Genomic DNA, 57,671 nt, shown 5'->3' on the forward strand with positions numbered 1-57,671 from the left:
GACGACAACTGCCCTAGCCTCGATAGTAACGGTTACCCCGCAGTAAGGATGGGAATGTGTGGACTTAGTAAGGCACGTACCGGAACGAGGAGTAAAAGTGGATAGCGAGAGAAAGCTTCTGAAAATATTTTAGAGTTTATTTTGCATTTATCGTATATTTCTGAATAGTACTTTCCATTTTGATAATTGTATTTGTTTAAGGGACACCTTGGACTGTCTGTGATAGACGTTTTGGGAATTTAACTGATGCTTTTGAATAATGGAAGCAAAGTATTTTAAACATTGCTGGTTAAAATGAAATTTTCATTTTGTAATACACGTAAGAAGATATAGATCAAAAAAAACCTTATACGAGATCGGTACAAGGTTTATAAAATTTTTGAATGATATATCATCAGCTCCAGTGCGGATCCGAAATCGAAGGATTGCCGTTTTCCAGGCGGCCTGCGAAATGCCAGATGTTTTCATCGGAAGTTATCTTGAGATCGTACCAGCCTTTGGTATTATCAAGACTGAATTTTAATTTTTCAGTCTGAATTACAGTTCTGCTTTTTTGAGTTTTTTCATATAAATCTTCTATCATAACAGAAACATTGCTTTCGGAGCACTTTTCAACCCATAATTCTACTAGATTTTTGGAAGGATTATGAATCAAGGATATTTTTAGCTTCGGAATATCGTTGCCTTTGAACTTCCTGAAGAAACCGTTAGGGCCAAAGACTTCATATTCATAAGTTCCTGGACGTACAGAATGGGATAATTCCTGGTGAGCATATAAGGCATACGAAAAATAAAAGTCATCTTCATCGAATCTTGTTCTGTCATAAATAATAAGCGGAACAGCCCTTTCTTTTAAATTTTTCATGCTAATTTTTCCTTTTTCGAAGTTCACATGATAATTATAAGGAAGCGAGTGGGAAGGCTTAATCCCACGTTCCTGAATGGCAAGAAGACCGTCGTGCAGTTCGTTCTCTTTGTACCATTTTAAATCGGGTACAGGCTTATTTTTAGCAGCATTGATCGTTTTTGTATATTCTTTCTGATCCAGATAATGCATCTCCGGAATTTTTATATTAGGAGCATTGAACGCGGACGTCAGATCACCACAAATAGCCCTTCTCCAATCGCTGATATTGTCTACCGTAACGTCTTTATTAAATTTCTTATGAATAAAGTTTTCCAGGAACATCAGTACAGAAGTATGGTCTGAAACCTCGGAATTTACAAAGCCGCCTTTTGTCCATGGTGATGCAATAATCATCGGTACCCTGTAGCCAAGCCCAACGGTACCTTCCGCTTTTTCGTGGTCTTTCAATGAGGCAGAAGTCATATATTCCTGTTTGCTGCTCACATATTCAGCACCCTCTGGTCCGTTCATGTTTACAGGCTGGCTTGGATTTAATGGTGGGGCGAAAGGCAATACATGATCGAAATAGCCGTCATTTTCATCATAATTAATAATAAAGATTGTCTTTTTCCAGGTTTCAGGATCCTGCGTCAGGATATTCAGCACTTCGGAAATATACCAGGCACCATACCATGGAGATCCCGGATGATCTGAAAAATGCTCAGGAGCTATAAGCCATGATACCAACGGAAGCGTTTTATTATCAACATCTTTTCTGAACTGGTGCAATACGTCACCTTTCGGTACAACAAGCCTTTCTCCAATTTCATCATACCCGATTTCAAGACTATGGTAATCGGGATCATTTTTATTCGTAGTAAACGCTTTTTCGTGAAGATTTTTTTCTTTCTTTGAAAGTTTTGAAAACTGGTCAGGGTGATATTTTATTTGATCTTCCTCAAGTTCCGCAATTCTTTTTCCCAGGTTTTCTTTCTGATCCGGATTTTTTTCGATCTCTTTCTTCAAAAAGGCAATGATATTGGGAATATGTTCATAATACCCTTTTGAAAATTTTACGTTAAAATTTGAAAACCATTCAATAGGATTATCTGTAAAGTTACTGAGCCAGGCTTCCTGCTCACCGGACATTCCTTTTGGAAGGCTTATTTCATTCTGATAAATTTTCCAGGAAATTTCCTGCTCTTCCAGGATCTCCGGAAAGCTCTTCCATCTTGCCTGGTGGTTTTTATCATAATCGATATTTTCATTATATACATTGGCCTTCACTTTTCCTGTTTTTTGTTCACGTAAAGTTCCGGACCAGTGGAAGAGCCTGTTGGGTGTAGTTCCCGTCAATGAAGAACAAAAATACTGATCAAAGATTGTGAAGGCGTCTGCCAGCTGATAATAAAAAGGCAGGTCTTCACGGTTATAATATCCTAATGTTAATGGAATATCTTTATAGTTTTTATTGCCGGATGCTTTCGCCTGGAGCCAGCGGTCGTATTTTCCTTTATTCAGGGCATGTTGCTGATTATCCCACGAGTGGGGAAGCGAGCTCATCCAGGTAGATTTGGTATTTCTTAAATCCAGCCGGGCAGGGGCAGCATATTTTCCTTCATTACTTTTCTGGAAAAAAACAGAATGACCATCCTGCTTTTTAAAGGATCGCCGGTCCAAAAAACCTCGTACTCCTTTCAGGGCACCAAAAGTGTGGTCGAAAGAGCGATTTTCCTGCATTAGGATGACAACATGTTCAGCGTCATAAAAAGTAGACTTTGCTGCAGGCTCAATCATCAGTGCTTTCAGAATGGAAGGGTGTACAACACTTGAAGTTCCAAGTCCGGCCAGCAAAATGCCAGATTTTTCCAAAAATTCTCTTCTGTTCATATGAATTGTAATAGAAAGAAACCGCAAGTTAATGGGTTTCGCTTTAATTTAAAGAATATAAAATAATTTTAATGTTTAAATTAAAATCTGCTCAGAATCCCCCAATGGATTTTAATATCATTAAACTTGAACGGATTTCCGAATTCATTACCGTTGGAAAGCTGAAAACTCATAAGTCCGATCGGAATAAAGAAATTGAACCCTAGCCCGACACTGTATAGCTTGGGTTTTACATTCAGGGATTTATTATTGAGTTGCCCATATTGTCCGAAAACATCAAAAAATGCCTGGCTTCCGATAAGATACCGGTATTCTAAACTTCCATAATAAAAGAAATCTGCTGCCAATGAATTTTCATTAAAACCGCGCATCGAGTTCCATCCGCCGAAACGATATAATTCATTAGCGGAAAAATCGATCTTTGAATCCATCATAGCGCCTTCTGCTTTGATGTTGAGAAAATGATTTCCGTTAATATGATAATTGTGTTCACCGAAAAAGTAAAACTGATTCTGCGGAGATGTGATATTGTCTTTGGTATATGTTGTCGTAAGATAATCGTAGCCGGCGTTGATTCTTGTTTTGTACAGGAAAAGATCAATATCGGTAGGCTCTACCATTTCAAACCAGATCCCGATTCCTTTCTTGTTGTAATCTTTCCCCTGAACATATAGGGTGTCGATAATGCTGGAGCTTTCAAAAGTTCCCCGAAGACCTATTTTGTTTCTCGCATTAAGATGATAATAAAAAGCGGGAAGCGCTTTTACATTGGCAAAAGTAGAATCCTGACGGAAAATATTGATCTTCATATTCAATCCTACATTAGATTTGAAAAGGTATGGAACGTCTGCCTGGAGATCAAAGGTCTGTCCTTTATCCGGGTTTCGCTGCCAGTAAAGATTGATGGTTTCAAAGCTGTTGAATATGTTTCTGAAATTCACATTCAGCGTACCATTCAGCGTAAATTTATCCGTTTTATCGTTTCCGAAACCAATAACACCATCGAAACTGTTGGTCTTTTTCTTTTCCATGAAAAGGAAGATACTCGTTGAATCCTTGGTAAACATGGTCTGCGGAGGACGCTCAAGACTTATAAACGGTTGTCCCTGAAAGGATTTGTTAATTGCCAGCAGGTTTTTATCATCATACGTTTTGCCTTTAAACTCTTTTTCAAGATTTTTGATGAATCTTTTGGGAACGCTGGTGTAGCCCTTTACCACAAACCCGTCGATGGTTCTTTTATCATTTTTATTAATATCAAGCTCCACAACCGGATATCCGTTTTTCTGGCCCTTATATTTTGATTTTATTCTGCTGAATGCAAAACCGTCATCAATATAGGTTTTGTTGATACTCTTTTTAGTAGAGTCTAAGTTTTTGGTGAAAAACTCTTTTTTGACTTTTATTTTTGTAGATATTGAATCCGAAAGATTAACATAGGTCTGATTGAAGTTTTTTCCTTTATCATAAAATATTTCCGTGCTGTCGCCTTTTTTCTTTACCTCTTTCAATTGAGTAAAAAAATAACTATTTTGAGCCAGGGAATCCAGAAACTTTACTGCCGAAGCAGAATCTTTAACCTTCTTCCTCACTTTCGTTTCCGAATCAATCAGAAAATACGGTTTTTTCTGCGCCTGAATGAAAACGCAGAAGAGCATAAAAAATATTTTCAGAAATAATTTCAACGGCAATTTTTTTAAACTATTAAAATCTATTAAGTTATTAAGTCAAGTTAAGATTATTATTCTGATGTATTGTTATTCTTAATAATTGTAACTTCTTAAAATAAATCTTAATGGTTCAAAACATATTTATTTTAATTTTGTTCTAATAACTGAAACTAAGCAAGTTTATTGTATTTCTTCATCAGATTTTCATAAGTTCCCTGTGGAAGAATCCATTTCAGGGGAACACCGATCTTCTGTCCGAATTTTCCGAAATAGTAATGAACTTTCCAGGTATTCTTCTGCAAAAGCCGGTCTACATATTCCGCAACTTCCAGAGGATCTGTTCCGTCTCCTACATGGCTGTTCATCAATGCATACACTTTATCAAAAACATTTTTATATGGTTCTGAAACTTTCGTTTTTACACGGTTTTCCGCAATATTAGTTTTAATATCACCAAGATGAAGAGAGCAGACGTGAATATTCCACGGATAGACTTCATAGCGCATAGCTTCAGTCACTTTATCCAAAGCCGATTTCGATGCGGAATAAAATCCACGGAAAGGCAGCCCCATTTCACTTCCAATACTTGAAACATTGATGATTTGTCCGAATCTGTTTTCGCGCATTTTCGGCATTACGGCAGTCATCATCTGTACTGCACCAACCAAATTTAAATTAAATAACTTTAAAATGTCTTCCTTTGAAGAATCTTCCACGGCGCCTACCATTCCCATTCCGGCATTGTTGATCAAGACGTCAATTTTTGTCTCGGTTTTCAGTACTTCTGCGATAGCATTTTGTACCGCATCGTTATCCGTAACATCTGTTGGGATGGTTGTGAAGTAGCTGCTTTCGGTATGTTTTCTGCTGAGTCCATATACTTTATGGCCTTTTTTACCGAAGTATTCTGCCAATACGAAACCTATTCCTGAAGAGGTTCCGGTGATGATTATTGTTTTTGTATTCATGAGTTTTCAGTTAAAATAATTTTTAAATCTTCCCAAAACATGGGGTAGGATTTTTCAACCACATCTTCCTCTTCGATCTCTAATTCCTGGATTAGGCAAAACGGAGCAAAAGCCATTGCCATCCTGTGGTCCTGATAGGTTTTAATGATGATGTTTTCGTCAGGTTTTCCAAAGCTGACAGATTGAATCGTAGAATCGGTGATTTCCGTTTTTGTTCCGAGTTTTAATAGCTCATTGAACAATGCCTGAAGGCGGTCGGTTTCCTTTACCCGTAAAGTTCCTAGTCCTGATATTTCAAAAGGGAGTTGTAAAGCTGCCGCCGTTACACAAAGAGTTTGTGCAATATCCGGGCAATTGTTCATATCTAAAATGATCTTTTCAGGGAAAATAAATTCAGGATCCGGCTTTAGAGTGATAGTATGCTCTGACTCGGTAAAAATAGTTTCAATTCCGAAATAATCTTTATAAATTTTTACAATAGCAGAATCACCCTGGGTAGATTCTTTAAAAAAGCTTTTGAGATGGATGGTCTGTCTTCCCAATGCCGCAAAAGAGTAGAAGTATGAGGCAGAACTCCAATCGCTTTCTACTTCATAATTAATGATTGTTGATTGATGATTGAAAGGCTCAACTTTGATTGTGTTTCCTACAAAGCTGTTTTTAATTCCAAATCGGGTTAAGATATTCAGAGTCATCTCGATATAAGACTTCGAAGTTACTTCACCAAGAAGGTTTATTTCCAGTCCGTTTTCCAATTTTCCGGCAATGAGCAGAAGAGAAGTGATAAACTGGCTTGAAATATTTGCAGGAACAGCTACTGTTTTTTGAGTGATCTTCTGACCATGAATTTTCAGTGGCGGAAAACCTTCATTCTCCAGATATTCTATTTTCACACCAAGGTTCTGTAAAGCCGTGACAAGATTTTTAATCGGTCTTTCTTTCATTCTTTTGGAGCCTGTCAAAACCGTTGTTTTCCCTTCCTGAATGGAATAGTATGAGGTCAGAAACCGCATTGCTGTTCCGGCGTGGTGAATGTCTACATTTCCGGTATTTTGCTCAGGAGAGTCCTGCTTTTTTTCAAGGTCTTCACGAACTTCTGATGAAGTTTCCGAAAGTGCTTTTTTCAACAGCTGTGTGTCCTGCGAATTAGACAGGTTTCCGATTTTTATAGTATTGAACAGACTTTCTAAAATCAACAAACGATTCGAAATACTTTTCGAACCGCTGATCTGTATCGTCTGGTTTTCCTTTAACTCTGATTTTTTTAACTTCTTCATTATTTCTTCAGTAGTGAAGCTGGAGGCAGGAAGTTAAGTCGTAATGATTTCCGGCTTCCTCATCCATCTTCCAGCATTATTTTAATTTCTCATTATTCTGATGCCGCTCTTTATCTCTGTCGGTTTTCAGTTTCATTTTTTTATCGAAAGCTTCCTGCAGATTGACGCCGGTTTGGTTGGCCAAACATAATGTTACGAATAAAACATCTGCCAGTTCTTCGCCCAAATCTTTGCTTTTGTCACTTTCTTTTTCACTTTGCTCACCATATCTCCTTGCAATAATTCTTGCGACTTCGCCCACTTCTTCGGTCAGCATAGCCATATTGGTAAGCTCGTTAAAATAACGGACCCCAATTGTTTTGATCCATTCGTCAACTTGCTGCTGCAGATTTGTAATTTCCATTAGAGTCTGGGATTGATCTGTTGTTCCAGATTGATGATCTTGGTATTCAATCTGTTAATTTCTTCTTGCATCTCTTCAGCCTGTTCATAGGGCTTTCCTATTCTTTCGGTAAAGTCGGCAAATTTGCTAAAAGCTTTCCTTAGCACTACATATGATAAGATCAATACAATAAAGCCTCCTATTTTTACAATATTAAAATCCATTTTTCTATAAATTACTGATATTGATAAGCGCCTAAAGTAGGATTTGAAGTTCTTGAATTACCTGCAATATCCGTAGGAACCGTAGCTGCTACTGCTGCACTTCCTTTCCCGATAGCCGGCGAGTTCTGTTTAACCCTTAAATTCATGTGGGCTATAAAGTAATTAATAAACAGCGGATCCTGATTTTTCACCAGTTGAATGACACTTGGTGCCGTATCTAGGAACCCTGCTTCCGATTGATTAGAATATTTCAAAAGACAGTTTTCAAAAGTAAAATTAAACAACTGTCCCGGAGTCTGCTCAAAGAACACCGAATTTTCGCGATCAGAGTACACGATACTGTTTCTGACGTTCATAATCAATGCGCCTTGTTCGGTTTGGTTGGATTCGTTTTTCCATTCATTGGTTGCAAATATTCCGTTTCTGTTGTAAGACTGCAGAAGATCAGAATAATTGGCAATTGTACAATGAGCAAGATTATAGGTTCCTCCTCTGAAGGCGCCTATTGCAGATTCTCCGCAGTTGTTCATCACGAGGTTTCTCGCTGTAATCGTTGATCCGATAGAATAAATCCCGTATTCCTGGAAAGTATGGATGAATGAATTGCTGATCGTTGCATTAGCCTGCTTCATTTCCAGTCCTTTTGTTCCTCCGAAAAGTCTTGCATAATTCATATTTAAGGTAGAACCTGCTTCCATTTTAATAGAATTCCAGTTTTTAGGGATCGTATCGTATGCCGGATCGTTTCTGTCGCCGCGAAGCGTGACATTGTTGGCCAATGTTCCGTTGATATTTAATGTAGCTCCTGAGAGTACTTTCAGCCCGCTGTTCTTATGAAAATATACTTTAGTGCCCGGCTGTATATTCAGAATTCTGTTCTGATCGACCGTCAGGTCACCGTAGATTATTTTCGCTTTATTATTGGTCCAGGTCGTATTAGAGGTGATAATATTTGGATTAGACGGAGTTTTGATGAAAAATTCAGCATCCTGAACTACGGAGAAGAGTACTACATTTTGCTGTCCGGCAGGACTTTCGAAAAGGATTTTATCTTCTGCAATCGCTTCAGGGCCTGTAGCTTCCGGAGCGATTTCCACAAAAATATAGAGGCTGTCTTTTTTTCTCAATGCAACATCTTTAAAGTCAGATCCCGGTTTTCCGTCTACATTGATTTTATATAAAGATGAAGATCCTTTTTCAAGATGTATTCTCGGGATCAGAATGTCTTTATCTTCGTTATTATATACTTTTACAGCATATGTTTCTGAACGTACCTGGTGATAAACCGTATCGCAAAAGACGGTGTCTTTCGAAAAACTTAATTTTTGCGAAGGAGCATCAAAGCTGATGTCATCTTTGTTACAAGATACAGCCATAACAAGCATCCAGAAAGAAAAAGCCAGTAGTAATTTGATTTTCATCGAGAGTAAAAGTTAAATAAATTTCAAATGTAACGAAAATACTTTGAATTTCTTATGAAGAAAAAAATATTGACAGGTGTTTGCAAATTCAAAAAAATATTGTACTTTTGCAACCTAAAATTAGCAGAGAAATATCCATTACTATTTCGGAAGCAAACTTTAATTTTTAACATTGTATTATGAAACCGCAAGGTTACATGTGACATTAACAAAAAAAGAAATTTACACATGAAAAACGGAATCCACCCAGAAAATTATAGACTTGTTGTTTTCAAAGATATGAGTAACGACGAAGTATTTCTTTGCAAGTCTACAGCAGAAACAAAAGACACAATCGAGTACGAAGGACAAGAGTATCCTTTGATCAAAATGGAAATCTCTTCAACCTCTCACCCTTTCTACACTGGTAAAGTGAAGTTAGTAGATACTGCAGGTAGAGTAGATAAATTCATGAACAAATACAAAAAATTCGCTAAGTAATTTTTTGAGATTAAAAATATTTAAAGCTTTTCAGGAAACTGAGAAGCTTTTTTTATTGTAATTTTGTTAGACTTTGAATTTTTAACATTAAACTTAAAACTGAACGATGCAATTAGTATTTTCAGATGCACAATATTGGGAAGATTTTCTTCCGCTTACTTTTACCCGTCCCGTTGCAGAAATGCGGTGCGGAATTCTCAAGTTCTCCGAAAGATGGCAGAAAATTTTAGAGAATACTGAAATATCTTTTTTTACGGAAGCTTATTTACAGCAGAAATTCCCCGAACCTGAAAAAAAAGAAAGTCTTTTTCTGGTAACGAACTTTCTTCCGACTGATAGCGTTATCCAACAGATTAAAGATCTTAAACAAGGAGAAGCATTGGTTTATGAAGATGAATTAATTGCTGCCAAAATCAATATGGATGGCTTTTCCCTTCATCAGATTGAGAAGATGACCGATATCAAGGAAGATCTTGTGTTCTTTAAAAAGCCTTCGGATCTTTTCACGTATAATCAGAAAGCGATTGATTTTGATTTTGCTCTTCTTACGAAGGGTAGGGTTTCACAGGAGCTTTCCTCGACCAATGGATTTTTAGGGGATAAAAAAGATCTTTTCATTGAAGAAGGTGCACAAATTGAATTTTCAACCCTTAATACCAAAACAGGAAAGATTTACATCGGGAAGAACGCTGAGGTAATGGAAGGGTGTAACCTTCGGGGTCCGATAGCACTTTGTGAAGAATCCAAATTTAATTTAGGGGCAAAAATTTATGGTGCCACAACGGTGGGTCCGCATTCTAAAGTAGGAGGCGAGGTCAGCAATATCATTATTTTTGGATATTCTAATAAAGGTCATGACGGTTTTGTAGGAAATTCCGTAATCGGAGAATGGTGCAACCTCGGTGCCGATACCAATTCTTCCAACCTGAAAAATAATTACGGTAACGTAAAATTGTGGAATTACAGAACAAAAGCTTTTGAAGATACAGGACTTCAGTTTGCGGGCCTCATTATGGGAGATCATTCCAAAACGGCGATCAATACCCAGCTGAATACCGGAACGGTAATCGGTGTGGCATCCAATATCTTTAAAGAGGGATTTCCACCGAACCTGATAGAAAATTTCTCCTGGGGAGGCTTTAAAGGTGACGAAAAATTTAAGCTGGATAAAGCCTATGAAGTGGCAGAAAAAGTAATGGCACGAAGAAAAGTGGCGTTAACTGATGAGGATAAGGCTATTTTTAAACATATTTTTGACGAGTATTAAATAAAACCTCAGTGATAGCTGAGGTTTTAAATTTAGGTTAGTATAATGTTGATCAATGTATCTTCTTCTAAAGGCATATAAAGATGTATAAGTTGGCTGTCACAAATATAGGGATTGCTTATTGCTTTATCAATGTCATTTTATCCTTAGGTAATAATGGAACGAACTCCGAATAATTAGGACATTTAGAAGGGTCATAAGCTTCTTTATCTCTATCGAAACTCAAATACATTGTATTTGGATTATTTTTGCTTATTTCTATGAAAACTACACCGCTATCATTACAGTAATTAACGGTGCCAAAAAAATTAAGCATATAAGTTTTGTTTTGAATATTTATTCCTCTAAAATGTGTATTCTCGTCATTTATTTCATTCAAAGAAGAATAAAGTACAGTTCCATTAAAACTTTTTACTGAAAAACGGCCGATTAATTCATCCCATTTAACAGTATAACTTCCAAAATTAAGCTTCTTGATAAATCGGAACTCATATTGTTTATCTCCGTAAGTCCCTTTCCATGTACCTACGAATTGATCTAATCTGTTGTTAACGTCCTTTACGTATGTAACTGTTTCAGGAAGACCATCATCTGACTTAGAGTATTCGTAAGCTTGTTCTAATGAAATGGTCGATTGGGATTTACAAGACAAGCTTAATATTAATATTAGTATTGATATTACTTTTTTCATTTTAATTAAAGAAACAACTAGGAAAATGTTTTTTGATTATACTAAGTTTATATTAACAAGAATATATTGCTTAAGACATATTTTAAATTTTAATAGAATTCATGTTCATTATCTTAGGTGAGAATTTTATATTATATGTTCTAGGTAATAAATTTGAGATTAAATGGAATCGCAATAATGGATAGTATTAGCAAGAGTATATTTTCATATTTCTTAAAAAGTCTCATTGAAGAATTTATTATTGTTTTATCAGTCTAATGATTTTGTTATTTGGCATAATTGTTTTATAGCCATTTGGACAATTTGCAACTATATCATAATCTTGTAAAAACATTAAGCTCAATTGAGATAAATTACTAGGTTCTTTAAAATATATATAAACAAAACCTTTATCATTGCATTCTGCATTTCCCGAATAATAAAGTTTATAACCTTTTAAATTCTTATCAAATAAATAACCATTAAAGTGTGTGCTGTCATCAGGAAGATTTATAGTAGTTTCTAATATATTTCCATTATTATCTTTAACCAATATTTTTCCTATTAGCAAGTCCCAAGGCTTTTCTCCGTATAGCGAGAAATCTGATTTTTTAATAAAATGGAATTCATAGGTTCTTCCATCAGTGAAGCTTCCTTTCCATGTACCAACAAACTTATCCAATCTATTACTTATATCTTTTATCGAAGAATATTCAGGACAATTGATATTTTCACATTGAGAAATCTGATCAAGTGATATTATTTGCGCATTATAGGGCAAGAAACTTATAAGAAATAAAATTAATGTTATTATATTTTTCATGATATATTTATTTTGGACAATTTGAATCTGTTATTCCGCTTTTATCGCTATTCAATGTTTTGGTGGTGAATGTACCGTCATTATTCATTTTTACAAGACTTATTCCTTTTACAAACATTTGTTCATCAATGAATTTAAGAAAATTCATTTCATCAGAACGATTTTTATTTTTTAAGAAATAATTTATGTACATTTCGTTATATTGAACTTTACTATTTGCATATACCGTTTTTATCTGATTTGCATTTCCTGTAAAACGAATTTGATAAATTCCAGTACCAGATATCATTACAGCATAGATATTCTCTAAAGGTAATCCATTTTGTTGTGCAAGAGCTACCATTTGATTAAAATAGATGACATCAGCGGGCGAAAATATCTTAAACCCTATTCTTTCGACTTCATAGCCATCTTCATTAACATAGGTGAAATTATTAGGATGTGTATGTAAATAACCTTTCATATCTGATGTTGGATCACCTAAACTTAACGAATTAGAATTTGTATTTGTAGATGCATTATCTTTATACTCGAAGTTTCCATTAATTTTTTCTACATATCCAGTTTCTTTTTTTAAAGGTAATTTGCTTTTTAAATCATCTATTTTATTTTTAAAATCAGAATTTTCATTCTGTGCTTTCAGTTTCTCACACGGATCGGGTGTGTCCGGAGGATCGGGGTAATCATAGCCTAAGCCTGTTCCTCCGCCGCCACACTCTCCGGTTTCAGGATTTACATCCCCCAGACAGTCGGATACTGGCAGGGCAACCTCCACAAATTTACAAATGGTCTTCGTGCTTGATATGGGGTACTGATCACCATTGGCTCCTTCTACATAGCCTACCGTAATGGTTATCGTTCTGCATACCGAAACAACTGTACTTCCTCCCTTTGCAAACGGCACATTCTTCCCTGCAGAAGATATGCTTATGTTATCTTTTCCCGTAAAGATAAGCGCCTGGAAAAAATCATTGGCTTCAGGATCTTTATCTGAGAAGTGAAAATAGACTTTATTCTTTATTCTAAACACTTCAAGTGTCCTGACTACCTTATTGTCTTTCAGCACAGGAACGATCAGATAGCTTTCATTGAACGTATCCATGGTCATGGCATAATCCCAGAAAATACTTCCGTAAGTATTTCTTATATAGCTTTCGTTAGCATATCGGGTGTAGGCGTCTCGTACTTTACGGATGTAGGTCTCATCCTCTTTCCACAAGCTTGCGGAGCTTTCCTTCTTTAGCAAAGCATTTTCGGAAGTATTTTTCTCAGATGAAGAAAGTAGATCGTCATTTCTGCAGGATTGTAGGATAAAAAGAAATACGGCTATAAAAGATAGCCATGAAACAATTTTTCTTGTCATAGTTATTGTCTTAATGTTTAAAGATAATATTTTTAATTACTCAACAAAAGTGTGAAATATATTTTGAGAAAACACAGTGAAAAATTACTGGTTTCCATAATATTTTTTAAAAGAAAAACTATATACTTTAAAAGAGCATATAAGCTGAAAATTATTCATCAAAAATCATTTTCCAGAAGATTGATCAAAATGCAGAAAATGCAGAAAAATAAAGGGAGATAGATTAACTTTGGTAATCAGTTTTTTTCCGAAAAAATGATTACCTGAAATTTTTTTTCTTTTTGATGTAATAAAATGTAAAATCTGACTGTCTTACTTATAGAAACAAAACTTATGACCCAAGAAACTTTCAGAAGTACGGTATTCGTTCTCAAAAATGAGATGTATCGCTTTGCGAAAAGATTCGTCATGAGCAGTGATGAGGCGGAAGATGTAGTGCAGGACCTGATGATCAGGTTCTGGCAGAAGAAAGATGAGCTGGAGCAGTTCGGGAACTTAAAATCCTACGCATTGAAGGCGGTCCGGAACGAATGCCTGAATAGGCTGAAGCATCATGATGTAAAAATGGGGTTTGCCGATATGCAGCTTCACCGGTCAGAACTTTACAGCATGGAAGTGAATAATCTGAAGGAACACATTATCGGTTTCATTAATCAGCTTCCAGAAAAACAAAAGATGGTTATCCATTTGAAAGATGTTGAAGAATATGAAGTTTCGGAAATAGCAGAAATGCTGGAAATGGAAGAAAACGCAGTAAGAGTAAATCTTATGAGGGCAAGACAGAAAGTAAAAGAACAAATTTCACAATTGATGAGCTATGAGCAAAGACAAATTTCAAGATAAATACGATGAGATCTTCCAACATTTAAAGGAAGAAAAGATGGAGTGGGACTTTAAGGATTTCCTGAAGAAAGCGGAAGGTAAGGATGAGGTAAAAGAAGATCAGGCTCCCGTTATCCCGATCGACAGCAAAAATAAACCGGCTTTTCCAAAATGGTTCTGGATGGCGGCAAGCGCAGTAGTGCTTTTAACTGCAGGATTTATTTTTAATTATAATCACCAGAGTATTGAAGATCAGGCTCAGATGGTTGAAAATCAGATTAAACAACAGAAAAATAATTTCATCGAAGAAAATAGCGAGCAGCAGGCTCAGGTCGCAATAAACCAAGTGTCGGATTCTGTTGCCGGTATAAAAAATGATTCGGTATTTCAGGAAAATACAATCGCAGAAAAAGATTATTTAGATGAAATATTGCCGAAAAGAGGAAGGCTTAAAAAAGAAAGAAAGCCGAGATATGTTCATAATTCCTCTTATCGTAAAGCGGCAAAAGATTCCACAGGCTACAAAGATTCTTACGTTATCGTAAACGGAAAAAGAATTGAAAATGTGGAAGAAGCCATTAACGTGACTAAGTATTCATTCCAGATATTTGCAAATAACGTCAGTGAAAAATTAGCAAAACCAACAGTCGTTGACGACGATTATTAATTAACCCTTAAAAAGATTATGCTCCTGATCAGGCAATAATAATCAAAAAAATAAAATTGACTCATGAAAAAAATATTCATCATATTCGCATTTGCCTTCTCACAGTTTTTTAATGTGTACGGGCAGGATAAACTAGACCAGCTTTTTGACAAATATCAGGAGGTGGAAGGTGTAACCTCTATTAAAATCGCAAAACCGATGTTCGGAATGCTCAGCAATCTGGACTTGGGAGATGCCGAACTTGATCAGATCAAACCTTTATTGTCAAAAATAAACGGATTAAAAGTTTTCATCGCTGAAAAACCTCAGGATGCAAGTTCTATGACCGGACAAAAGCTGGCGCAGATCAACAGGGATATCAAATCGTATTTAAGCAATCTCAATTACAGTGAGATCATGACGATGAACAGCAATGGGGCAAAAATTAAATTTCTGTCTGCTGAAGAGAAAAATGGAATTCTGGATGATCTGCTATTGAGCATAGACAGCGGAGGCGAAGAAAGCATCCTGATAAAATTGGATGGCAAGCTTTCTATGAATGACATCAATAAAATCATCAACTCTACCGAAACCAAAACAAACCCTGTTACCAATACCAAAAACAGTTTTGTTTCCCAGGATACCTCTTCTTATCTCAACGGGGAGTCCAGAAATGTAGGAGAATTTTCGGGAGTTCATGTAAGTACAGGTGTGATCGTAAACTTCAAACAGGAAAGCCCTACGACGGTAAAGGTAATTGCCGATGCAGACAAACTTCAGTATATCGTGACAAAAGTTGATAACGGTGTCCTGAAAGTATATGTTGATAACAAAGGACAGAAAAATTTAAAGTTCAAAAATATCAGCGTAAATGTTTCTTCACCAAGAATAGACAATATTAAAACCTCTTCCGGAGCTATATTTAATGCCGTCAATACAATTAATGAGAATACGGTTTCGGTTGATCTTTCATCGGGATCTGTAGTGAACGGAAACTTTAATATTTCTGATAATGCTAAAGTGGAGCTGAGTTCCGGAGCTGTTATCAATTCTACCATTAACTCGAAGCAGGCTAATATTAAAGCATCAAGCGGTGCATTGGCAAACCTCAACGGAAGAGTTAATACAGGAACTATAGATGTAAGCAGTGGTGCGGTTTGCAATTCCGAAAAGTTTCAGGTTAATGATCTTGAGGCTGAGGCAACATCGGGTGGAATGGTTAACGGCTATGCAGTAGACCGTTTAAAGGCAACGGCATCTTCGGGTGGAAGTATTAAATACAAAGGAAATCCGAGAGTAGAGGCAAATATCAGCAAAATGTCAGGCGGAAGCTTAAAACCAATTAATTAAAACCAAAAGCCATGAAAATAATAAAAAGCATTTTTCTGATCCTATCCTTAATGTTCATCACGCAATCCTGTGTAGTTTCAGAAAAACCCAATATTGCGTATTTTTCAGAATCGGGACGCGATTTTAAGGGAGCTAAATTCGTAAGCATCAATGTTCCGTTGTTTTTGGCTAAGCCTTATATCAAAAAAGCGTTAAGAGAAGACGGTGAAGATGAAGAACTTATCAGAATAGTGAAAAAGGTTTCAAAAATAAAAGTGCTGACCGTTGAAAATGGTGACCGCAATATGCTTAAAGATTTTGCGAGTTACCTAAACAACAATAACTATGAAGAATGGGCAACCATAAGACACGATGGGGATAATGTCAATATTCGGGTAAAGCAAAAAGGTGATGCCATTAAAAATATGATGATCACCGTAAACTCGGATAAAGAGCTGGTTTTTGTAGATATAAAAGGGAACTTTACGGCAGATGACATCTCAAGGATGATTTCTTCGGCTACAGATAAATAAGCATTCATATTCAAATCATATACTAAATTTTTATTTTGCAGAAAACCATTTCGTTTAAAACGGAGTGGTTTTTTAATTTAAGTTATTGATTATTAAGTTTTATTTAAACTATGAAAATCGATTTTCGTAATTCATCAAAATACCTTAATTTTGCAAGAAAGTAAAGATGTCTATTCATAACAAAATTGTAGAGACAGCCATCACTTTCGATGACGTGCTTCTAGTTCCTTCTTATTCAGAAGTTTTACCTAATCAGGTTTCATTAAAATCAAGACTTACCGACAAAATTACGCTGAATGTTCCTATCGTTTCTGCGGCAATGGATACTGTTACAGAAGCAGAATTGGCTATTGCTTTGGCGAGAGTTGGCGGGTTAGGTTTTATTCATAAGAATATGACGATTGCCGAACAGGCTGCGCAGGTAAACCGTGTAAAGCGTTCCGAAAACGGAATGATCTCCGATCCTGTTACGCTTTCAAAAGATCATACCCTTGCTCAGGCTAAAGATACAATGGCCAAATATAAAATCTCCGGACTTCCTGTGGTAGATGCCGAAAACACATTAATAGGCATCATTACCAACAGAGATGTAAAATATCAGGAAAATCTTGATATGAAAGTAGAGGAGATTATGACAAAAAACAATCTGATCACCTCCGATAAAAATACCAATCTCGAAAAAGCCAAAGAGATCCTTCTTAAAAACAGAGTGGAAAAACTTCCTATTGTTGATGCTGAGAATAAGCTTGTAGGTTTAATTACCATTAAAGATATCGATAATCAACTTGAATATCCTAATGCTAACAAAGATCAGAACGGCAGGTTAATCGTTGGAGCAGGTGTGGGTGTCGGCGAAGATACGCTGGAAAGAATTGAAGCGCTAGTTAAGGCAGGAGTTGATATCATCGGTATCGATTCTGCACACGGTCATTCTAAAGGGGTTCTGGATAAAATTTCGGAAATCAGAAAAGCATATCCGGATCTTGATATTGTGGGCGGAAATATCGTAACTGCTGAAGCAGCTGAGGATTTGATCAAAGCTGGGGCAAATGTTCTGAAAGTAGGAGTAGGCCCTGGTTCTATCTGTACGACAAGAGTGGTTGCAGGTGTCGGTGTTCCTCAGTTATCTGCTATATACAATGTTTACGAATATGCAAAAACCAAAAATGTTGCAGTAATTGCAGATGGTGGAATTAAACTTTCCGGGGATATTGTAAAAGCCATCGCGAGCGGAGCGGGAGCTGTAATGTTAGGATCTCTTTTAGCAGGAACCGATGAAGCACCGGGTGAAGAAATTATCTTCCAGGGAAGAAAATTTAAGACCTATCAGGGAATGGGAAGTCTTTCTGCTATGAAAAGAGGCGGAAAGGAAAGATATTTCCAGAGTGAAGCTAAAAAATTCGTTCCGGAAGGAATTGAAGGAAGAGTTCCGAGCAAAGGTAAACTTGAAGATGTCATTTTCCAGTTAACAGGAGGGTTAAGAGCCGGAATGGGCTACTGCGGTGCGAAAGATATTGAAGCGCTGCAAACGGAAACCAAAATGGTAATGATCACAGGAAGCGGATTGAAAGAATCCCATCCTCACGATGTGATCATCACTCAGGAAGCTCCGAATTATTCACTTTAAAATAAATAATTTAATCATATTATAAAGCCATGCAATTCTGTATGGCTTTTTATTTTTATAAGATGAGGTGAAACTCAACTATGATCCGATAAAATTGCTAAGAAATAATTTTATTGTAACCTTTCTTTTTGCAATAAATTTAATAAGAAGCAGGTTTTTAAAGAAAAAAATCATTTGATTTAACATTTGTTAATTAATTTAGTGATTATTAATTAATTATTTGTTAATATGTTTTATTTATTGACTTTATAATAATAAAATATTAAATTTGCAGCGAAAAAGATATGTGATGAAAAAAATAATTTTATTAGGTTTATGTTGGCTTGGCGTAAGCTTATATGCTCAACAGAGACACTGGGTATGTGGTTTCGATGATACTCAAAAACAATTTAGCAAAGAAAACAAGGAAATTGGCGATATAATTCGCAATAAGATCCGTAATCAAATCAGGCAGCAAAATTCCGGAAAACAGGGTACTGCTTTTAAAACCGTAAATGGAGTTTATGAGATTCCTGTAGTTGTTCATGTAATTGTGCCTACCGGTTCTGCTCTTGGCTCTGCTTATAACAAGACAGACGCTCAGATCCAGGCATGGCTGGATAACTGTAATCAAATGTATGCAGGAACATACCAGTGGTCACAGGGGGTTCCTGCCGATTTCGGTAGCGCTGCTATTATGCCTATAAAACTAGTGCTGGCAAAAAGAGATCCCAACTGTAATGCAACTACCGGTATCATAAGATACAACGGCGGAACTATTACCGGGTACGATACAAACGGTGTAAGAAAGGCCACCACTACAGGTGTTACTACGGCACAGGTTAAAGCAATTGCTCCCCATTGGCCGGAATCTTCTTATTTTAATATTTATATTATTAATAAAGTTGATGGAGGCGGGCAGTACGGAATTATGGGTTGGGCAGGTCTTCCAACAAACCCTGATTCTTCATTCGAATCTTTCATGAAATCCTTTGCTGTTACTCTGCAGGATGATATTACCCTGGCTCATGAATTTGGTCATAGTATGGGATTGCTGCATACTTTTGATGGTGCCAACTCAAACCCTCCGGCAGGAACAACATCTACAAGTTATTGTCCTAGCCAGTCTTCCAACGACTGTACTGTAGACGATGATGGTGTTTGTGACACCGAATGGTCGAGAAGCTTATTGAATGATTTTCCAGCTCCTACAAATAGTGATATGAATTATTGTACCGGAACAAATTACCAAGGTGTTCAATACAATATGATGAACTATACAAATCCTACGGCGTTCAAATTTACAGACGGGCAACATGATAGAGCTGCACTTTACTTTTTTGCACTTAGGGGGGCATTAAGTACTTCACTTGGTGCAACCCTCCCTGCAGCTGCACCTTCCATAGGAACTCCTGTTGCAGCTTGTTCCCCAAGTGGTTTAACCAACGCAGCGACTAATAACTATCTCGTAGGACCAACTTTAGTAAAGCTTGGTGCTATCAATAATGCGTCTTCAGGTCTTTGGGCGTTTACACCTAATTATTATGAAGACTATACTATAGCAAGTTGTCTTAAAGCAACATCTACTGATTTGCAAGTAGGGCAGCCTCAAAACCTTCAGGTAAATGTAACCGATTCCGGGTACTCTATGAGGACGTGGATTGATTATAACAACAACGGTACTTTTGAAGCGTCGGAATTAATAGCTTCACAGGATAATATTTCTGCTGATCCTGCTACTCTTATCGGTATTTCTAATACAACATTTACTCCTCCTGCTACAGCAGTCTTAAATACACCTTTGAGAATGAGAGTTATTGTAGATTACCAGAATTCAAACATTACACCCTGTGGGCAGTTAGTCTGGGGACAGGCTGAAGATTACACGGTTAGATTGCTGAATACCTTAGCAACGAATGAAGTAACGGCAGAAGATGATTTTACAATTTATCCTAATCCAAGTACTGCAGAAGATGGTATTTTCATTAAAACTAAAAATGATAAAAATCTTAAAGTTTCTATTACCGATATGTCAGGGAGGTTAGTTGCAACGCCGTCTTTAATAAAAGAAAGCAACAGTACTTACAGAGTAAAACATAATCTTGAAAAAGGAGTATATATGGTTCAGGTTTCTAATGGGAAAGATTCAAAATCTGCTAAACTGATTATTAAATAAATGATAATTAACAATAATATTAGCCTCTGTATCTAGCAGAGGCTTTTTTTATTTTACTTTTTTATATTTAAATTTTGGCTTGATTACATAATTTAAAAATCTTCCTTTGGATTGAACCGTTTTAAAACGATCAAATATTTCAGAGGGTACCTGAAGGTAGTCGTACACAGCTCCTGACTGATAGATTATTCTTAAAATCTCAGTCTCAGGAAAATACAGGTATTTATTGACTACTGATGACGGCATGCAAAATAACGAACAAAAAATGTTCCTTTAGCAATGAAATTTATTCTAAACATTAATCATGCTATAATCATTACCTATTTCTCTCTAAAATAATCTTTTAACTATCCTGCTACCGAAATTAATCCACCGCTTATTTCGTAGGTTTGGTTAAAATAGCTGCTTAGAGAGACAATTTTATTATTATCCATGCGGTTAATATATTTTAAGAACATTTGCTCAGTAGAATGTCCGGTTGCATCCATGAGCAATGGGGTGGGAATCTTTCCATAAAAATTAGTGGCAAAACTTCGCCTGCCGATATGGCTGGTAAGCGTTTCCCATTTTTCTGTCAAAACCGTTTTTACTCTATAGCCAATTCTTTTTTTAGCCCTGATCTGATAGCGCAGTCCTGCGAGTCTTGCAATTTCTCTTATCTGTGCATTATAGAGAGAGGATTCTATAGATTCAGGAAATTCGCCTCCGTTTTTACGGACTATTTCCATAACCGCGGGATGCAGAGGTAAAGTTATTTCTTTATGTGTCTTCTTCTGCATAAAAGAAATACATACGATTCCTTTAATTTCAATCAGCTTTTCGCTGGTAAACTGCATAAAATCTGAAATTCTTTGACCCGTATAACAACTTATCAACAGCCACTTTTTAGCAGCCATAAGCTGATCCGGAACATCACAGTTTTTAATGCTTTGCAATTCATTCTCTGAGATGGTGATCATTTCCCGGCGCTGCCCTTCCCGGCGGATTTCCAACTCCCTGACAAATGTCCTGATGCCTTTCCTTTCAGCATAATTAAGAATTGTTTTTACAAAGTGAATACTCCGATAGATCGTGTTTTCGCTGTAATCTTCTTTTTTTCCGAAGTCAATAAATCCATGTACAAATTCGTGATTGATATCATTGATCATAAGTTTCTTGCTGACATATCCCTGGAATCTCTCCAAAAACCGGAAAAAAACCATATAGCGTTTGTAAGTAGACTTGCATATCAGAGGTTTTCGGGAAGCAATATATTGTTGTATAAAACCTAAAAAAGAGTCTGGTGGATAACTGTAATTCTTCTCCAGACTAATGTTTTTAATAAGTCGTGAAACGGTACGTGTTGATATAGGTTTCTTTTTGCTTTTATACAGCTCAATAATACTTAACCGTATAATATCCAGCTTTGCATTTATTATTTTATTTGTTTTCAGGTAGATATTTTTAGGTCTTTGTGCTGCAAGGTCCCAATGGTCTTCATTGATTTTTAAAAAGGTTCTGAAACGAAGATTGGTATTAGTGTTTTTGTCAGAAATGTTTAAGTAAATGTCATTTGTTTCTCCCCTTTGAGGCAAAAAAAATTGAATTTCCATAGTGTTAATTTATGTGTTTATTTTTACACAAATTAACATAAAAAAAAGAAGTCCACACCAGACTACTTTTCTAAGGCAAAGATAAAAAAAATATTACAATCCTAAAGAAATAAATGATTGTTTATTAAATACTTGCGTAAGCGCACATATCTGTAGATAAGATAAGTTCGTTCTAAAATCTTCAGAATGATTACTTCTGTTTCGTATCAAATTTATTTTCAAGTTTGATTTACATATCATTAATCCTGAAAAGTAGTCTGGTGTGGACTACTTTTTAAAATCCACAATGAAAGCACTGATGATGAATATATTACGGCTCCGAGCATTCCTGCGTTTCTGCGCAAGGCTGCTTTTCTTGTTGGGTCTTTTCCTAACCGGAATGCTATATTCACAAAATAATTTCTCATCAGATTCAGATATTTTTATTTCAAAAGGCAGTTACCTGTATATTGATTCATCGGCTTGTATTTCAGTCTCAAAATCAGCCTTTCAAAACAGGAAGAAAGCATTAAGTAAAAAGAAAACAAAAATTTTTGCCAAAGTGTTTCCTTCCAAATCTTCAAATAGACATTCGGCCTTCAATCATAGAATTATTATTAGCAGCTGCTATAAAAAAATCCCTGAAAACAGCTCTGGCTTTAGAGTTCCGGGAAGTACTTTATCAATAGGTATTTTGGACCATTTTTCTCCAGCACAGTCTCTACAGAAAATGATGGGTTCAGCTTTCAGGATATTTTTCAGGACAGCCGATATTAAGAAAAAGCTTCTTTTTAAAACAAATTATTCTTTCCGAAAACAAAAAATTACGATATGTGGTTTTAGCCGGCCTCCACCTTATAAGATATTTACAGCTGAATTCTTAATAAGAAAATATTGCTGAAAATCTTCAGCAACTGATTCAATATTACCTTATCAAATTAACTACATAATTAAAAATGAAATATATTATTACAATGGCTGTTTTACTAATCAGCCTAGATATAAAAGCACAAGTAGGGATTAATAATAATTTCCCTAAAGCAACTCTGGATATCACGGCTAAGACCACAGACGGCAGCAAACCGGAGGGTTTAATTGCTCCGAGGTTAACAGGCGACCAGCTTCAGGCAGGTGATGCCCAATACGGAAATGCACAAAAAGGAGCCATCGTTTATGCAACCGCAGCAGCAACTTCACCAAGTACCAAAACAGCAAACATTATTTCAGAAGGCTATTACTTTTTTGATGGTACGGCATGGCAGAAAATAATAGACGGGGCTTCTGCAGGAGATACAACAAATGATGCCTGGATCAATGACACAGCTACTTCAATAGTAAAACTGGGAACTAAATCGGACGGAACAGCCAGAACAGCAGGGACTGATTTTGTGGCCAGAGATAACGGATCTGTGGGCATAGGTACCAGTATCCCGGATGCCAGTGCAGCATTGGAGGTGAATGCGTCCAATAAAGGAATGTTGATTCCGAGGGTTGCACTTACAGGCTCCATAGATGTGGTTACCATTCCTTCTCCGGTTACAGGATTAATGGTGTATAATACGGGAGCAGGAGCGCTAACTTATAAAGGTTTTGTATTTTGGAACGGAACGGAATGGAGAAGTTTGGAGAATGAAACGCTTATAAATCCAAATGTACAACAAATTGACTGCGCAAAAGCGTTCTTATCACCTGCTATATACACTGCCGGGGTTTCCTATAATGGTACATTAGCACTTCCATATAGTAATGGTAATGGCGGCAAGTACAATGGAGGCACAACCATCACTAATAACGGTCTTACTTTTAAGCTGTTACCAGGAACACTGTCATTATCTGGATTTCTTTATTTTTCTGTAACGGGTATCCCTATTGTAAGTTCGCCGACTACTTCCAACATTACCATTAATAATATATTGATACCATTTTATACAGGATCTGCATGTACAACACAAAATATCGGAACTCAGGAAACGGATTCTGGTGAAACAACTTCGGCTGGTTATGATATTAATACTACTACGCCTAATTCGTCTATTACTTGTTTTGACGGAGGTCAGTTCTGTGTAAGATATAATGGAACTACAGCAAACCAGCGTTTACAAGTGAGACAGAATTATGGGAGCAATCAAGTTGCTCTGGCTTATTCTTATTGGGGCACAGGAAGTTCCGGAACGTCTTCTTTTAAAGATACAAATCTTATACAAAATGTGTGGACAGATATTTACGATTTTGGTAGTCAAAATAATACAGAAGGTGCGAATACTACATTTATTCTGGTAGACAAAACTCAGGCAAAAATAAGATCTTTTCAAATAGAAGCAGATATTGTAATAGCGTCTGAAATAGGTATCAGCGGGGGAAGTGATAAGTTATTTTTAAAATTAACTAAAAATTAATATAACTCCCAATATCCTGAGTTGATCATTTTACAACCAGCGAAGTTCCATTTAAATACGGAATTCAATTGATGAAAAAAATCTTGTAAAAACCTTTCATAATAAGTGAAAGGTTTTTATTATTTATTCAGAATTATCTTTGAAACCATCAATTCAGAAAATCTAAAGGCGTTTTCTTTTTCAATTTTTATCCTGAACAAAGCCGGAAATTTTTCCAGCATGAGAATAATCTTGGGGCGAGTAATTTTGCAAACTTTAAGTTTTGAATAGCTATAAGTCTTTGTAAAAGATAGAGCTAATCAGTATTTTTTGTATAAACTTCATAAAAACCGCAATAAAATTAATAGGTTAAAAACAATTGGCTATTAAGTAATGATAATTTACTTTACATTTGCAGCTGGAAAATTGTCTGATGTAGGCTTTTTTTTAAACACATAATGATAACACAAATGATGACTTTAATGTTTAATGCCCTCCTGCGTTTATATAAAACGCTGTTTTGCATATTCATTTTTTTCATCACAGGATTATTGTATTCTCAATCTTCTTTACATTCAGATTCTGTTATTTTTATTACCAAAGGCACTTATTTATATATTGATTCAACAGCTTATATTACTGTTTCAAATATAGATCACAAAATTCAACGAAAAGGAATCCATAAAAAAGCAGTAAAAGCTTTTGCTGAAACACTATCCAAAAAGTCGTTACCTAAATATTCATCAGAAAATCAGAAAATTTCTGTAAGCTGCAATTATCAAAGAAGTCCTGAAAATCGGTATGGTTTTGTAAATCCCGGAAATAATCAATCGTTAGGGATTTTGAATCATTATTCCTCGAGCAACCAACATAAAATGACGGGTTCCGTATTCAGAATATTTATCGGTACTTTTTGTGTTGAGAACAAACTTCTTTATTCATTTACAGAGGTATTTCATTCATTAGAAATCAATATACTCTATTTCACTCGTCCACCGCCGAATAATTCTTCAGACTTTGTCTAACGAAAATATTGCTGAAATAAGTTCAGCACCTCAAATAAAGAATTATAAAACCACATAATACAAAAATGAAAAATATTATAACAATGGCTGTTTGTTTATTCAGTCTTACTTTTTATGCACAGGTAGGAATTAATAATAATATCCCAAAATCTACTTTGGATGTGACAGCAAAAACTACCGATGGCAGCATGCCGGAAGGCCTTATTGCACCAAGGTTAACCGGTGACCAGATCCAGGCGGGAGACGCACAGTACGGTGTAGCACAAAAAGGGAATATCATTTACGCAACCTCGGCTCCTACATCTCAAAGTTCTAAAACGGCAGGTATAGTTGGAGAAGGATATTATTTTTTTGATGGCACTGTATGGCAACCTTTAGGTGGTGGTGCAACAGGAGACACAACTAATGATGCATGGATTAATGACACAGCCAACAATATGGTAAAACTAGTTACAAAAGCAGACGGGACAGGCAGGACAGCAGGAACCGAATTTGTTGCAAAAGATAGCGGACAAGTGGGATTAGGGACAACGGCTCCCGATGCCAGTGCATTGCTGGATATTACTTCAGCTAATAAAGGTATACTGATTCCAAGAGTTGGATTGATGAGTGCTACTGATCAGGTTACGATACCGTCACCTGCCGTAGGATTATTGGTATACAATACTGGTACAGGATTTCTTACTTATAAAGGATTTGTATTCTGGAACGGAACAGAATGGAGACAGATTGATGATAAAACTACCATTAATCCGGCCATTACAGGATTAAATTGTAACAGTGCTTCTGTTTCTCCGGCAGCATTTACATCCGGTATTCCTTATACAGGTATTTTAACGGTGTATTATTCAGGAGGCAATGGGGGAAGCTATCCGGGTGGAACAACATTTACCCAAAACGGACTTACATTTACATTGGACCAGGGAACGCTTAATAAAGGCAATGGCTATATTACCTATTCAATAACCGGTACTCCCAACTTCACATCACCCAGTACCATTACGGTACCTATAAACTTTTTAGGCTTTAGCTGCAACGCGACAGTAGGAATAAATACAACCCCATTTATTCTCGGAGAAATCAGATCTGCAAGAATAACTGTTGATGCAGCAACTTTTATAGCCGACGGAGGATCTAGGAATATAATGGTTGGAAAGGCCGTAAATAATACTGGAACAACTTCTAACCGTTCTGCATATGAAGAGACAACCAATGATCAAAAAGCTAAATTTATTGTTATTAACGGATTAAGAATGGATTTTTTAAAAATTGGAGGTATAGATACAAGACCCAAACTTTTTAATACCACCGCATCAGCAATACAGTATAATGTGACTGCACTATCTACCGGTAATAAATATATAGATGGTATAGATACTTTTATAGCACCCGGATATTATAGCAATCTTATTGATGGGGATGATCTTTTCAGTACGTCGATCGGACAGGGTGAATATGTAAATGCAATGGTTACTTTTCCAAATGGGGAATGGTATAATTGTACATGGCATGCATCAAGAGATGCAAACAATTATTACTTTTATATGACGGCCCAGCGCTTAAACTAAAATTACATATAATATACGAAACCGGCATTAAAGGAACGTTGCCACTCGTGTTTGTAAATTAGCACTCCGGCTGGGATAAGTTTATTTAACAGATTTGATAACTTAAAACCAGTCGGAGTTTTAATAAATACAGATGTTTAAAATACAGTTTTGCACTTATTGCTAAATCCGAATTTCTAATTAAAAAAACCTTTCAGAGGTTCCGAAAGGTTAAGAGTAGATTTTAAAATCTATTGTTGGTTTAATTTGTCTTTAAAATCATCAATTCTGAAATCGGTCAGTGCATTTCCTTTTTCAATTTTTTCTTTTGAGTAAAGCCGGAAGTCATTTTCTGTTTTTTCTAAAAGATAATCATAAGGCCCGACATGAGAAATAAGCTTCACTAAAACCGGAGAAATTTCAAGACAAATGAAAAGTCCCATGATGAAAGCGGCGGCCAGTCCGATAATCGCTGAATTTTTTCCCAGCTCATCCAATGCCTGAAGCCTTGCCGCAAACCCATTAAATTTATCTTCAAAAGTTTCGGTAGACTTTCTTTCTGTTTCTAAATTGGTGTACACTTTTGAAATCTCCTTATCAAGATATTGCAGTCTTGGAGCCACCTGCTTCTGGTAACTTTCCAAATCCTGGCGTCTTTGTTCTTTCAGTTCTTGTTTACGCTTCGCATTCGGTCCGAAGCCTTCTTTTCCGCTGGTCAGTCCGGACTGTTTTCCTAAGATTTCCTTTTCAAGTTCTACGGAAGCAGAATCATAGGATTTCTGGTAACTGGCAATTTTATCCGTGATTTGTTTCTTTTCTGTTTCAAAAGGGCCGCTCTGTTGAAGAATCCTACCGTTCATCTCGCCCTGCAGCTGCTTTTTATTTCTCTGGATAATAGTATTCAGCTGTTTGTTGACTTCCTTTTCGAAAATTTTGAGCTCTAAAGGTTTGGAAATGATAATCCCCAGGAATGTCGCTAAAATAAGTCTTGGAACAGCCATTAATACCTGATTCCACCAGGTTCCTGTTTTTTTGATCGAAGAAACGATATACCGGTCAAGGTTAAAGATCATTAATCCCCATAAAACCCCGAAACCGATCGATGTCCAGATATTATCAAAGACAGTGTACATTGCATACCCCGCAGAAAGTGTTGCGAAAACCGCGGTAAATAAAACAATTCCGCCGATCCCTGCAAACTTATTCCATTCGCTTGGGGTTTTTCTTAATATATGAATGTTTCCTCCGGAGCATATCATCAGAAACTTCTGGAACCAATTGATAGAATGATTCGCCTGATTTATAGTTTGTTGTTTGTTTTTCATGACAGAAAATTTATACAAATGTACTATTAAAAATCATACCAATGTAAAAGATAGTATTATGTTTTACCAAGTAAGAATGATGGATGATTTATTTTATTGTGAATCAGTAGATTATTTATTTGTAAAAATATTTCTTATCTTTAGTATCAATCACTTAAAAATTTAATATGAAAAATGTAATCAGCCTTTCTTTGGTATGCCTTACACTGGCTCTAACTTCATGCAACAAAGAGAAAACAGTAGATGATGATCTTAAAGAAGTTGCGGCAAATATCAACAAAACGACACCACAGAATTTAGCGGCCGGTGTACGCCTGGACAGTGTATCTGCACAGGCGGGAAAAATCTTCAGGTATAATTATACGCTGACTGATGATGAAAAAGAAAGTGTGAGCCCCGAACAGATTGAAACATTTAAAAAGACAGCGAAGGAAGGAGCGCTACAGGTTATAAAAAATTCTCCTGAAATTAAAGAGTTCCGGGATAATGATGTAACTATGGTGTATACCTACTACGATAAGAACGGAAAGGCCACGGCCGATTTTAAAATTACTCCTGAAGAATACAAAACAAAATAACAGATTATATTCCCACAGATCAGCAAAGATTTGTGGGATAATATTATTTCAGGCGACCGGGATTCTGCTTAAGAAAACTTTCCCAGCCGGTGTAAGATTTTGTATCGGTGATGGTTCCTGAGTTGAAATGATGGCATACAGCGACAGCAAGACCATCGGAAGCATCCAGATATTTTGTGGGAAACTCTTTTAAATTCAGAAGGCTTTGCAGCATTCCGGCAACCTGCTCTTTGCTGGCGTTCCCATTTCCGGTAATGGCCATTTTTATTTTTTTTGGAGAATATTCTGTAATCGGAACATTTCGGTGAAGACTTGCTGCCATAGCAACGCCCTGCGCACGGCCCAGCTTCAGCATGCTCTGTACATTTTTTCCGTAAAACGGTGCTTCCAGAGCCACTTCATCAGGATGGAATTCATCAATCAGTGCTAAGGTTTTATCGAAAATGTATTTAAGCTTGGTTTCGTGGTTGGGGTATTTTTTAAGCAGTAATTCGTGAATGGATACCATTTCCATTTTACCCTTTTTCACGGAAATAATACCAAAACCCATCACCGTAGTTCCCGGGTCAATTCCTAAAATTATTTTCTCTGCAATCATTGGCTCAAAGATATGACTTTCTCTGATCTCCGGACCTGTAAATTTTATTAAACATCATCCTGTGATCAATTTTTTTTCAGCAATAGGAATCCATTGTTGATCATGACGCAGCAATATAATTTTATCAACTAAGAATTTAGTTTTATATTTTTTGCCTTTATAAACGTCCCATGCTTTGAGATAATTTTCCCATGTCAAATCTCTGTAACCTACTGTCATGTGAGGATTAAAAGAATAATTCATGAAATTAAAAATATCTTTTACTTTTTGATGTAGCACTCTTAATCGTTCATTGTCTTCGGGCTTTACATAGATTACCGGGTTTTCAGGTTTTGCAAAACTTCCGAAGCCGTTGAGTGTGATTTCAAATGGCGCCATTTGCGTGTCTATTTTCTGAAAAGCATTGTGAATGTCTTCTTCCAAATCTACTTCTCGTGAAAAAGGAGGAAATAGTGTAACATGGGCTTCATTTTTCAATGCTTTTGAGCTTGCATAATTTAGAGCGAAATCCAACTTAAATTCCTTTAGCTCATCAATAATTTGCTGAGGTGGATATATTGCTATGAAGTAAAGTTTTTTCATCATGTTAAATTAAAAATAATAAAAGAAATATTTATGCATAAGAAAATTATGCATAAATTTGTTATGTATTAATTGCAGTGTATTGAAAAAGAACAGTCTTTATAAGGGAACTCTTCAGAATATTATTCTTAAGCTATTGGCCAAAGAAGTTAAAATGTATGGCTACCAAATCACGCAAAGGACAAAAGAACTTACGAAAGGAGAGTTAGAAATGACCGAAGGTGCTCTGTATCCTCTTTTGCATAAGCTGGAAGCTGAAGGAATGATTAGTTCCGAAATTCAAAAGACCAACGGAAGGGATCGGAAATATTATCTTTTAACAGATAAAGGAAAAAGAAAGCAGGCAGAACAGGAGGAAGAAATGAAAAGTTATTTATTTAATTTAAATACCATTTTTAATATATGATAACTAAAACGCAGGAAAATCAGATTGATGTATATCTAAAGTCAAAAAAACTCTATTCACCGCTGCATCATGAAGTGAAGGATCATTTCATCTCCCAGATTTATCACCTTATGGAAGAGCAGTCTCTGAGTTTTCAGGAAGCTTTTCTGGCAACAAAAGTTAGCTGGAAAAATGAACTGGAAATGGTAAGGGCAGATATCTTTTCTTTCAAAAAAGTTGCAAGAATTGAAAAGTCCATACTTCAGCAAAGATTTCACAAAATGACTGTTTTTTCTTTTATTTTTTCTACTGTAGCGTTTGTATTTCTTACGTTAAATGAAGAGGCATTCACGACTTTGCAGATACTGCTGCTTCTAAGCTGGGTGTCGGTACTCGGATATAGTTTTATAACCGGGAAAATGAAATTTTCAAATTATGCAATGTTAAGTTTTCATCCATTGCTGATCAGGAATATTCTGTTGGGAACTGCTGTGTTTTTTTTGGCGGGGATAATGAAATTTGGGTATTTAGAAATACAGAATTTAGTGATATCGAAAATCTTTCTGGTTTATTGCTTAACGATCCAACTGCAGCTGATGTATTTTAATGCAAAGGAAATAAACGTTTTAATATAAAACTATATTCTGAAAATGATTTTAAAAGAAGAGGAACAGCAGGTTACCGATTATCTTATTTTTCACCGGATGCCGCTGGATATCTTACTGGAAGTGAAGGATCATATGATTTCACAAATATCAGACATTCAGCTTAATGAAAAGCTGAGCTTTGATGATGCTTTTCTTAAAACCAGAAAACTTTGGGAAGATGAGTTTAAAACAACAACCTATTATTTGCTTTACAGTGGAGAAATTCCAATGATTTTAAAAAAAATTGTCAAAGCAAAGTATAATAAAATCATCAGAAAATCTTTGCTTCTGGCAATTGTTGCTTCTCTCTTTAGTCTTTCTTTTGTGTTCCTATCTAAAGATCAGACAATGTATAATGACCTTTTTAGAATGTACAATCTTTTATTTATTTTGACTCCGTTTTTATTATGGGTTTTTAACAAAAAAATATGGAAACACGTCCGAAGAGATTTTAAATATGAGGGCAAGCTTTTCTTTACGATATATCAGCAAAACCTTGCCCTTTTTATTTCTTGTATCGGTTTAATGTTTCAGTTTGTGACAAGGGAAGATAAATATCTTTTCAGATTTTTCAGAACGGATGATCCGGTCTCTGCTTTTCCTTTAACGTTAACGTTTATTCTTCCTTATTGTATGTATTCAATGATAATTTTTATGATCATCAACTTTTTAGAGCATAAAAAAACGCTGAATGGGTTGAAAGATTTCTTGGATATTTCTAAATAAAATTATTCTTTTGAATTTTCAGGAGGTATTTTTACAAAAACTATATAAATGCTTCTATGATAAAACAATAATAATTATTTTACAACCAGATCACAGAACCAGAAAACGTATTCGCCGTTCTGGTTGTCTTTATCTGTTTTCGGTTTTGGATAGCCTTTTTTTATTGTTTCTCCGATATCAAATGAGATAGGATTTTTAAAAATCGGACCATCAAAAGTAAAGGTGTGAAATTCTCCGTTTTCTCCGCATGGATCTACATCTTCAGGTAAATCCTTTATAAAATCTTTATCAATGATTCTTCCCGCAAAACTTTTATCAAGATATGTTTCGTTGACACAGGTTACGATCGTTTTAAATCCTAAATCCAGAAATTCGTGAATCAGAGCAGTGGTATTCTTTTTCCATAACGGAAAAACAGCTTTCATTCCGATGGTATCGAGTTGTTCTTCACGGTATTTTCTTAAGTCTTCAAGAAAAATATCTCCAAAAATTGAATTGGTAACACCAGTAGATTTAATTTCACTCATTGTTTTTGCCATCATTTCGCGGTACTCATCCATGGTAGGCTCTTTGGGAAGTTCCATTTTAATCAACGGAAATCCTAAACTTTCAGCCTGTTTTTCCAATAAAGAAACATGAACGCCATGCATGGAAATTCTCTGGAATTCTTTATTAATGCTGGTAAGCAGAGATGTGACTTCAAATTGATCTTCCTGTAAAGTTTTGTATAAGGCTAGGGCAGAATCTTTTCCGCTGCTCCAGTTGAAGATGGCTTTTGGTTTCATTAAACAAATATGACCTTAAAAATTTAGTTTAAATCCTTAAATCCTTTTTATTTATTATCAGGTTTTCCAAAATTGTTTTGAGGATTGGGCTCAATCTTATTTTTTTCGGCTTCCTGTCTTTTTTGTAATTCTTCAGTATTCCTGTTCATATCACTGGTATGCGTTTTATCCATTGGATATGAGTTGCAGCTTTTTAAGAATAGTATAGCAAAAATTATAAGTGTGATCGAGAAAAATCTTTTCATAAATTCTTTTATAGGTTAAATTAAAATCGGAAAAATTCAAAAATACAAAAACCTCAAAGAAAATCCTTGAGGTTTATTTATAACTTATTTAATACGTTTAGTAGTCAATAATTATCTACGGCAAAGCCGTTACATATTTCTTCTGTACTTACCGCCCACTTCAAACAAAGCGTTGGTAATTTGCCCAAGCGAACAGTATTTTACTGCATCCATCATCACTTCAAATAAGTTTTGCTGATTGATGGCAGCGTACTGTAAAGTTTTCAGAGCTTCTTCGGACTTATCATTATTAGACTTTTGGAAATTATGAAGCATTTCAATCTGGAACTGCTTTTCTTCCTCAGTGGAACGGATTACTTCTCCCGGACGAACCGTTGGCGAACCGTCTTTTCCTAAGAAAGTATTCACACCGATGATTGGATATTCTCCGGTGTGTTTCAGCCATTCGTAATGCATCGATTCTTCCTGAATTTTTGAGCGTTGGTACATTGTTTCCATAGCACCCAAAACGCCGCCTCTTTCCGTAATTCTGTCAAATTCTGCATAAACGGCTTCTTCCACTAGGTCCGTTAGTTCTTCAATAATAAATGAACCCTGAAGCGGATTTTCATTTTTTGCCAGACCTAATTCTTTATTGATAATCAACTGAATGGCCATTGCTCTTCTTACAGACTGCTCAGTTGGCGTTGTAATCGCTTCATCATAAGCATTCGTGTGAAGAGAATTACAGTTGTCGTAAATTGCATACAACGCCTGTAAAGTTGTTCTGATATCGTTGAAATCAATTTCCTGAGCGTGAAGAGAACGTCCTGAAGTCTGAATATGATATTTTAGCATTTGAGAACGCTCATCTGCTCCATATTTCAGCTTCATTGCTTTTGCCCAGATTCTTCTGGCAACACGTCCGATTACCGAATATTCAGGATCGATACCGTTTGAAAAGAAGAATGATAAGTTCGGTGCAAAATCATTAATATCCATCCCTCTCGACAGATAATATTCCACATAGGTGAAACCATTGGCTAAGGTAAATGCTAATTGAGAAACAGGATTTGCTCCCGCTTCTGCGATATGGTATCCTGAAATAGAAACCGAGTAGAAGTTTCTTACTTTTTCTTTGATGAAATATTCCTGAACATCACCCATCAGTCTCAAGGCAAATTCGGTGGAGAAAATACAGGTATTCTGAGCCTGGTCTTCTTTTAAAATATCCGCCTGAACCGTCCCACGAACGGTTGCAATGGTTTTAGCTTTAATTTCAGCATAAACATCGGCTGGAATCACTTCATCACCGGTAATTCCTAATAGTTTTAATCCTAAACCATTGTTGGAAGGAGGTAATTCACCATTATATTTTGGTCTTGCTAAACCTTTATCGTCGAATTTTGCTTTTAAAGCTTCCTCAACCTTAGACTCTAAACCAATTTCAATAATATATTTTTCAACATTCTGATCGATCGCAGCATTCATAAAGAAAGCAAGCAACATCGGCGCAGGTCCGTTGATGGTCATTGAAACCGAAGTCAAAGCATTTACCAGATCAAATCCTGAATAGAGCTTTTTAGCATCATCCAATGTTGCAATAGAAACCCCCGCATTTCCGATTTTTCCGTAAATATCCGGTGGTAGGGCAGGGTCCTGTCCGTATAGTGTTACAGAGTCAAAGGCTGTAGATAAACGTTTTGCCGGCATTTCTGCAGAAACGTAATGGAATCTCCTGTTGGTTCTTTCAGGACCTCCTTCTCCTGCAAACATTCTCGTAGGATCTTCTCCTGTTCTTTTAAATGGATAAATTCCTGCCGTGTATGGAAAGCTTCCCGGAAGATTTTCCTGGCCTTTCCATTTGATAAGGTCGCCCCAATCGTTGTATTTTGGCAAAGCAATTTTCGGAATTCTTAGATGGGATAGAGATTCTGTTGAGGTTTCTACCTTAATTTCTTTTCCCCGAACGAAGTAAGAATAAAATTCCGCTTTGAAAGCCTCTTTTGTGTGATCCCAGGTTTTAAGGAAATCGATATTTTCCTGTTGGAGCTCTTTTTCAGCTTTCTGATATTCAGTATCTAATGTTTCATTGGAGAGGAAATTTTTAACTCCTTCAATATGATACATTTTTCTTGCTAATTCGGCCTGCTTTTCCACATTCGCATCGTATTGTCTGTTGTTTTCCACAATTTCAGAAAGGTAGCGAACTCTTTTTGGCGGAATAATGGTTACTTCTTCCGTAATTTCCTGCTCAACAAAACCTTGAAATTGTGGTGCGTTGTCACCCTGAGCTTGTCGAAGTGTTTCGTTGACTTTAGAAACTAATCTGTTGTATAATTCCGTCGTTCCGTGGTCATTGAACTGAGATGCTTTTGTTGCATACACCGGCATTTCATCCAATGGCTGTTCCCACAGTAAATGGTTTCTTTGGAATTGTTTTCTTACGGCCTGAAGCGCATCGAGAGCACCTCTTTTATCAGATTTGTTTAAAGCGACCAAATCCGCGTAATCCAGCATATCGATTTTTTCCAGCTGTGTGGAAGCTCCGTATTCAGGAGTCATCACATACATGGAAACATCCGCAAAATCAGATACTTCCGAACCGGATTGTCCGATACCCGAAGTTTCAAGGATGATTACATCAGGATGCGCCAGTTTCAATACGTTCAACGCAGATTGGATGAATGGGGAAACGGAAACATTGTTTTCTCTTGTTGCCATTGAACGCATATAAACCCGTGGATCATTGATTGCGTTCATACGGATTCTGTCTCCTAACAATGCTCCTCCTGTTTTCTTTTTGGAAGGGTCAATAGAGATGATGGCAATTTTTTTATCGGTGTTGGAACGTAAGAAACGTCTTACCAATTCGTCTGTTAATGAAGACTTTCCGGCTCCGCCCGTACCTGTGATCCCGATAATCGGAATATGTAAGTCTTTTGATTTTTCGTCAATTGCTTTTACCAGCTCAGGTTTTTCTTCTGAAAAATTTTCAACTGCTGAAATGATTTTCGCAATGCTAGTCGAATTTTCAAAACTGATGGAATCCAGATCTTTCACATCAATATCTTTTCCTGTTGCGAAGTCGGATTTTTGAACCAGATCATCAATCATTCCCTGCAAACCAAGTTCACGGCCATCATCCGGAGAATAAATTCGGTCGATCCCGTAAGACATAATATCTTCGATTTCTTCCGGCAGAATTACGCCGCCGCCACCGCCGAAAATTTTAATCTGCGGCGAATTTTTTTCTCTTAAAAGATCGTAGATATATTTAAAATATTCATTGTGACCGCCCTGATAAGAGGTCAAAGCAATCGCATTGGCATCTTCCTGAATGGCAGTGTTTACAACTTCTTCAGCCGATTTGTCGTGTCCAAGGTGAATGACTTCGCATCCCGTTCCCTGGATAACGCGGCGCATAATATTAATGGCAGCATCATGACCGTCGAATAACGACGCAGCCGTCACAATTCTGACTTTATTTTTTGGAGTATATTTTTGGGTTTCCATAAAAGATTTAGAAAATTTCTGAATTTCCAAATATAATAATAAAATAGGAACCTTTTATCTGTGATTAATGGTTTGATTTTTAATTGGTTGAAGTGTACTGCTGTTTTAAGTAGTTACCGGATAACAAACATTTGTTAGCCAAGCGATACAGGTTTTCAGATTGTAGGATTAATTCTCTACTTTTGTATTTTATTATATATAGTATGAAAAAAGCTTTGCTTTATTTTTTATTGGGAACTGTTCTGAGTTTTTTAATCAATTATTTTTTTTACAGTTCGGAAAACATCGGGCTCGACATTTATTATGCAATTGCTTTTGGTTTTGCATGGGGAGTTGCTTATTATCTGGATACTCCAAATTTTACTTTACCTCAAAAATTAGGACTGTCTTTTCTGGCCATGGGAATTTTGGTTCTTGTGGGAACTTTAATTTTTAATCTTGAGCTGGCAATTCCTTCCGTTTTGAAATTTTCAACCGTTTTCGTAGCGTATTATTTAATTGCAAGCTTCAGAGCCAATAAGACGCTTCGTGATTAATGCATCATGCGGAAACTTGTATATATCAATAAAAGAAGCATGCAAAGAAGCGCGAAGGAATTAATGATAAATAAAGATATTCCTTTAATTACGCTTATGCTTCTGGAATTTTCGTAGACTCTGTGATGAGCTATGAAAAAGTAAATCAGCATGTAACCAATGGCTCCAGTATAAATAATAGTGCTCAGTACATTAAAGATGGTATAATCCGGCAGCAAAGAGATGACTTTTGAAGAAAATATAAGGATAAGGATTCCCAGCAGTAAAAAAGAAAAATAATGAAGCGTGAAAATTCCGTTATCAAAAAACCACCATTTCTTTTTATTATGAAAAATCCATAAGAAAAAAGCAAAAACCGGAAGGTAAATGAATAGCGCTTTAGGAAGGGTATGTACAACCGTTTCACTAAATTTATCAAAAATCTGTTCTTTATTAAGGCCCTGCTCCTGTAAATGAAATACTTTTTTTGCAATAGGTCTCATAAAATTAAACACAGATTGCTTATTAGTGTTTTTAGAATAAAGGGAATCAAACTGTTTCATATTTCTGGCTCCGAGAATACTTAGTTTCCCGTCTTTTGTTTCCTCTAGAGCATCCAGCTCAATATTATTTCCGTTGACTTCTGCTACTTTGAGATCCTGAATGACTTCCGGTTTGACGAGCATAGTTTTATTCTCCTTATTGATGCTGTCAAGTATTTTTGCAATTTTCTCTTTATTTGCTTTTTCTTTCTCGGTGGTGTTTACGGTGTACAGTTCTTTATTTTCATGTTCTTCTGAGGATGAAAAAAGGGAGGGAAGAAAAAAAGTGATGAAACTTATAAAAATATAAAGTTTTACGGGAGCAACATAAAACTGCCTTTTCCCGGCAAGATACTCTTTGGTAAGCTTTCCCGGACGAAACAATAAATATTTAATGGTCTTCCAGAACTGCCCGTCATAATGCGTAAAATCCTCAATAAAGTGAGTGAATAAGTAATAGAAAGGCTGTTTGGGCTGAATATTTTCCTGCCCGCAATGAGGGCAGAACCGTTCTTCGACCGTATGTCCGCAATTCAGACAGTTTTTATCATCTCTTAGTTTACCGTGACTCATGATTAGTGACGTTTTATTACCGCAAATATAAAAATTTAGTCAATACTATATATTTATTCATAAAGTTTACTGTTAATATTTGAATAAAATTTAATAATGCTTGGCAAAAAGCAGGCTTTATTATTAAATTCGTGTTGAAAGAGTAATCAGCTTTTGACGTCATTAATAAATTTACACAGTATGCTGCTTTACAGACATGTATGTAACTTTTATTATTAAAACTGATTTTCATAAATACCTAAATATCTTAATTTTATCGTTACAGAATAATTAATGCATGATATGTTTTTAGGATAAAAAAATAATTTGTACCTTTGCACACCCTTTTAGGGGAAAATTATGTTTAATCTTTAACTAAAACGTGTGAATACATTAAGTTACAAAACTGTTTCAGCGAACAAAGCTACTGCTAATAAAGAATGGGTTGTGGTAGACGCTGAAGGACAGCCGTTAGGTAGATTAGCTTCTACGGTTGCAAAGATTTTGAGAGGTAAGCACAAAACAAATTATACACCTCACGTAGATTGTGGTGATAATGTAATTGTTTTGAATGCTGGGAAAGTAACTCTTTCCGGAAACAAGTGGAACGACAAGACGTATATCTGGCATACAGGGTATCCTGGAGGACAGAAGTCTATGACTGCGGCTGAACTTCAAAAGAAAGATTCTTTAAAAGTATTGGAAAAATCAGTAAAAGGGATGTTGCCTAAAAACAGACTGGGAGCTGCTATCCTTAAGAATCTTTATTTATATGAAGGAACTGAGCACAAACATGAAGCTCAACAGCCTAAAACAATTAATGTTAACGAATTTAAATAATTAATATGTCTACAGTTCACAAAATCGGAAGAAGAAAAACTTCTGTAGCAAGAGTTTATGTAAAGCCAGGTTCTGGTAACATTACAGTAAACGGTAAAGATGCTAAAGAATACTTCTCTACAGATGTAATGGTTTACAAATTGAACCAACCATTTATCCTTTCTGAAACTGTTGGTCAGTACGACGTTACCGTAAACGTATTCGGTGGTGGAAATACAGGACAGGCAGAAGCTATCAGATTAGGTATTTCAAGAGCTTTATGCGAAATCAACGCTGAGTTCAGATTAGCTTTGAAACCAGCTGGTTTACTTACAAGAGACGCAAGAATGGTGGAAAGAAAGAAGCCAGGTCAGAAAAAAGCAAGAAAGAGATTCCAATTCTCAAAACGTTAAAAAAGCGTTTGGCTATTGGCTTATGGCAGATAGCTTTAATGAAATTTTTAAAAATTTATTTTTTAACCCAAAGCTGGAAAGCCAAATGCCAAAAGCAAGCAGCCGACAGCAACTTTGCCCGTTACGTTTAGCATCCAAACGCTTCTCCCATCTAAAGAAGTTGTTGATTGTTTAAAAGACGGAAAGTAAACTAACAAAAACAGAAAACATGGCAAAAGCAAATGTAAAAGACCTCCTAGAGGCTGGCGTACACTTCGGTCACATGACCAGAAAGTGGAACCCAAATATGGCTCCATACATTTTTATGGAGAAAAATGGTATTCACATTGTAGACTTACATAAAACAGCAGTTAAATTGGATGAAGCTTGCAGCGCTTTAGAAAAATTAACTTCTGCAGGTAAAAAAGTTCTTTTCGTAGCTACTAAAAAGCAGGCGAAAGAAGTTGTTGCAAAACACGCTTCTGAACTTAATATGCCTTATATTACAGAAAGATGGCCGGGAGGTATGTTAACGAACTTCGTTACTATCAGAAAGGCTGTTAAGAAAATGAACTCTATCGACAAAATGAAAAAAGATGGTACGTTCGAAACTTTATCTAAAAAAGAAAGATTACAGGTAGACAGACAAAGAGCTAACCTTGAGAAGAACTTAGGTTCTATCGCTGACATGGTGAGACTTCCGTCTGCTGTATTCGTAGTAGATATCATGAGAGAACACATCGCGGTAACTGAAGCTAAGAAATTAGGTATCCCAGTTTTCGGTATTGTTGATACAAACTCAGATCCTAGAAAAGTAGACTTCGTTATCCCAGGAAACGACGATGCTTCTAAATCTATCGACATGATCCTTAGCGTAGTTTCTGAAGCTATCAAAGAAGGTCAGTCTCAGAGAAAAGCTGATAAAGAAAAATCTAAAGAAGAAGGAGAAGTAGTATCTGCAGATAAAGATGCTGACTTTGACGGAGAATAATTAAATTTTCTTACCATACAAAACCGCTGAATCTTTGATTCAGCGGTTTTTATTTTTCAAATATCTATTCTTAAATTAGTTTGAAAGCTTTACTTCGTAAGGCCCTGATATAAATTTTGTTTTCTGGTAAACGGCATCGCAGATCATCCCGGACAGATTGTAGTTTTGGTTTTTGGGAACCATCACCGCCCCTATTTTATTGGCAGAGATAGGAACTTTCTTATAATAATTGTTTCCGCTTATCGTAAGCACCATATTACATCGGGAACTGTTTTCTACCGTAATAGAGGTTCTTGGATCGTTCGAAGAATCATTAAGTAAATAGGTTAGGACCTCCGCAGTTTCAGATTTATAGGTTTTAATCAGCGCCTGATATTCTCTTTCAACCTGTGCTGCAGAAGTTGTGCTGCTTCCTGTAACAGAAGGTTTCGCAACGGGTTTTCTGACCGGATATTTTGTTGTATTTACTGTGCTGCCACAACTGTTGAGAAGTAAAATAACAGCTGCTGAAAATGCAACGTACTTTTTCATAAAGATAAATTTAGCAGTACAAATGTAATCTTTTTACTTTTTTTTCAATGTATTTCCCTCTACAGGCTTTGGATTGCTGATGGTTAAAAATATACTCCTGTTAAGGTCTTTTTTAGAAGAATAAATTACATCACATACATTACCATGCAATGTGTACGTTCCTTTATTGATAACAATGAAATTTTCACCTTTTGCAGGAACGGGCATATTATAAAAATCTTTTCCCTCAATTTTCAGAATCAGGTTGCAATCCGATTGATTTTTAAACAGCAGTATGATTTCTTTGCTGTTGATGTCTTCATTAAACATAGCGTTAAGCAGCTTCACCGTCTTTTCTTTATGCTCTTTTGAGGTGGAAGTAATTAGACGTTTAAACTCTTCTGCTTCGTCAGAATTAGGTTTTCTAAGGGCTCCGTTAGGAATTTCGGAAATCACAGGTCTTGCTTCCATCGGTTTTATACCTTTTTTGCCTTTGGTCCATTCGACATTTTTTAAAGCAATAAGCTTAGATTTCAGAATGTTTTTTTTCGGGTCATCCGGATGTGCATTTTTTAAGTAAGTTTCGATTTTATCAATGTCCTTACTTTCTAGAATATTATAAGAGGTACTTCCGGCATTTGTATTTTTACAGGCGGCCAAAAGAGAAAGCAGCACAATTAGAATAATTTTTTTCATAATTGGTTTTTTACGATTTGTGGTTTAGAATACAATAAAATAAAAATGCATTATTTTATCTATGGTATAAATTTAAACAAATATTCTTTTCACAGGATGCGTAGTCCCAATTTTGTATTTCTTTTGATGCCGTTATATTTAATTAATTTTAAATTTAATATAAGTAATGGTTTTTCCCTTGGCAGAAAACAATTCCTCATAATACGTTCTGATATCTCTTAAATGTGGCGTGCCAGGATCATATTCCGGGGCTCCGTAAATATCATGATGTGCGGTGATAATTTCATATCCTGCACCCTGTAAAAATCCAAGCGTATACCCATGAAGAAATTCAGAATCTGTTTTTAAATGAACAATTCCGCCCGGTTTAAGGAATTTTTTATATCTGTCTAAAAAATCAGGATGAGTAAGCCTGTGCTTCGTACGTTTGTATTTGATCTGAGGATCCGGGAATGTAATCCATATTTCATCAACTTCATTTTCCCCGAAAAAACAATCTACCAGTTCAATCTGGGTTCTCAAAAATGCAACATTCTGCATTCCTGTTTCATGGGCTTCCTTTGCGCCGAACCAAAATCTTGCGCCTTTCACGTCGATGCCGATAAAGTTTTTTTCAGGAAACGCCTTTGCCAGTCCTACAGTGTATTCTCCTTTACCGCAGCCCAGTTCCAGCACGATGGGATGATCATTCTTAAAGAATTCCGTTCTCCATTTTCCTTTAAGGTTAAAGCCGTTCAATGCCTCCTCTCTTGTTGGCTGAACAACGTTTGGCAATACCTTATTTTCTGCGAATCTTGCTAATTTATTTTTACCCATGAAATATTTCTAAAATCCTGCAAAAATAGCAAAATTTATAAACATCACGAGAATTATTTCTTGGCAGAACTCCCAAGGGCGACCATTAAAGGCTTCTGTATGGTTTTCTGGGATGCATACTGCGCGCCGCAGACGATACTGGTGAAAAGATAATCTCCTTTCTGTACAACAACGGAATTGTCTCCATGGGCCGGAACAGGGAGCCTGTATTTTGTAATGCCGACACCTTCCATTCTTACGATAATATTACAGTCGGATTTATTTTCGATCATTACAATACATTCTTTAGCATTTGGATCATTATCAAAAAGTGAATTTAAGATTTTTACAGTTTTATTTTTGTGTTCTACAGGGTTTTCTGCCATCAGCATATTAAATTCCGAAGCTTCAGTATCCGGTATTGCAGCGGCTGTTGTAGTAGCTGGAGTTGTGGGGGCTATGTATACATTTTGGGGAGTACTTGGGGTATAAACAACCGCAGCCTGCCCAACCTGAAGTTCTTTCTGGTATTTGGCGATCTGCTTTTTCTTGATGTTGGCATTCATCTCCTCGAAAGATATTTTAGTAGAAGGCCGTCTTTTCAGCATTGCAAGCCAGTCCTGCATTTGTTTTACTTTAGTGTCGCCGGGTTTTGCGTTTTTGATGTAATCTTTCATCATTTCCATAACCCTGGGTTTCAGCACAGATCTTCTGGGATCATCAGGGTGGGCATCTCTTAAAAAAGCATTGATTTCATATATGTTTTTGCTTTTTAAAATCTCACTGTAATCCTTGCCTTTTTTCTGGGCGGAAAAATTCACAAAAAGAATAGCGCTGAAAATCAAAAATATCTTCTTCATTCATTGATATTAAAACGTTGTTATTTTTTTAAGTGTCTTAATATGATAACGGAAACTAAATTAATTTATGTTACAAGGCACTTATCATGATAAAAGTAAAAATAATCTGGCGAATACAAAAAAATGTATACTGAAACTTACAGTATACATTTTATAAATTATTTTACAATTTCCTGAAGATGCGAATTCCGAAGCCTTCGCTGATAAATCGGGAGATACTTTTCAATAGGAATTTTTACCGCCTCAAAATTGCCGGCCATGATATAAGGTTCGATATTTTCTGAAGTGTAGACAAACTGAAGGAAGTTGTCAATAAGATTTTCAGGAATCTTGAACCGGATAAAATAGTCTTTTCCTAAATAATTCTTAATTTGTGTAACAGAATTGTTCATCCTTTCATACGCCATGTAGCGCTGCTTTTTCTTTCGTTCACCAGAAAGAATATCATAAATGCTTTCCAGGCTGAAGGTTAAACCGCCATCTCTTAAGCCTGCCACAGGAAGTTGCGGAGGAGTGCCATCGCCTTTAGGTTCGGGGAGTCCGATCACTTTTTTTATAGCCAGGGCTTTGTCTTCTTTTCTTAAAGCATTCACATCATACCTAAGATTTCCGGTAGGTTTGAATCTGTTGATCACCACTTCCTGAATATCGTGATAAGCAATTTTTAATTCAATCAAATTTCTTTGGTCAATCATCGATGGAGTAACCTTAATATCTTTCCTTTCGGTAACAATAGAAGTAAAGCGTATAACATCTCCTGCATTGGCAGATATATTGAAATCACCATTATAATCACTGAGAACGGTCTTCTGAGTAGTAAGATTGGTAACATATACCTGATTGAGATATAAAACAGAGTTGTCTCTTAAAAAAACTTCCCCGGAGTAAGACTGGGCGTTAATTTTTACCAGAAAAACCAACAGCGATAAGATAAATAGTTTCTTCATATAATTAGGGCAAAATTACGCAGAATTGCCTCAATTTATACCTATTTTAGTAGTGAAGGGTGGTTAAAATTATATTAAACTTTGAAATAAAATTGTTAACGAATGTTATAAATAATGTTTTTTTACTTAAAAACAAATAAAAACATAAGCTAATGATTTAGAAATCAATAATTTTTTACCAGAAGCCAGCTTGTATATTTTACGGTGGTTGTTCCTTTGGACTCGGTCCAGCTGATGAAATACCAGTAAGTTGCAGTATTTATCGGCCTTCCGCCTTGGATTTTGCCATCCCAAATGAACTTGTTGGACTTATCTCCCCTGAAAATTTCTGCGCCATATCGGTCAAATATTCTGAAGACAATATTTTCTTTATTCATTAATGAAGAATAATCTATAGTGTCATTATAGCCATCAAAATTCGGTGTTATGGTGTTGATGAGGTTAATGATGACAAAGGATTGTGTTACCTCATCGCATCTGTTGGAATCCCGAACGTGAGCAATGTAATTTCCTCGAGGCACATTGGTAAAAACGTTGGAGTTTTGCCAGGTAACTCCGTCAATGGAATATTCATAAGGTGGTATACCTCCGCTCACGCCAATGGTTACTGTACTGCCATTTATTTCAATGGTGCTTATTACCGGAAGCACAGACTCCGTTACGGTTACATTCTGTCTGTAGGTACAGCCGTCAAATGTAAGATCTACCCAATAGTTACCTGGTCCTACATTGCTGATGGAGGGCGTTGTAGCACCGGTGCTCCATACATAGCCGGTAAAGCCAGGCCCTGCATCCAAAATCGTCTTTGTTTGAGGGCAAATCACTTTGCTGACTAGGATATCGGAATGTTTAGGTGTTTTTACATTAATCGTAATAGAAGCTATATTAGGACATACTCCGGGTTTTTCAAACCGTATATAAATAATTTGTACACCAGTGATATTGACAGGGTTTGTAAGCGGAGAGGTGTTATTCTGGGCGTCAAGCTGGGTAGCGTAGAAAGTTGGGGTCACCGCAGAATCTGTGGTAAACTGACTGATATAAGGTAATAAATCAATTATTTTGGACCCGTCGAGATTATCATCGCATATCGTTACAGAATGAGTAGCATTATTCAGTGGGATTTTAGGTCCGATCGTAAAATTAAGAGGTTTCACAACTGGTGCACATCCGTCCGGAGATTCCACTCTGATATAAATTGTTGTAGGAGCATTATAAGACCAGTTATTCGGAAGAGTATTGTTATTTCCGAGATTCGCATCTGTTATATTCGCATAGTATCTTACCCCCGGAAAATAATTGGAGTTTGATAAAACAATAGGTGTAATATTAGGTAAAATAACATTAACAATGCCATCTAGATTATCATCACAGAAAGTTCCTGTATAATTATTGATAATTGTGGCAAAAGGATTAAGGTTAAGAGTAATCTGTGCAATACTTTTACATCCGATATTATTTTTCACCACCGCATAAACAATTGTTCCGTTTGCCGCAGTATAAGTGGTTGGCGTTGTTATCAGTGCTGCCGGAGTTTCATTCTGAGCATCTGATAGGGAGGGATAATAAGTAATAGTTACCGGAGAATTATTGGTGACGGTGGCAGATGTTAAATTAAATATTCCCTGTCCGGAACCATTATTGCAAACGGTAAGGGTAGCATTATTTACGGTCAGCGCCTGAATATTCACAGTTACGGTTACCGTTTCACAGTCGGTAAAGACAGGATCATTTCCACAGAATGTATAGCTGAATGTATCTGTTGCTGCTGTTCCCGGATTTGTGGCCGTATAGGTTATGGCTCCTGTTGCCGGGTTTACTGTTGCAGTTCCTAACGTTGGTGCCGTAACTATTGATACTGTTGAAGAAACAGGTGTCTGTGCTGAAGAGGTGAATAGAGGCGTAATTGTTTTGGAGGTACAAATATCATAGGTTGCCGATGAAAGTTTCGTACAGTTCAGCACCTTAAATTGTTCTGTGATCAACGGAGCACAACTTCCCATCGTAACGGAACAGGTATAGTATCCTGACTGGGTAGGTGATATTGAAGGGCCTGTAGCGCCGGGAATTAAAACCCCATTGTTGTACCATTGGTAAGTATCATAAATAACGGGATCAACCGTAAGGACAATACCGGGAGCACAGTCTCCACCTGTTTTAAGAATAACCGGTTGTGTCGGAAATCCTGCAAAAAATCCTCCGTAACCTACCGCATCACTTCCTGCTGTAATTCCAGCTGTAATGGCTTTCGAAGATACTACTGTAATGGTACCGGTTGTATTGGGGATACCATACGTAACCCAGTTTGTAGTTCCGGTCATGTTAAAGGGTCCGGTTGTAGCTGGCGGGGTCACTCCGTTTACGGTCACTACCGCGCCACGTTCCGTGATAAGGTTTAGTTTCGTGGGAATATTTAAAATTCCGGTTGGATTTCCATTCGAAAAAACAAAATTTTCATTAATGAAACCGAGTTCGTTGATTTGCTTGGGAAGGTAACAGTTAAGAGCCGGAATAAAATTGAATCCTCCGGTAGCAACTTCATTTCCCGCATTACTTGCTCCCGCAAGAACCTGATATACGTAAGCATTTTTGGACGTTCTGATATACAAATTGTAGTGCTCATTTCCCTGTAGCTGGTATTTTGAACCGGGAATCATGAAATATTCACCAATATTGAGTGTGGCAATTGGCAATGTTTCATTGTTTACACGTACTTCAGTATTATTTTCAGTAGCAATAACAAGAGCGCCCTCCATGTTTGAGGTGAGACTTCCGTTACCCTTTACCAAGGCAAATTCATTGCCGAGCCTATCTACCGGGACTGCCTGATCCATAAGGATATCAGAGCTCGTATCAAAATTACCGGCATATTGTCCGTTAAAATTACCATTGGTAACATTCACCGGCTTGTTGGATACAATTTTGGCACCAATAAAACCGTCAAAATTTCCGGGAATATTTCCTATTCCATCGATAATGTATGATTGCCCTTTATTTAAAGTAAACATTAGGGTAGGATTGGTAACGCCGGTTGTTCCATTAGAAAATTGTACACCAGGTTTATAACCTGACACGGTAACGGTTGTATTGTCTTCCGTGGCCAGAATACTTGCCATGAAATTCAGGATGGTATTACTTACCGTGATTGGCGCATTTGCTGCATAGAATAGTTTTCCGGTAGAAGGTATGCCTTTGGAGGTTATAATTTCTGCATGATTAAAGACCGAAAATCTGAGGTTGGCATAAAATGGAAACTCTGCTTTCACATTCAGGCCTTTAGTAGTGGTGGTAAAAAGATCGGTCTGTTGCGTAGTAATAATCATATCTCGAGGAATATCAATTTTCTGAGGATTTCCTTTACTGATTGTTACGGTGGCAATTATAGTATTATTGTTGTACACACTTACGGGAAACGGAGTAGTACGATTGGTAGAAAGATAGAGTTTTTGGAAAGGGTTCGGATTTCCGGTTCTATCTACCATTGGGGCAAACCAATGTTCTCTGTCTAATTGGGAATACGCAGAGGTGAAAAAATAAAATATAAATAAAATAGATAGAAGTTTTTTCATTAAGTTATTGCCTTTATTACAAATTTAATAATAATATGCATTTGTTTTATTGAAAATAAACAAAATAAGCAGCTCGATGTCATATTTTTTTTAAGTTTTGGTTTGAATAAAACAAAAAAAGACTGTCTTCACGACAGTCTTTTAAATTTGTAAGTAATAAGTTTATTCCCGGTTTTTGACCATAATCCACCCGGAATATTTAATCGGTGTATTTTTACTGTTAGGTTCATTCCAGCTGATGTCGAACCAGTAATTTCCTGTGGATACCTTTTTGCCTCCAATGGCTCCGTCCCATTTGTAGCTGTTGGCCTTATTTCCTTCATGGATTTTACTTCCGTACCGGTCATAAATATTAAAGGTAAAATTCTTTTTGTAGGCTAATGCCGAGTAATCAAGAACGTCATTTACTCCGTCTCCGTTAGGCGTGATAACATTAATTAAATTCGGAACGGTAACTTCTACGGTGATAGGATCGCATCCATAGTCATCTTTTACATAAAAAACCGTATTCCCTCTCGGAACATTCGTAAATACATTTGAATCCTGCCAGTTGATATTATCTGTAGAGTATCTGTAAGGCGCAGTTCCTCCGATCGTATGTACGGTAACAGTATTATTAGAAATTTCAATATCTGAAATAACCGGCTGTTCAGACGGATATACTTTTACGCTTTGTCTTGTTATACAATCCCCTGTTTTAAGGTCTACCCAATAGGTTCCCACTGTTACATTGTTGATTGATTGAGTCGTTGCTCCGGTACTCCACTGGTATCCGTCAAATCCCGTTCCTGCGTCTAATGTAGTGGTGTCTTCCATACAGATGATTTTATCCTGGAGCACACTTGAATGAACCGGCGGCAATACGATTAAAGTAACTTTTGCTATTCTGAAACAACCGTTTGTATTGCTTACTTTTATGAAAACAACACCGTTTGGCGCAATATATGTGTCGGGATTCTGGATTTCATTGGTTCCGTTCTGTGCGTCGGTAGGAGATGGGTAATATTGTTTTATGACTCCTGTGGTCCCTGTTACCGGTGCAGTCGTAAGATTGAACAACGCCGTTGCAGGATTCGATGCTATAAAACATGATCTTAAAGTAGCATCGTTTACCGTAGGACTTTCAGAAACGGTTAGCGTTAAAGTCACTTGTTCGCAGTCCGTAAATTCAGGATCGTTACCGCAGAATTTATAAACAATGGTGTCAGTACCGGAAAATCCGAAATTAGGAGTATAAATAATTACCCCATTCGGGTCAATCACAGCTGTTCCGTTAGTTGGAGGTGTTATAATCGTTACCGTATTAGGAACATATGTCTGTGCTGAACTGGTAAAATCCGGAATAATTGCCTGAAATCCTTCACAAACAGTGATATTTTTTGTTGTTTCCTGAAGGCATGTGAATACTTTATATACAGGTGTTGTGGCCGGAGCACAAGAGCCGACCGTAATTTTCACAGTGTAGTTACCCGCAACCGTTGGGGTGTAGCTATTGGAGTTGGCTCCTGCAATAGGATTGCCATTAAGAAACCACTGATAGGTCTCGTAGCTGTCATCCACTTCAAGTACAAGCCCTGGAATACAATCTCCGGTTTGTTTTGCAATCAAAGGAATCGAAGAGAATCCCGCAAAGTACCCTCCGTACCCTGCCGTGCTGTACCCTCCGTTTACTCCTGCAGTTACCGCTTTGGTTGAGGTAACGGTTACATTTCCGGTAATTCCGGTAATGGCATAGGTGACCCATTGTGAATTTCCGGTAAGAGGGTAAGGGCCTTGTGCAGCAGTAGGGGTAGCGCCATTTACGGTAACGGCAGCGCCGGCTTCCGTTAAAATATTAAGCTTTAAATTAATAGCAGAAGTAATAGTAGGCATCAGGTGAATATTGCCAATTTCATCAATTTTTCTTGGCAAAAAACAGTTTAACGGAGGTATATAATTGTATCCTCCGGTATTGTTTGCAGAACCTGCTCCTACCAGCTGATATACATAAACATTTTTAGTTGTTTTTATATATAAGTTAGAGTGGCCCCCGCCCTGATTTTTGTATTGATTGGCAAGAATCCTGAAATATTCTCCTTCATCGATTGTCGCAACAGGAGTTGTTGCATCATTCAGGTAAATATCAGTTCCGTTTTCCGTACCGATTATAATTCCGCCTTCCATATTGTCCGGACTGGTGGAGATACTTTTCACCATAGCAAATTCGTTTCCAAGACGGTCTGTAGGAACGGACTGGTCCATAATAAGGTCGGAACCATCGTTACTTCCTGTGGCGTAAAAACCATTTGAGTTTCCATTTGTTACGGAAATGGGTTTCGTAGCTTCTATTTTTGCTCCGATAAAGCCTTCCCGGTTAGCTACCACATCGGCATTTCCGGTAAGAATGTATGACTGACCTTTATTTAAAGTAACGTTAAGCGTAAGCGGAGTTGGGGTAGGAATGTTGGTAAACACTACGTTAGGATCATATCCGGATACGGTAACAATCGTGTTGTCTTCCGTTGCCATGATTCCTGTGGTAAAATTATACAGCGAGCCTGTAGTAGTAATGGGTGTTGCTGCAGCGTAGAACTTTGTACCGATACCTGCCTTTCCCTTAGAGGTAATAATCTCACCGTGCGATGATATGGCAGTTCTGAGGGAGACAAAATATGGTTTATCGCCTTTGGTGTATACTCCCAAATTGGTAGGGACACCGGCGCCTGAGGCGTTTACGGTTCTTATTGCATTGGCATTAAGAGTGAAAACCTGCGGTGTTCCTTTGCTGATGGTTACAGTACCGATAACAGCATTATTATTATATATTTTTACCTCAAATGGAGTTACAGAGTCTGTTGAGAAATATAATGCATGATTGTAATTTGAACTTGATATGTCAAAATAGGGAGCAAACCAGTGGTCTGTATCTCTTTGCGCAAAAAGGGTAGTAATGCTAAAAAGCATTACTACGAAAGATAATAGAAATCTTCTCATAAGTAGGAATTAGGATTGCTGCAAAAATAACAGAATATTTTAAAATTTAATTATATCATTGTTAAAAAAAGATTACATAATAAACATATTGTTTAAAAGCTGTCAATTACTTTTATAAAGAATTAATTATTATTGTTTATAGTGTATTAATTAAAAAAAGCACAGTCTAAATGGACTGTGCTTTAAATTATTTATCATCGTTCTATTAATCTATATTTTTAACTAATATCCAGCCTGTATATCTGATGGGAGTATTCCTGCTGTTGGGTTCATTCCAGCTGATGTCAAACCAGTAGCTTCCCGTAGGTACTTTTCTGCCTACCATTGTTCCATCCCATTTATAGCTGTTGGCTTTATTCCCTTCATGAATTTTACTTCCGTATCGGTCAAAAATATTAAAAGTAAAATTTGGCTTATAAGCTAGCGCAGAGTAATCAAGAACGTCATTTATCCCATCTCCGTTAGGCGTAATGACATTAATAAGATTTAGAACGGTAACTTCTACAGCAATGGGAGTACATCCATAATCGTCTTTAACGTAGAAAGTCATACCTCCTCTGGGAACATTCGTGAATACATTAGAATCCTGCCAGCTGATATTGTCCTTCGAATATTTGTAAGGAGCTGTTCCTCCAATTGCATATACAGTAACAGTATTATTGGAAATTTCGATATTTGAAATAACCGGCTGTTCAGACGGATGTACTGTTACATTCTGTCTTGTTACACATTCTCCTGTTTTCAGGTCTACCCAGTAGGTACCCACTGTCACATTATTAATCGACTGCGTGGTTGCTCCGGTACTCCATTGGTATGCGTCAAATCCTGGTCCTGCGTCTAATGTTGTCGTGTTTTCCATACAGATAAATTTATCCTTAAGAATATCTGACTGAACCGGCGGCAATACAACAAGTGTTATTTTCGCTATATTGTAACATTGGTTATTTATGCTAACTCTCACAAATACAACACCGTTGGGTGCAATATATGTTGCAGGGTTCAATATTTCATTGGTGCCATTTTGTGCATCGGTAATAGACGGATAATATTTTTTTATAACTCCATTGGTTGTGGTTATAGGAGCCATCGTCAGATTGAACGATGCCGTTGCAGGATTTGAGGCTATGGAACATGACCTAAGCATAACGTCAGTGACTGTCGGACTTTCGGAAACATTTAATGTTAAAGTAACTTCTTCACAGTCGGTAAATTCCGGGTCATTGCCACAGAAGGTGTAGACAATTGTGTCATTTCCGATAAATCCGGGATTGGGTGTGTAGATAATGATTCCATTCGGATCGATCATTGCTGTTCCGTGAGTCGGAGGTGTTACAATCATTACCGTATTAGGAACATAAGTTTGTGTGGAATTGGTAAATTCAGGAATAATTGGATGAGCTGTTCCGCACATAATTATATTCTTTGTTGTTTTTTGAATACATTTATATGCCTTATATATGGGTGTGATAGCCGGAGCGCAGGTACCTACCGTGATTCTTACGGTATATTTCCCTGCAACTGTAGGTGTATAGTTGCTGGAGTTTGCCCCTGCGATGGGATTTCCATTTAGATACCATTGATAAGTGTCATAACTGTCGGCAACTTCAAGCACCAGACCAGGAATACAGTCGCCTGATTTTTTTGTAATTACAGGAATTGAGGAAAAGCCGGCAAAATATCCTCCATATCCTGCAGTGCTGTATCCTCCGTTTACTCCTGCAGTTACTGCTTTGGTTGAAGTGATGGTCACATTTCCGGTAATTCCGGTGATGGCATAGGTAACCCATTGTGAATTCCCGGTAAGAGGATAAGGGCCCTGTGCAGCGGTAGGGGTAACTCCGTTCACTGTTACCGCAGCCCCAACTTCTGTTAAAATGTTAAGCTTTAAATTGATGGCAGAAGTGATATTCGGCATGATATTAATATTGCCAATCTCATCAATTTTTTTTGGCAGAAAACAGTTTAGCGGCGGTATATAATTGTATCCTCCTGTATTATTGGTGGATCCTGCTCCTACCAGCTGATACAGATAAACATTTTTTGTAGTTTTTATATACAGGTTATAATGGCTCCCGCCCTGGTTTTTGTATTGATTGGCCAGAATTCTGTAATAGTCTCCCTCATTAATGGTAGCAACAGGATTTGTTGAGTCATTCAAATATATATCTGTGCCGTTTTCCGTGCCGATTATAATTCCGCCTTCCATATTGGCAGTACTGGTAGAAATACTTTTAACCATTGCAAATTCATTTCCGAGACGGTCTGTAGGAACAGATTGGTCCATAATAAGGTCAGAACCGTCAACTGTTCCTGTAGCATAAAAGCCGTTTGAGTTTCCGTTTGTTACAGATACTGGTTTTGTGGCTTCTATTTTTGCTCCTATAAACCCCTCTTTATTAGCGGGCACATTGGTATTTCCTGTAAGAATATAAGACTGTCCTTTATTTAGGGTTACAGTGAGCGTAGACGGTGTGGGAACGGGAATGTTTGTAAACTGAACGTTTGGATCGTATCCGGAAACGGTAACCGCTGTGTTGTCTTCTGTTGCCATAATACTTGTGGTAAAATTATACAGCGAGCCTGTAGTTGTAACAGGAGCGGCAGCTGCAAAGAATTTAGTGCCAATCCCTGCTTTACCTTTAGAGGTTATGATTTCACCGTGGGCATTTGTAGCGACTCTTAATGATACATAATAGGGTTTGTCTCCTTTAGTATAAATTCCCAAATTAATTGGAACTCCTGCGTTGGCGGTATTTACAACTTTTATTGAATTAGGATTTAAATTAAAAATCTGTGGGGACCCTTTACTAATGGTTATTGTGCCAATAATGCCGACATGATTATAGATTTTTACTTCAAATGGAGTTGCAGAATCTGTAGAGAAATATAACGCATGTTTATAGCTGGAACCTGTTTTATCAAAATAGGGCGCAAACCAGTGGTCTGTATCTCTTTGCGCTAAAGTTGTAGTCATGCCAAAGAGTAATAATAAGAAGGATAATAAAATTTTTTTCATAACTCATGAATTAGTATTAATGCAAAAATAAAGTATTATTTTAATATATTCTGCATAAAAAATAGAAAAAAACTATACAATAGATACCACAAACTTAATATGAATGTTAAATTAATTATTTAAACTAAGCCAAACTAAATAATACTACATAAAAGTTTCGTACATTTTCGTATATTGCACGATTTTTATAATAAGAGATGAATTAATTTCTCGTTACTGTATTATCAGATATATAAAAAAGGCTGTCAAACAGACAGCCTTTTTCAATATTTATCCAGTACTTCTTATTAGTTTATATTTTTCACCAATATCCAGCCTGTATATTTGATCGGAGTTTTTTCTTTATTAGGCTCATTCCAGTTGATGTGATACCAATAGGTTCCGGTTACCAGTTTTTTATCATAATGTTTCCCGTCCCATTTGTAGTTGTTGAATTTATCACCTGTGAATATTTTGTTTCCATATCTATCGTAGACAACAAATGAAAGATTTTCTTTGTAAGCAAGCTCACTATAATCAATGAAGTCATTTTTATTATCACCATTAGGCGTAATTGCATTAATAAGATTTGGTACGGTTACCTCAACAGAAACTGGTGTACAGTTGTATGCGTCTTTCACATAGAATATATGCTGCCCTCTGGTAAGTCCTGTAAATACATTAGAATCCTGCCAGTTATTAGGTGAATCTACGGCGTATTGGTAAGGTCCTTTACCTCCTGTTACATGAACCGTTACAGTATTGTTTGATATTTCGATCTCCTTAATGACCGGACTGTCGGCTTTCTTTACCTTTACGGGCTGTTTTACAAAACATCCGTTATCTTCCAGAATTACCCAATATTCTCCTACGGAAACTCCTTCCAATACCTGTGTTGTGGCTCCCGTATTCCATTGATAGGAAGCATAGCCCGGACCGGCATCAAGATTGGTTCTTCCGTCAATACAAATAATCTTGTCGGTAAGTACTGCAGATCTTTTCGGAGGAATTACCTTTAGATTAACTTTAGCGATACTATAACACTGGTTGCTGTTGTATACTCTTATATAAGCAGCTCCGTCTCCGGATATGTAAGTGTCTGCATTTAGAATTTCATTGGTTCCGTTGCTGGCATCCACGAATGTTGGATAGTATTTTTTCGTAACCGGACTTACTGTAGTTACACTGGCAATAGTAAGATTAAATTTTGCTTTGGTTTCATCAGTCTCCAGGAAGCACTCACTTAAAGTAGCTTCCGTCACTACAGGTGAAGGGAAGAATGATAATGTTATTTTTGCATTTCCTACGCATCCTTCATTAGTTGTTACTTTTACATAAACAAAGCCTTCTGCTGAAAAATAATTGGTAGGGTTGTTTATTTGGTTTGTTCCTGCATTAAGGTCTGCCAAAGTAGGATAGAATTTCTTAATAACAGGGTTGTACAGTGTCACATTGGCTGTTGTAAGATCAAAAAATCCTTTTCCGTTATATTGACATGTTTTAATGGTAGTATCGTTTAAAATGAAAGGAACAACATTTAGATTTAATGTTACATGTTCACAATCAACAAACTCCGGTGCGTTGCCACAGAACTGGTAAACAATAGTATCAGGGCCGATATATCCTGTATTCGGAATGTAAGTGATTTGCCCGTTCGATGGGTTTAGTGTTGCAGTTCCGTGTGTAGGATATGTAAGAATAGTCACCGTACTTGCTACGGGTGTTTGCGTAGTACTAAATGAAAATGCCGGTGTGATAACCTTGGTAGCACATGCGCTAAGGTTAGCTGTAGTGTTCGTTATGCATGAAAATACTTTGTAGATAGGAGTTGTTACCGGAGGGCAGGTTCCCATTGTCACTTTTACGGTGTAATCTCCTGCCTGAGTAGGGGTATATACATTCTGTGTAGCACCTGCGATGGCAACACCATTTAAAAACCATTGGTAGGTTTCAAAACTGTCGTCCACTTCAAGAACAATTCCCGGAACACAGTCTCCTGTTTGTTTGGCAATTACCGGAACGGATGAGAAGCCGGCAAAATATCCTCCATAACCTACGACTCCGCTTCCTCCCGCAATACCTGCGGTTACAGCTTTGGTGGAGTTTACTGTAATGTTACCGGATAACCCCGGAATAGAATAAGATACCCAGTCGCTGGTTCCCTGAACCGGGTATGGTCCCTGTGCTGCGGTTGGGGTAATAGGCGCCCCGCCGGTATTGTAGGTAACAGTTGCTCCCGCTTCTGTCAGAATATTTAATTTAATATCATTTGTAACTCCATTCAGATCATTGATTAAAGCAATCTCATCAATTTTTCTTGGTAAGAAACAGTTTAAAGGTGGAATGTAATTGTAGCCTATGGTCGCAATACTTGTGGCAAGGCCTGCAAGAAGCTGATAGACATATACATTTTTAGATGTTTTAATATGCATGTTATAATGTCCGTTACCCTGATCGATGTAATTGACATTATTGGCCGGAGCATTTACATTCGGACCATTCACTCTGTAGAATTGTCCTTCGTTAAGGGTTGCTACAACGGGTCCTCCATTGATGCGTACTTCTGTATTATTTTCAGTGGCAATGATCAGAGCATCTTCCATCTTGGCATCTACATTACCATTTCCTTTTACCAAAACAAATTCATTTCCTAATCGCTCTACCGGTACAGACTGGTCCATAATGATATCCGAGCTTCCTCCTACAATGCCCCATGCAAACTGGCCGTTAAAGTTGCCATTGGTTACGGAAATAGGTTTGTCAGCCTCTATTTTAGCGCCTATAAAACCTGTTGCATTTCCGGATTGGTTTCCTACTCCTTCAATAATATAAGATTGGCCTTTGTTGAGCGTAAAAGACATGGATGGAGTAGACGCTCCGGTAACACCGTTTGAAAATATAACGCTGGGAGAATATCCTGAAACTGTAACAACGGTATTATTCTCCGTTGCAAGAATTCCTGTCGTAAAATTGTAAATGCCTCCTCCGCTGATATCTGTAATCGGGGCGGCAGCTGCATAAAACTTTTTACCGATTCCGGCTTTTCCTTTGGAAGTTATAACTTCACCGTGACTTGGAACCGAAATTCTGAAATTGGCATAATAAGGTTTGGAACCTTTTGTATAAATGCCCTTTGTACCCGTTGTGAAAACATCAGTTTGTAATGATGTGACAAGGTTTGAGTTTCCAGCGTTTATAGGTAGATTGTATATTACCGGGTTTCCTTTAACAATACTCACGGTTTCAATTACGGTGTTGTTGTTGTAAATGTCTACATCAAAAGGAACTGTGGAGTCGGTAGAGAAATAGATAGATTGGCTGGTTGCACCACCAGTTAAACCTGTTCTGTTCTTCATCGGTGCAAACCAATGTTCCGTATCTCTCTGTGCAAAAAGAGTATTAACAGCAAAAAGCATTAATACGAAAGATAATAGAAATCTTTTCATATGGTATGGATTATGATTTCTACAAAAATAAACTATTATTCAATATATTGTTAATAAAACATTAAAAAGTTGTTTTTATTCACGATTTTTAATTAAAAGCCACCCTGAATAGGAAACTGGTAATTTGGTGTCAGGTTCTGTCCATTTTAGTACATACCAATATGTTCCCGTAGGTAGAGGCCTTCCATTTACTTTTCCGTCCCAGATGTAGTTCTTGTCTGTAGATTTGTAAACAGGCGCACCATACCGGTCTACAACTTCTATAGAGACATTTTGTTTAATTTTTAAATCTGAGTAGTTCAGGACATCATTAATGCCGTCTCCGTTAGGCGTGATCGCATTAATTAAATTTAAAATTAAAAACTCTTTAATAACCGGAAAACATCCGTCTGCACTTAAAACATAAACACTATGAAGTCCTCTGGATAAACCTGTAAAAATATTAGAGGTCTGATAATCAATTCCGTTTAACGAATATTGGTAAGGAGGTGTTCCGCCTGAAACGGAAACCGTGGCATTATAGCCTGATACTTCAATCTTCGTAATGGTTGGAGATGTTGAAGTCGTGACATTTACAGACTGGCGGTATATACATCCGTTGAATTCCAGATCGACATAATAACTTCCTGCTCCCACAGTTATAGTTTGAGTGGTTGCTCCGGTGCTCCATTTGTATGACGTAAAGCCTGGGCCGGCATCCAGAATTGCTTTTTCGTTAGGACATACCGTCTGGTCTTTCAGAATATTAGATTTTTTCGGAGCTTTTAAATTAATCATTAAAATGCCCGTGC

General features: G+C 36.8%; 48 protein-coding genes (1 of these 48 running past the window's edge). 18 read left to right on the forward strand and 30 right to left on the reverse strand.

Going from position 1 to position 57,671, the window contains the following annotated elements; translation table 11 throughout:
- Positions 1–394 precede the first annotated feature (394 nt).
- From HHL20_RS14875 to HHL20_RS14905, 7 genes are all read right to left on the reverse strand, one after another.
- Positions 395–2,737, reverse strand: coding sequence for a phosphocholine-specific phospholipase C (locus HHL20_RS14875; protein ID WP_169231991.1), 2,343 nt, complete (start codon positions 2,735–2,737; stop codon positions 395–397).
- An 80-nt stretch (positions 2,738–2,817) separates the two neighbouring features.
- A complete protein-coding gene (locus HHL20_RS14880; protein ID WP_169231992.1) occupies positions 2,818–4,395 on the reverse strand; it encodes a BamA/TamA family outer membrane protein in 1,578 nt (525 codons plus the stop codon).
- A 182-nt stretch (positions 4,396–4,577) separates the two neighbouring features.
- The gene (locus tag HHL20_RS14885; RefSeq protein ID WP_169231993.1) at positions 4,578–5,375 is read right to left on the reverse strand and encodes an SDR family oxidoreductase; all 798 of its coding nucleotides are present in this window, start codon (positions 5,373–5,375) and stop codon (positions 4,578–4,580) included.
- Complete coding sequence (aroA, locus tag HHL20_RS14890) at positions 5,372–6,652, reverse strand: 3-phosphoshikimate 1-carboxyvinyltransferase (protein WP_169231994.1); 1,281 nt, start codon at positions 6,650–6,652, stop codon at positions 5,372–5,374. Before aroA ends, HHL20_RS14885 begins: the two co-directional genes overlap by 4 nt.
- Positions 6,653–6,728: 76 nt before the next feature.
- Positions 6,729–7,055, reverse strand: coding sequence for a nucleotide pyrophosphohydrolase (locus tag HHL20_RS14895; protein WP_169231995.1), 327 nt, complete (start codon positions 7,053–7,055; stop codon positions 6,729–6,731).
- Positions 7,055–7,258 (reverse strand): hypothetical protein, encoded by a 204-nt coding sequence (locus tag HHL20_RS14900; protein ID WP_169231996.1) that lies wholly within the window; start codon positions 7,256–7,258, stop codon positions 7,055–7,057. The genes HHL20_RS14895 and HHL20_RS14900 overlap by 1 nt, the downstream gene beginning before the upstream one ends.
- 11 nt (positions 7,259–7,269) lie before the next feature.
- On the reverse strand, positions 7,270–8,679 hold the full coding sequence (locus HHL20_RS14905) for a hypothetical protein (protein WP_169231997.1): 1,410 nt from the start codon (positions 8,677–8,679) through the stop codon (positions 7,270–7,272).
- A 228-nt stretch (positions 8,680–8,907) separates the two neighbouring features.
- On the opposite strand from HHL20_RS14905, the gene HHL20_RS14910 reads away from it, so the two are divergent.
- Entirely contained in the window at positions 8,908–9,159 is a 252-nt protein-coding gene (locus HHL20_RS14910; RefSeq protein ID WP_002976190.1) for a type B 50S ribosomal protein L31, read from the forward strand.
- A 106-nt stretch (positions 9,160–9,265) separates the two neighbouring features.
- Positions 9,266–10,426 carry a GlmU family protein gene (locus tag HHL20_RS14915; RefSeq protein ID WP_169231998.1) on the forward strand — a complete coding sequence of 387 codons (1,161 nt, stop codon included), beginning with the start codon at positions 9,266–9,268 and terminating at the stop codon, positions 10,424–10,426.
- A gap of 118 nt (positions 10,427–10,544) precedes the next feature.
- Here HHL20_RS14915 and HHL20_RS14920 read toward each other — a convergent pair whose 3' ends face one another.
- The 3 genes from HHL20_RS14920 to HHL20_RS14930 all read right to left on the reverse strand — a co-directional run bounded on the left by HHL20_RS14920 (position 10,545) and on the right by HHL20_RS14930 (position 13,282).
- Positions 10,545–11,117 carry a DUF6705 family protein gene (locus HHL20_RS14920; RefSeq protein ID WP_169231999.1) on the reverse strand — a complete coding sequence of 191 codons (573 nt, stop codon included), beginning with the start codon at positions 11,115–11,117 and terminating at the stop codon, positions 10,545–10,547.
- A 238-nt stretch (positions 11,118–11,355) separates the two neighbouring features.
- On the reverse strand, positions 11,356–11,919 hold the full coding sequence (locus HHL20_RS14925; protein WP_169232000.1) for a DUF6705 family protein: 564 nt from the start codon (positions 11,917–11,919) through the stop codon (positions 11,356–11,358).
- A 7-nt stretch (positions 11,920–11,926) separates the two neighbouring features.
- Positions 11,927–13,282 (reverse strand): hypothetical protein, encoded by a 1,356-nt coding sequence (locus tag HHL20_RS14930; protein WP_169232001.1) that lies wholly within the window; start codon positions 13,280–13,282, stop codon positions 11,927–11,929.
- Positions 13,283–13,615: 333 nt separating this feature from the next.
- Between HHL20_RS14930 and HHL20_RS14935 the strand changes: the two genes are divergently transcribed.
- The 6 genes from HHL20_RS14935 to HHL20_RS14960 all read left to right on the forward strand — a co-directional run bounded on the left by HHL20_RS14935 (position 13,616) and on the right by HHL20_RS14960 (position 20,394).
- Complete coding sequence (locus tag HHL20_RS14935) at positions 13,616–14,125, forward strand: RNA polymerase sigma factor (RefSeq protein WP_169232002.1); 510 nt, start codon at positions 13,616–13,618, stop codon at positions 14,123–14,125.
- A complete protein-coding gene (locus HHL20_RS14940) occupies positions 14,100–14,771 on the forward strand; it encodes a hypothetical protein (protein WP_169232003.1) in 672 nt (223 codons plus the stop codon). The genes HHL20_RS14935 and HHL20_RS14940 overlap by 26 nt, the downstream gene beginning before the upstream one ends.
- A 63-nt stretch (positions 14,772–14,834) precedes the next feature.
- Complete coding sequence (locus HHL20_RS14945) at positions 14,835–16,100, forward strand: DUF4252 domain-containing protein (RefSeq protein ID WP_169232004.1); 1,266 nt, start codon at positions 14,835–14,837, stop codon at positions 16,098–16,100.
- An 11-nt stretch (positions 16,101–16,111) separates the two neighbouring features.
- A complete protein-coding gene (locus HHL20_RS14950) occupies positions 16,112–16,612 on the forward strand; it encodes a DUF4252 domain-containing protein (protein ID WP_169232005.1) in 501 nt (166 codons plus the stop codon).
- A gap of 166 nt (positions 16,613–16,778) precedes the next feature.
- Positions 16,779–18,239 carry an IMP dehydrogenase gene (gene guaB / locus HHL20_RS14955; RefSeq protein WP_169232006.1) on the forward strand — a complete coding sequence of 487 codons (1,461 nt, stop codon included), beginning with the start codon at positions 16,779–16,781 and terminating at the stop codon, positions 18,237–18,239.
- Between the two features lie 289 nt (positions 18,240–18,528).
- A complete protein-coding gene (locus HHL20_RS14960; protein ID WP_169232007.1) occupies positions 18,529–20,394 on the forward strand; it encodes a GEVED domain-containing protein in 1,866 nt (621 codons plus the stop codon).
- A 48-nt stretch (positions 20,395–20,442) separates the two neighbouring features.
- On the opposite strand, the gene HHL20_RS14965 is transcribed toward HHL20_RS14960, so the two are convergent.
- From HHL20_RS14965 to HHL20_RS14975, 3 genes are all read right to left on the reverse strand, one after another.
- The gene (locus tag HHL20_RS14965; RefSeq protein WP_169232008.1) at positions 20,443–20,640 is read right to left on the reverse strand and encodes a KTSC domain-containing protein; all 198 of its coding nucleotides are present in this window, start codon (positions 20,638–20,640) and stop codon (positions 20,443–20,445) included.
- Positions 20,641–20,741: 101 nt separating this feature from the next.
- Positions 20,742–21,986 carry a site-specific integrase gene (locus HHL20_RS14970; RefSeq protein ID WP_169232009.1) on the reverse strand — a complete coding sequence of 415 codons (1,245 nt, stop codon included), beginning with the start codon at positions 21,984–21,986 and terminating at the stop codon, positions 20,742–20,744.
- Positions 21,987–22,225: 239 nt separating this feature from the next.
- Complete coding sequence (locus HHL20_RS14975) at positions 22,226–22,393, reverse strand: hypothetical protein (RefSeq protein ID WP_169232010.1); 168 nt, start codon at positions 22,391–22,393, stop codon at positions 22,226–22,228.
- Positions 22,394–22,921: 528 nt separating this feature from the next.
- On the opposite strand from HHL20_RS14975, the gene HHL20_RS14980 reads away from it, so the two are divergent.
- Together HHL20_RS14980 and HHL20_RS14985 are read left to right on the forward strand one after the other, a co-directional pair.
- The gene (locus HHL20_RS14980) at positions 22,922–24,361 is read left to right on the forward strand and encodes a hypothetical protein (protein WP_169232011.1); all 1,440 of its coding nucleotides are present in this window, start codon (positions 22,922–22,924) and stop codon (positions 24,359–24,361) included.
- Between the two features lie 1,069 nt (positions 24,362–25,430).
- Positions 25,431–26,933, forward strand: a complete 1,503-nt coding sequence (locus HHL20_RS14985) for a hypothetical protein (RefSeq protein ID WP_169232012.1) — start codon at positions 25,431–25,433, stop codon at positions 26,931–26,933.
- Positions 26,934–27,163: 230 nt separating this feature from the next.
- Here HHL20_RS14985 and HHL20_RS14990 read toward each other — a convergent pair whose 3' ends face one another.
- Positions 27,164–28,237, reverse strand: coding sequence for a DUF4407 domain-containing protein (locus tag HHL20_RS14990; protein WP_169232013.1), 1,074 nt, complete (start codon positions 28,235–28,237; stop codon positions 27,164–27,166).
- 167 nt (positions 28,238–28,404) lie between these two features.
- Between HHL20_RS14990 and HHL20_RS14995 the strand changes: the two genes are divergently transcribed.
- Positions 28,405–28,815 carry a hypothetical protein gene (locus tag HHL20_RS14995; RefSeq protein ID WP_169232014.1) on the forward strand — a complete coding sequence of 137 codons (411 nt, stop codon included), beginning with the start codon at positions 28,405–28,407 and terminating at the stop codon, positions 28,813–28,815.
- 43 nt (positions 28,816–28,858) lie between these two features.
- Here HHL20_RS14995 and ruvC read toward each other — a convergent pair whose 3' ends face one another.
- Both ruvC and HHL20_RS15005 read right to left on the reverse strand, forming a co-directional pair.
- On the reverse strand, positions 28,859–29,413 hold the full coding sequence (gene ruvC, locus HHL20_RS15000; protein WP_169232015.1) for a crossover junction endodeoxyribonuclease RuvC: 555 nt from the start codon (positions 29,411–29,413) through the stop codon (positions 28,859–28,861).
- A 54-nt stretch (positions 29,414–29,467) separates the two neighbouring features.
- Positions 29,468–29,995 carry a 2'-5' RNA ligase family protein gene (locus HHL20_RS15005; protein WP_169232016.1) on the reverse strand — a complete coding sequence of 176 codons (528 nt, stop codon included), beginning with the start codon at positions 29,993–29,995 and terminating at the stop codon, positions 29,468–29,470.
- An 82-nt stretch (positions 29,996–30,077) separates the two neighbouring features.
- On the opposite strand from HHL20_RS15005, the gene HHL20_RS15010 reads away from it, so the two are divergent.
- From HHL20_RS15010 to HHL20_RS15020, 3 genes are read left to right on the forward strand one after another with little or no spacing between them, the layout of a single operon-like run.
- Positions 30,078–30,401 carry a PadR family transcriptional regulator gene (locus HHL20_RS15010; RefSeq protein ID WP_169232017.1) on the forward strand — a complete coding sequence of 108 codons (324 nt, stop codon included), beginning with the start codon at positions 30,078–30,080 and terminating at the stop codon, positions 30,399–30,401.
- Positions 30,398–31,015, forward strand: a complete 618-nt coding sequence (locus tag HHL20_RS15015; RefSeq protein ID WP_169232018.1) for a hypothetical protein — start codon at positions 30,398–30,400, stop codon at positions 31,013–31,015. The genes HHL20_RS15010 and HHL20_RS15015 overlap by 4 nt, the downstream gene beginning before the upstream one ends.
- 15 nt (positions 31,016–31,030) lie before the next feature.
- The gene (locus HHL20_RS15020) at positions 31,031–31,753 is read left to right on the forward strand and encodes a hypothetical protein (protein WP_169232019.1); all 723 of its coding nucleotides are present in this window, start codon (positions 31,031–31,033) and stop codon (positions 31,751–31,753) included.
- Between the two features lie 74 nt (positions 31,754–31,827).
- Here HHL20_RS15020 and HHL20_RS15025 read toward each other — a convergent pair whose 3' ends face one another.
- The 3 genes from HHL20_RS15025 to HHL20_RS15030 form a co-directional block, all read right to left on the reverse strand.
- Positions 31,828–32,538, reverse strand: coding sequence for a Dph6-related ATP pyrophosphatase (locus HHL20_RS15025; protein ID WP_169232020.1), 711 nt, complete (start codon positions 32,536–32,538; stop codon positions 31,828–31,830).
- Positions 32,539–32,585: 47 nt separating this feature from the next.
- The gene (locus HHL20_RS19630; protein WP_262888427.1) at positions 32,586–32,711 is read right to left on the reverse strand and encodes a hypothetical protein; all 126 of its coding nucleotides are present in this window, start codon (positions 32,709–32,711) and stop codon (positions 32,586–32,588) included.
- Positions 32,712–32,912: 201 nt separating this feature from the next.
- Positions 32,913–36,278, reverse strand: coding sequence for a methylmalonyl-CoA mutase family protein (locus tag HHL20_RS15030; RefSeq protein WP_169232021.1), 3,366 nt, complete (start codon positions 36,276–36,278; stop codon positions 32,913–32,915).
- Positions 36,279–36,481: 203 nt separating this feature from the next.
- Between HHL20_RS15030 and HHL20_RS15035 the strand changes: the two genes are divergently transcribed.
- Positions 36,482–36,814, forward strand: a complete 333-nt coding sequence (locus tag HHL20_RS15035) for a hypothetical protein (RefSeq protein WP_169232022.1) — start codon at positions 36,482–36,484, stop codon at positions 36,812–36,814.
- Here HHL20_RS15035 and HHL20_RS15040 read toward each other — a convergent pair.
- A complete protein-coding gene (locus HHL20_RS15040) occupies positions 36,811–37,908 on the reverse strand; it encodes a DUF3667 domain-containing protein (RefSeq protein WP_185194827.1) in 1,098 nt (365 codons plus the stop codon). The two genes, HHL20_RS15035 and HHL20_RS15040, sit on opposite strands and share 4 nt — an antisense overlap.
- A gap of 363 nt (positions 37,909–38,271) precedes the next feature.
- Here HHL20_RS15040 and rplM point away from each other — a divergent pair, with 363 nt between their 5' ends.
- The 3 genes from rplM to rpsB all read left to right on the forward strand — a co-directional run bounded on the left by rplM (position 38,272) and on the right by rpsB (position 40,089).
- Positions 38,272–38,727, forward strand: coding sequence for a 50S ribosomal protein L13 (gene rplM, locus HHL20_RS15045; protein ID WP_027381190.1), 456 nt, complete (start codon positions 38,272–38,274; stop codon positions 38,725–38,727).
- A gap of 5 nt (positions 38,728–38,732) precedes the next feature.
- Complete coding sequence (rpsI, locus tag HHL20_RS15050) at positions 38,733–39,119, forward strand: 30S ribosomal protein S9 (RefSeq protein ID WP_029295345.1); 387 nt, start codon at positions 38,733–38,735, stop codon at positions 39,117–39,119.
- Between the two features lie 208 nt (positions 39,120–39,327).
- Positions 39,328–40,089: a 30S ribosomal protein S2 gene (gene rpsB, locus HHL20_RS15055; protein WP_169232023.1), complete on the forward strand. Its 762-nt coding sequence runs from the start codon at positions 39,328–39,330 to the stop codon at positions 40,087–40,089.
- 75 nt (positions 40,090–40,164) lie between these two features.
- Here the strand turns inward: rpsB and HHL20_RS15060 are convergent, their stop codons facing one another.
- The 10 genes from HHL20_RS15060 to HHL20_RS15105 form a co-directional block, all read right to left on the reverse strand.
- A complete protein-coding gene (locus tag HHL20_RS15060) occupies positions 40,165–40,620 on the reverse strand; it encodes a DUF6759 domain-containing protein (RefSeq protein WP_169232024.1) in 456 nt (151 codons plus the stop codon).
- A gap of 33 nt (positions 40,621–40,653) precedes the next feature.
- Entirely contained in the window at positions 40,654–41,295 is a 642-nt protein-coding gene (locus tag HHL20_RS15065) for a DUF6759 domain-containing protein (RefSeq protein WP_169232025.1), read from the reverse strand.
- 138 nt (positions 41,296–41,433) lie between these two features.
- The gene (trmB, locus tag HHL20_RS15070; RefSeq protein WP_169232026.1) at positions 41,434–42,111 is read right to left on the reverse strand and encodes a tRNA (guanosine(46)-N7)-methyltransferase TrmB; all 678 of its coding nucleotides are present in this window, start codon (positions 42,109–42,111) and stop codon (positions 41,434–41,436) included.
- A gap of 53 nt (positions 42,112–42,164) precedes the next feature.
- Entirely contained in the window at positions 42,165–42,950 is a 786-nt protein-coding gene (locus tag HHL20_RS15075; protein ID WP_169232027.1) for a DUF6759 domain-containing protein, read from the reverse strand.
- A 158-nt stretch (positions 42,951–43,108) separates the two neighbouring features.
- Positions 43,109–43,897 carry a hypothetical protein gene (locus tag HHL20_RS15080; RefSeq protein ID WP_169232028.1) on the reverse strand — a complete coding sequence of 263 codons (789 nt, stop codon included), beginning with the start codon at positions 43,895–43,897 and terminating at the stop codon, positions 43,109–43,111.
- A gap of 164 nt (positions 43,898–44,061) precedes the next feature.
- Positions 44,062–47,466 carry a T9SS type B sorting domain-containing protein gene (locus tag HHL20_RS15085; protein WP_169232029.1) on the reverse strand — a complete coding sequence of 1,135 codons (3,405 nt, stop codon included), beginning with the start codon at positions 47,464–47,466 and terminating at the stop codon, positions 44,062–44,064.
- Between the two features lie 162 nt (positions 47,467–47,628).
- On the reverse strand, positions 47,629–50,439 hold the full coding sequence (locus tag HHL20_RS15090; protein ID WP_169232030.1) for a T9SS type B sorting domain-containing protein: 2,811 nt from the start codon (positions 50,437–50,439) through the stop codon (positions 47,629–47,631).
- Positions 50,440–50,644: 205 nt separating this feature from the next.
- The gene (locus HHL20_RS15095) at positions 50,645–53,455 is read right to left on the reverse strand and encodes a T9SS type B sorting domain-containing protein (protein WP_169232031.1); all 2,811 of its coding nucleotides are present in this window, start codon (positions 53,453–53,455) and stop codon (positions 50,645–50,647) included.
- Between the two features lie 287 nt (positions 53,456–53,742).
- Positions 53,743–56,880, reverse strand: a complete 3,138-nt coding sequence (locus HHL20_RS15100; RefSeq protein ID WP_169232032.1) for a T9SS type B sorting domain-containing protein — start codon at positions 56,878–56,880, stop codon at positions 53,743–53,745.
- Positions 56,881–56,955: 75 nt separating this feature from the next.
- Positions 56,956–57,671: the 3' portion of a T9SS type B sorting domain-containing protein gene (locus tag HHL20_RS15105; protein WP_169232033.1), read on the reverse strand. It continues 2,653 nt past the right edge of the window; only the last 716 of its 3,369 coding nucleotides appear in the window; its start codon lies off the right edge, out of view; its stop codon occupies positions 56,956–56,958.

Source organism: Chryseobacterium cheonjiense (assembly GCF_012927265.1).
GTDB classification, from domain to species: domain Bacteria; phylum Bacteroidota; class Bacteroidia; order Flavobacteriales; family Weeksellaceae; genus Chryseobacterium; species Chryseobacterium cheonjiense.

What these genes read in the sequence shown, in the direction of transcription:
- HHL20_RS15065 (WP_169232025.1), bottom strand. Translation starts at nt 41,295, where the DNA reads ATGAAAAAAATTATTCTAATTGTGCTGCTTTCTCTTTTGGCCGCCTGT.
- aroA (WP_169231994.1), bottom strand. Translation starts at nt 6,652, where the DNA reads ATGAAGAAGTTAAAAAAATCAGAGTTAAAGGAAAACCAGACGATACAG.
- HHL20_RS15015 (WP_169232018.1), top strand. Translation starts at nt 30,398, where the DNA reads ATGATAACTAAAACGCAGGAAAATCAGATTGATGTATATCTAAAGTCA.
- HHL20_RS14975 (WP_169232010.1), bottom strand. Translation starts at nt 22,393, where the DNA reads ATGAGAAATTATTTTGTGAATATAGCATTCCGGTTAGGAAAAGACCCA.
- trmB (WP_169232026.1), bottom strand. Translation starts at nt 42,111, where the DNA reads ATGGGTAAAAATAAATTAGCAAGATTCGCAGAAAATAAGGTATTGCCA.
- HHL20_RS19630 (WP_262888427.1), bottom strand. Translation starts at nt 32,711, where the DNA reads ATGGATAAAACGCATACCAGTGATATGAACAGGAATACTGAAGAATTA.
- HHL20_RS14910 (WP_002976190.1), top strand. Translation starts at nt 8,908, where the DNA reads ATGAAAAACGGAATCCACCCAGAAAATTATAGACTTGTTGTTTTCAAA.
- HHL20_RS14950 (WP_169232005.1), top strand. Translation starts at nt 16,112, where the DNA reads ATGAAAATAATAAAAAGCATTTTTCTGATCCTATCCTTAATGTTCATC.
- HHL20_RS14900 (WP_169231996.1), bottom strand. Translation starts at nt 7,258, where the DNA reads ATGGATTTTAATATTGTAAAAATAGGAGGCTTTATTGTATTGATCTTA.
- HHL20_RS14925 (WP_169232000.1), bottom strand. Translation starts at nt 11,919, where the DNA reads ATGAAAAATATAATAACATTAATTTTATTTCTTATAAGTTTCTTGCCC.
- rpsI (WP_029295345.1), top strand. Translation starts at nt 38,733, where the DNA reads ATGTCTACAGTTCACAAAATCGGAAGAAGAAAAACTTCTGTAGCAAGA.
- HHL20_RS15040 (WP_185194827.1), bottom strand. Translation starts at nt 37,908, where the DNA reads ATGAGTCACGGTAAACTAAGAGATGATAAAAACTGTCTGAATTGCGGA.
- HHL20_RS14915 (WP_169231998.1), top strand. Translation starts at nt 9,266, where the DNA reads ATGCAATTAGTATTTTCAGATGCACAATATTGGGAAGATTTTCTTCCG.
- HHL20_RS15020 (WP_169232019.1), top strand. Translation starts at nt 31,031, where the DNA reads ATGATTTTAAAAGAAGAGGAACAGCAGGTTACCGATTATCTTATTTTT.
- HHL20_RS14930 (WP_169232001.1), bottom strand. Translation starts at nt 13,282, where the DNA reads ATGACAAGAAAAATTGTTTCATGGCTATCTTTTATAGCCGTATTTCTT.
- HHL20_RS14935 (WP_169232002.1), top strand. Translation starts at nt 13,616, where the DNA reads ATGACCCAAGAAACTTTCAGAAGTACGGTATTCGTTCTCAAAAATGAG.
- HHL20_RS14995 (WP_169232014.1), top strand. Translation starts at nt 28,405, where the DNA reads ATGAAAAATGTAATCAGCCTTTCTTTGGTATGCCTTACACTGGCTCTA.
- HHL20_RS14960 (WP_169232007.1), top strand. Translation starts at nt 18,529, where the DNA reads ATGAAAAAAATAATTTTATTAGGTTTATGTTGGCTTGGCGTAAGCTTA.
- HHL20_RS14980 (WP_169232011.1), top strand. Translation starts at nt 22,922, where the DNA reads ATGAAATATATTATTACAATGGCTGTTTTACTAATCAGCCTAGATATA.
- HHL20_RS15030 (WP_169232021.1), bottom strand. Translation starts at nt 36,278, where the DNA reads ATGGAAACCCAAAAATATACTCCAAAAAATAAAGTCAGAATTGTGACG.
- HHL20_RS15060 (WP_169232024.1), bottom strand. Translation starts at nt 40,620, where the DNA reads ATGAAAAAGTACGTTGCATTTTCAGCAGCTGTTATTTTACTTCTCAAC.
- ruvC (WP_169232015.1), bottom strand. Translation starts at nt 29,413, where the DNA reads ATGATTGCAGAGAAAATAATTTTAGGAATTGACCCGGGAACTACGGTG.
- HHL20_RS14885 (WP_169231993.1), bottom strand. Translation starts at nt 5,375, where the DNA reads ATGAATACAAAAACAATAATCATCACCGGAACCTCTTCAGGAATAGGT.
- HHL20_RS14985 (WP_169232012.1), top strand. Translation starts at nt 25,431, where the DNA reads ATGAAAAATATTATAACAATGGCTGTTTGTTTATTCAGTCTTACTTTT.
- HHL20_RS14905 (WP_169231997.1), bottom strand. Translation starts at nt 8,679, where the DNA reads ATGAAAATCAAATTACTACTGGCTTTTTCTTTCTGGATGCTTGTTATG.
- HHL20_RS15100 (WP_169232032.1), bottom strand. Translation starts at nt 56,880, where the DNA reads ATGAAAAGATTTCTATTATCTTTCGTATTAATGCTTTTTGCTGTTAAT.
- HHL20_RS15080 (WP_169232028.1), bottom strand. Translation starts at nt 43,897, where the DNA reads ATGAAGAAACTATTTATCTTATCGCTGTTGGTTTTTCTGGTAAAAATT.
- HHL20_RS14895 (WP_169231995.1), bottom strand. Translation starts at nt 7,055, where the DNA reads ATGGAAATTACAAATCTGCAGCAGCAAGTTGACGAATGGATCAAAACA.
- HHL20_RS14880 (WP_169231992.1), bottom strand. Translation starts at nt 4,395, where the DNA reads ATGCTCTTCTGCGTTTTCATTCAGGCGCAGAAAAAACCGTATTTTCTG.
- HHL20_RS14990 (WP_169232013.1), bottom strand. Translation starts at nt 28,237, where the DNA reads ATGAAAAACAAACAACAAACTATAAATCAGGCGAATCATTCTATCAAT.
- HHL20_RS15005 (WP_169232016.1), bottom strand. Translation starts at nt 29,995, where the DNA reads ATGAAAAAACTTTACTTCATAGCAATATATCCACCTCAGCAAATTATT.
- HHL20_RS15075 (WP_169232027.1), bottom strand. Translation starts at nt 42,950, where the DNA reads ATGAAGAAGATATTTTTGATTTTCAGCGCTATTCTTTTTGTGAATTTT.
- HHL20_RS14945 (WP_169232004.1), top strand. Translation starts at nt 14,835, where the DNA reads ATGAAAAAAATATTCATCATATTCGCATTTGCCTTCTCACAGTTTTTT.
- guaB (WP_169232006.1), top strand. Translation starts at nt 16,779, where the DNA reads ATGTCTATTCATAACAAAATTGTAGAGACAGCCATCACTTTCGATGAC.
- HHL20_RS14965 (WP_169232008.1), bottom strand. Translation starts at nt 20,640, where the DNA reads ATGCCGTCATCAGTAGTCAATAAATACCTGTATTTTCCTGAGACTGAG.
- HHL20_RS14940 (WP_169232003.1), top strand. Translation starts at nt 14,100, where the DNA reads ATGAGCAAAGACAAATTTCAAGATAAATACGATGAGATCTTCCAACAT.
- HHL20_RS15025 (WP_169232020.1), bottom strand. Translation starts at nt 32,538, where the DNA reads ATGAAACCAAAAGCCATCTTCAACTGGAGCAGCGGAAAAGATTCTGCC.
- HHL20_RS14920 (WP_169231999.1), bottom strand. Translation starts at nt 11,117, where the DNA reads ATGAAAAAAGTAATATCAATACTAATATTAATATTAAGCTTGTCTTGT.
- HHL20_RS15085 (WP_169232029.1), bottom strand. Translation starts at nt 47,466, where the DNA reads ATGAAAAAACTTCTATCTATTTTATTTATATTTTATTTTTTCACCTCT.
- HHL20_RS14875 (WP_169231991.1), bottom strand. Translation starts at nt 2,737, where the DNA reads ATGAACAGAAGAGAATTTTTGGAAAAATCTGGCATTTTGCTGGCCGGA.
- HHL20_RS15035 (WP_169232022.1), top strand. Translation starts at nt 36,482, where the DNA reads ATGAAAAAAGCTTTGCTTTATTTTTTATTGGGAACTGTTCTGAGTTTT.
- HHL20_RS14970 (WP_169232009.1), bottom strand. Translation starts at nt 21,986, where the DNA reads ATGGAAATTCAATTTTTTTTGCCTCAAAGGGGAGAAACAAATGACATT.
- HHL20_RS15095 (WP_169232031.1), bottom strand. Translation starts at nt 53,455, where the DNA reads ATGAAAAAAATTTTATTATCCTTCTTATTATTACTCTTTGGCATGACT.
- rpsB (WP_169232023.1), top strand. Translation starts at nt 39,328, where the DNA reads ATGGCAAAAGCAAATGTAAAAGACCTCCTAGAGGCTGGCGTACACTTC.
- HHL20_RS15090 (WP_169232030.1), bottom strand. Translation starts at nt 50,439, where the DNA reads ATGAGAAGATTTCTATTATCTTTCGTAGTAATGCTTTTTAGCATTACT.